Raw genomic sequence first — 57,671 nt, 5'->3', positions numbered from 1 at the left:
CCAGCAGCAGCCGGCGTGAATGGGTGCGGGATGGCCATGCAAGCGGTGCGCAAACTACCTTGCCATGTGTGAAGACCAGTCTGAATGAGACTAACGAAAAAGCTAAGACGGGTTTCGCGCAAGGCATGGGACCTTGCAGCAGCCGTAGAATGCGCGTTCAACGCATTGTTAGGACTATTTTTTGTCATTTCCATCACTCTTGCGTGCCAAGATAAATATTTGCAAAACTGCGAAGATGATTGGAAACAAAACCCATAACCATTCCGGGATATAAAACCCGGAATTTTTACTATATGCCGCACTGGGATCGATATTTACGTTAATAGACGGATTTTCAGGACTGTAATAAATATTAAGCTCATCACCCTCCTTTAGTGCATTGCAATCCACACTGCCATTAAACCCTTTATTTGAGTATTTCTTTCCACTCACATTAAATGTGTAATAAAACTCGCCATGATTAGTGCAATTCATTGATGCTATATGACCAACAGCAATTTTGTAGTTCCTTGCCAATTCTTTATATTCCAGTGCTTGGTTGTAGCAAGAAGTAAGAAACATGCTAAAAAAAATGGCCAATATCACTGTGTAAAACTTATGCATGCACAAAAGACCTAACGGGAACTCAAGCCGCGCCGACAAGGCGACGGCTTGAATAAATTATTAGAGCCCGATCAGCAGAACTCAAGCAATCCGTCTGGAATGACCTGACGGGCAAGAGTGTCCACAGAGGCGATGTACTAGAAATCCGGACCAGAGAGGTAGGTTGGGCTGAAAAAATGAAGCCCAACATTTACCAAGACAATATACCCATACAATATAATCTCTCACTCCACAGCTAAAGTTTTGCCTCGCAAAACTAGCCAAGCCTACTGGTCGTTTGATTTATGCAACAGAGTCCAATGCATGTCAAACCGGCCTGCTAAATAAACAACAGTGAACTGAAAACGTAGTCGTTCCTTTGTGGGAGGAGCAGAGGCATCCTTGAGTTTGGGCATTTCACTTTGCTCTACCTTTTCCCTATAAAACTCTGCAGCACTAACTGCGTGATCCGCCCCTTGCAAATGCATTGTTATTTGAATAATTTCGTTGTCGGCGAATGACTTCCCACTGTACTCATGGGCGGCCTTGTTTCTGATTTTTCTGATGCGCTCCAAGTCTTCAAATTCCCACTTTTCAATGAGACCAAGGCAGTAGGCAAGCTTAATTCTGGATGAAAAAGAAGAGAGTGGCCCCATGCCTGAAAATAGTGCCTCTGCCGCATGCTTGGCTACGTGATCGTTGCGCTCCAGTCGAGAGCGAAGATACAGACCTAACGTCTCATCTAGGACACTTGCACCAATAAGGATGCAGCCCCGATCAGACTCTGAGAACATTTCTGTGAACAGCTCTTCAAAGCGTTGTCTAGATTCTTCGTCGGTAAGGTTGCTCATACTGAATGCCTAACACTTAATTGGTCACCCCGATGTCGGGTGAAAACTCCAAGAGTTTGATATGTAAAAATTATGCTTTCAAGATTATCGCATTTAAGATCATCATGACAATCAGCAGCTTGCTTCTTGCTAGGACCTAACCTGGACGAAACCCACACTTGTTAGGCGCAACGGTAGCCACATTTACTAGATCAGGTTTCGTGCCCACGTTCGGGTAAAGCATTATCACTTGCGAACCGTGCAGAGACATATGGACTGGATTCGCCGCTTCATTCCGTTTCATAGTAAGCACGCCTGCTCCGCAGCACCAAACACCTGCCCCCCCCCCCGCCGCATGACACAAAAACGCCCTCCAGCCCATAGGGCGGGAAGGCGTGTACGCATGGCTAATACGGTTAGACGTGCAACAACAGGAAGCGCCGCTCCCATGGGCTGATCACGTCGAAGTACTCGCGGTACTCGGCTTCCTTGATCGCGGCGTAGGTTTCGACGAAATGCTCGCCGAACAGCTCCGCCAGCGGCTTGCAGCGCAGCAGCATGTCGATGGCGTCGTCCAGGTGGCGCGGCAGCTGGTGCGGCTGTTCGTAGGCGCTGCCGGACAGCGGGTCGGACGGGTCTGTCTTCTCCAGCATGCCCAGATAGCCGCAGGCCAGGCTGGCCGCCATCGCCAGATACGGGTTGACGTCCACGCCGGCCAGGCGGTTTTCCACGCGCCGCGCTTCCGGCCCGGAGTGCGGCACGCGCAGGCCGCAGGTGCGGTTGTCGTAGCCCCAGCTCAGGTTGATGGGCGCCGAGGTGTAGCGGCTGAGGCGGCGGTAGGAGTTCACATACGGCGCGAAGAAGGGCATGGCGGCCGGCAGGTATTTTTGCAGCCCGCCGATGAAGTGCAGGAAGGCCGGCGACGGTTCGCCATTGTCCTGGCTGAAGATGTTGCGACCGCTGGCGATGTCCACCACGCTCTGGTGCATGTGCATGGCGCTGCCGGGCTGGCCCTGCATGGGTTTGGCCATGAAGGTGGCGTACATATTGTTGCGGATGGCCACTTCGCGCACGGTGCGCTTGAACAGGAAGACCTGGTCGGCAAGCTGCAGCGGGTCGCCGTGATCGAGGTTGATTTCCATCTGCGCCGTGCCCATCTCGTGGATCAGCGTGTCCAGTTCCAGGCCCTGCGCCTCGCACCAGTCGTACATCACGTCGAAGATGTCGTCGTATTCGTTGACGGCGTCGATGGAGAAGCTCTGCATGCCGGCCTCGGTGCGGCGGGTGCGGCCCACGGGCGGGCGCAGCGGCAGGTCTTCGTCGGGCTGGATTTCCACCAGGTAGAACTCCATCTCTGGGGCGATCACCGCCTTCCAGCCCTTGTCTTCGTACAGCTTCAGGATGCGCTTGAGCACATTGCGCGGCGCCAGGTCCACCGCCTGGCCGTCAAAGCTGTAGCAGTCGTGGATGATTTGCGCCGTCGGCTCGCGGTTCCACGGCACCGGGCGCAGCGTGCTGGCGTCCGGGATCAGCTTCATGTCGGGATCAGCCACGGAGGTGAAGTCGCGGTCCGGGTAATCGCCGGTCACCGTCATCGACAGCACCGCTTCCGGCAGACGCAGCCCCTCGGCGGGGTTGTATTTGTGGCGCGGCACGATCTTACCGCGGGCGAGGCCGGTCATGTCCGGGATCAGACACTCCACCTCGGTGATGTTATGTTGGTCAAGCCATTGATTGATGGTATGGGCACTGTCCATAAAGCCTCTGTTACGTGTGCGCGCCCGAACTGCTGAGCAGTTGGGCCGGATGGGCCAGCGTGTGTCGCCTGCCTGCCTGAAGCAGGAACAGGGCGCGCTCGGCCAGTTGCGGCGGCTTGGCCGCCTTTGAAAAAACGGTGGAAGACCGGCCTTGCCGGTGGCGCTGCTGCAAAATGATCCCCCTTTCGTGATAAATATTTGGCAAATTTCGCGTTCAAGATTTTGAACGCCTCTCCATCCTAGCCAGCCCTTTTGTCTGCCTGCAACGTGCAAGACGTTTCTTTTGGTCAATCATGGTCAACAATAGGACAAACAACGCAACAGGACGGCGGCGTGAAAGTGCATTAGAATTAAACGATATGAATACCGATGCCCATGCCAACCACGCCGCTCCCTCCCCCGCCCCCCGCAAACCGCGTCGCTGGCTGCGCTGGCTGGCGCTAGCCATCGCCTTGCTGCTGGCCTTCTGGGCCTTCTTAGGACTGGCCGCGCCGCGCATGCTGCAGCAGGCCGCGTCCGATTGGGCGCGCAAGCATGGCCGGCAACTGGCCATCGCCGAGGTTCGCATCGTGCCCTGGAGCATGGAACTGACGCTGAACGGCGTCGCCCTGCGCGAAGCCGACGGCCGCCCCCTGTTCATGGCGCGCCGCCTGTACTTGAATGCCGACCTGTATGCGCTGCTGCTGGGCCGCTGGCAAGCCAGCGAATTCACGCTGGATACGCCGCAGCTGTGGCTGGAGCGCGACGCCCAGGGCAAGTGGAACTGGGAAAAGCTGGCGGCGGATATCTCTGGACCGGCCAGACTGGACAGCGGTTCCACCCCGGAGAAACTGCCCAGGCTGAAAATCGACGCGATCAACCTGCGCGGCGGCCAGATCCGCATCAGCGACCACGAAGTCGGCCAGGCTGAGCGCTTTCGGCTGATGCCGATCAATCTGAGCCTGAGCAACCTGTCCACGCTGGCTGAAAACGGCCGCTACGCGCTGCATGCGGAACTGGAAGGGGGCGGCCGCTTCGACTGGCGCGGCAGCATGCAGCTGCAGCCGCTGCAATCCAGCGGAGAAGCGCACATCGGCAGCCTGCCCTTGGCCACCGCCTGGGACTATGTCCATCCCTACTTCGCCGTCGACAAGCCGGAAGGCGCGTTGACTGTGGACGCGCGCTACCAGCTCGACCTGAGCGGCAAAACGCCTGAGCTGACGGTATCGTCATTGAACGCCAGCCTGCAGGGCTTGAAGCTGAAAGGGCCGGGCGGCGGCGCGCTGGCGCTGCCTGAGCTGAAAGTGGAAGGCGGCGCGCTGGATCTGTCCCACGCCCTGCTGACCGTTGACCGCATCGAACTGAACGGCGGCCAGCTCAGCGCCGGCCGCAACGCGGCGGGCCAGCTGAACTGGCTGCAGGCGCTGCGGCTGCCGCCTGCGGCGCCGGCCAAGCCCAGCAAGGTCTCGCCCTGGCTGGTCAAGGTGGAAAGCATACGCCTCAACAACTGGCATGCGGCCTGGACCGACCAAACCTTCATCCAGCCGCTGAAACTGGAAACCGGCATCCCGCGACTGCAAACCAAGCTGACCCTGGACCCGGAGCGTGGCTTGCGGCTGGACAACGCCGGGCTGCAGCTGGCCGACCTGCAACTGAGCAGCGGCGGCGTATCCTGGCTGAGCCTGCCCCGCGCCGAGCTGTCGCCGACTCGGATAGACCTGAAACAACGCCAGCTCGAACCGGGCGACCTCGCGCTGAACGGCCTGCAACTGACGCTGCAACGCGAACGCGACGGCAAGCTGCAATTGCAGAAGCTGCTGGCGCAGCGCCCTCAGGCCAAGGCGGAAAAATCCGCGCGCGGCCCGGCGTGGGCGCTGGCCTATCCCGATATCGAACTGCAAAACGGCAGTCTGCGCTGGCGCGATCTGAGCCTGCCCAAAGCGCTGGAATATCGCCTGGACAAGCTCAACGGCGAGTTGGAAGTCAACGATGACGACAAGCTGTCGCTGGACCTGTCCGCCCGCGCCGGCAGCGGCGGGCTGCGCGCCAAGCTGGATATCGACCCGGAAAAAACGGCCGCGCGCGGCAGCATCAAGTTGGATGCCCTGCCGCTGGCGCCGCTGGCGCCGTACGGCCTGACCGGCACCGCACTGAGACTGAGCGGCGGCGCGGCCAGCGCCGACCTGAAACTGGACGCGGCCTCCGCCGCCAAATGGCAGCTGTCCGGCCAGCTCAAACTAGCCAAGATGACGCTGCAGGAGCCGGGCGAGCCGCTGCCCTTGCTGGGCTGGAACAGCCTGAGCCTGAGCCAGCTGCAAGCTCAGGGCATGCCGCTGAAAGTCAGCATCAACGACGTGCGGCTGGATCAGCCGCGCGCCCGGCTGATCCTGGACCCGCAACGCCGCCTGAACTGGCAACAGATCTTCGCCGGCAAGCACGGCGGCAAGGCGGCAGCGGCTCCGTCGGCGCCGCTGCCGCAGGTCGACGTGCGCAGCGTCCATGTACAGAACGGGGCGGTGGAGTTCGCCGATCACGGCATGACCCCGGATTTCGCCACCCGCATGCATCACTTGCGCGGCAGCATCCAGAATCTGTCCACCCGCGCCGATGCCCGCGGCCGCATCACGCTGGACGGCGCGGTGGATCAGTACGGCGAGGTCAAGGTGCGCGGCGCATTGTCGCCGCTGTCGCCGACCGACAGCACCGACATCCGCCTGGACTTCCATAACCTGGCGCTGAACAACCTCAATACGTACTCGATGAATTTCGCCGGCTGGCAGGTCAAGGACGGCAAGCTGTCGCTGGAATTGCGCTACCTGCTGGACCACCGCCAGCTCAAGGGCGAGAACCGCATCGTGATCGACTCCATCCAGCTGGGCGAGGAGCTGAAGGGCGACAAAGGCCCGCATCTGCCGCTGCGGCTGGCCGTGGCGCTGCTGGAAGACAGCAACGGCCGCATCGATCTGGACCTGCCGGTGGCCGGCAGCCTGGACGATCCGCAGTTCAGCTACGGCCAGGTGATCTGGAAAGCCTTCGTCAACATCGTCACCAAGGTGGCCACCGCGCCGTTCCGCGCCTTGGGCGCCCTGCTGGGCGGAGAAGGTTTCGACGACATCCGCTTCGTCGCCGGCGAGGCCCATGTCAGCCCGCCGGAGCGCGAAAAACTGGACAAGGTTGCCGCCATGATGGCCAAACGTCCCAAGATGCAGATCGCCATCGCCGGCGGCTACGCGCCGGACGCGGACAGCGCACAGCTGGCGCGCGCCCGCGTCGACACGGCGGTGCTGGCCGCCGCCGGCCATCCGCCGCTGGACGACGAGCCGCTGCCGGTGCTGGACTTGAAAGATGCGCCGACGCAAGCGGCCATCAAGACCGTGTACGGCCGCCTCATCGGCCGGATGAAGCTGCTGGGCCATGTGCTGAAACCGGGCGGTCCGTCCGGCGAGGCGCTGGCCAAGCAGCTGCGCGATGAAATGCTGGCGGCCCAGCAAGTCAGCCAGGCCGACCTGGTCAAACTGGCCGGATTGCGCGCGGAAAACGCCCGCAAGGCCATGCTGCGCCACCAGCCGACGCTGGCGGATCGCATCACGCTGGACGCGCCGCAAAAGACCTCGGCCAACCGCGACGGCGTGGAACTGGCGGTCAAGATCACCGCGAAATAGCGACGCGGCGTTGCGGCTGCGGTACAATCGCAAGCGGCACACAACACAATAGCTTGCGTTTCAACACCGGACGGCGTAACAACATATAGTGTGCTACGCCGTTTTTTCACGCCCACGCAGCCATGCCGTCGTCGTCGAACACCGTTTCAGAAGGATGAGCGTTCCATGCAGCAGGAAAACATCGCCGCCATGGCGGAGCAGGACATCTCGCGCGAGGTGTTGCTGGAGAAATATGCCAAGAACGGCGAACAGAGCGTCAGCGAAGTCCGCCACCGTGTCGCCCGCGCGCTGGCCGCGCTGGAAAAAGATCCGGCCCGTTTCGAGCCGCTGTTTTTCGAGGCGCTGGACAAGGGCTTCATCCCGGGCGGCCGCATCAACTCCGCCGCCGGCACCGAACTGTCCGCCACGCTGATCAACTGCTTCGTGCAGCCGGTGGGCGACTCCGTCTCCGAAACCGAGCGCGGCAAGGTAGGCATCTACCAGGCGCTGCTGCAGGCGGCCGAAACCATGCGCCGCGGCGGCGGCGTGGGCTACAACTTCTCGCGCATCCGCCCCAAGGGCGCGCACGTGAAGGGCACCAACAGCCGCGCCTCCGGCCCGGTGTCGTATATGCGCGTGTTCGACCGCAGCTGCGAGACGGTGGAGTCGGCCGGCGCGCGCCGCGGCGCGCAGATGGGCGTGCTGGATATCAGCCACCCGGACGTGGAAGACTTCATCCACGCCAAGGACCAGGGCGACCTGCGCAACTTCAATATCTCGGTCGGCGTGTCCGACGACTTCATGCGCGCGGTGGAAGCCGACGGCGACTGGCAGCTGACCCACGCGGTGCCGCCGAACTCCGACGCCTTCCCCGACAGCTTCCAGCGCGAAGACGGCCTGTGGGTGTACCGCGCCGTGCGCGCCCGCGAGCTGTGGCGGCAGATCATGGCCTCCACTTACGACCACGCCGAGCCGGGCGTGCTGTTCATGACCCGCATCAACCAGGACAACAATCTGTCCTACTGCGAGGTCATCGAATCCACCAACCCCTGCGGCGAACAGCCGCTGCCGGACTATGGCTGCTGCGACCTCGGCTCGATCAACCTCACCCGCCACGTGCGCGCGCCGTTCGGCGAGCAAGCCAGCTTCGACTTCAAGTCGTTCGAGAAAGTGGTGCGGATGGCCATCCGCATGCTGGACAATGTGCTGGATCTGACAGTCTGGCCGCTGCAGGAACAGCAGCGCGAGGCGATGAACAAGCGCCGCGTCGGCCTCGGCTTCACCGGCCTGGGCGACGCGCTGATCATGCTGAAGATACGCTACGACAGCGAGGAAGGCCGCCGCTTCGCCGCCCGCATCGCCGAAACCATGCGCGACGCCGCCTACGACGCGTCAGTGGACCTGGCCATCGAGAAAGGCGCCTTCCCGCTGTTCGACGCCGAAAAATACCTGGCCGCGCCGCACTGCGCCAGCCGGCTGCCGGAGAAGATCCAGGCGCGCATCCGCAAGCACGGCATCCGCAACTCGCACCTGTTGTCGATTGCGCCCACCGGCACCATCTCGCTGGCCTTCGCCGACAATGCGTCCAACGGCATCGAGCCGCCGTTCTCGTGGTTCTACACCCGCAAGAAGCGCATGGCGGACAACACGCAGCAGGAATATCTGGTGGAAGACCACGCCTACCGCGTGTGGCGCATGCAGGGCGGCGACACCGCCAAGCTGCCTGACTACTTTGTTTCCGCGCTGGAAATGAGCGCGCTGGACCATATGCGCATGGTGGCCGCCGTGGCGCCGTACGTCGACACCGCCATCTCCAAGACCGTCAACGTGCCGGCCGACTATCCGTTCGAGGACTTCGAGAGCCTGTACCTGGAAGCCTGGCGCGCGGGCCTGAAGGGGATCACCACCTACCGGCCCAACAATGTGCTGGGCTCGGTGCTGTCGGTGGAGCCGGCGCAATCCGCCGCCGCGCCGCAGGACCTGTCCGGCGCCGCCAGCGACCCGGACCGCCGCGTCACGCTGAACACCGCGCCCACGCCGGCCCTGTCCAGCCTGAAATGGCCGAACCGCCCCAAGCTGAAGGAAGGCAATCCGTCGTGGACCTTCATGGTGGAAGGCGACGCCGGCGATTTCGCCGTGGTGGTGGGCCATATGGAAAACGGCCGCGCCACGCCGTTTGAATGCTGGGTCAACGCCACCGACGAACAGCGCGGCCTGTCCGCCATCGCCAAGACGCTGTCGATGGACATGCGCTGCCGCGACCGCGCCTGGCTGGCCGCCAAGCTGGACGCGCTGTCGCGCACCAACGGCGACAAGCGCTACCGCTTCGCGCTGGGCGACAAGACCATACACGCCACCTCGGCCGCCGCCGCGCTGGGCCAGGTGGTTCGCCACCGCGTCGAGCAATTGGGGGCGCTGACGCTGGAGGCCGGCGAAGCCACGCCGGTGATGGACGCCCTGTTCGCGCGCAAGGAGCCGAAATCCGGCAGCGACGGCACCATGAGCTGGTCGGTGGATGTGGTGAACCCGCAAACCGGCGACGACTTCGTGCTTTTCGTCAAAGAGCTGGTGCTGCCCAATGGCAAGCGCCGGCCGTATTCGGTGTGGCTGGCAGGCGCGTATCCGCGCGAACTGGACGGCCTGTGCAAGATGCTGTCGCTCGACATGCGGGTGATCGACCCGGCCTGGATAGGCCTCAAACTGCGCAAGCTCTTGAACTACGCCGAGCCGCAGGGCGACTTCTTCGCCCGCATCCCGGGCATGGAAAAATCGCAAAGCTGGCCGTCCACCGTCGCCTATCTGGCGCGGCTGATCATCCACCGCTACGCCATGCTGGGCGTGCTGACCGAAGAAGGCGTGCCGGTGGAGGAAATGGGCGTGATGGTGCCGGAACAGAGCGACCTGTTCGCCCTGGAAGCGCCGTCCATGCTGAAGCCCTTGGCCGGCAAGGCCTGCCCGGAATGCGGCAACCACGCCTTGATCAAGAAGGACGGTTGCGAGTTCTGCACCGCTTGCGGCCATGTGGGGGCCTGCGGCTGAGTCAAGCCCCTTCTTTCAAGCAGGCCCCGCGTCGATCCGGCCCGGGGCCTTTTTGCCGCCCGCTTACCCGGGCTGCCGCGCCGCCTCGGCGACCAGGCCGCGCAGCCATTGCAGCGCCGGGTCCCTATCCTTGACCGCGTGCCAGAACATCGATAATTCAAACTCCGGCGATGGCAGCGGCAAGGGATGGGCATGCAGATTCTGGTAATCGGCCCAATGCTGGGCCAATGCCGAAGGCACGCTGGCCAGCGCCTCCGCTTCGCGCAGCAGGCTGGGCAAGGCGCTGAATTGCTGCGTGGTATACAGCACCCGCCGCTGCAGGCCCTGCTCCGCCAGCAACTGGTCGATGCCGCTCTGGAAGACGCCGCGGTAGGTAACCAATAGATGAGGATGCGCAATGTAGTCCGACAGCGACAGCCCGTCCTCAAACCGCAGCCGCGCGGCGTGGTGCACGCAACTGAAACCCATCTTTGCCAGCGGCTGGCTGCGCATCCATCCCGGCTCCGCCCGCAGCGTGGCGATGCCCAGCTCCATCTCATGCCGCTCCAGCATGGCCACGGCCTGAAAGGGGTCGGTAGCCTTGACCGCAATCCTCATCCCCGGCGCCTGGCGGCGCAATTCGGCGAACACCCTCGGCATCAGCCAGGCTTCCACCCAATCCGGCATCGCCAGCGTGAAGGTGCGCTCGGCGCGGCCCGGATCGAAACGCTCGGACTGGAACAACGCCGCCTGCACCCCTTGCAGCGCCGGCAGCAACTCGGCCTCCAGCCGCAAGGCGCGCGGTGTCGGCTCCATGCCGGCCGCGGTGCGCACCAGCAGTTCGTCGTCGAACAGGCTGCGCAGCCGCGCCAGCGCGCCGCTCATCGCCGGCTGCCCCAGGTAAAGCTGCTCGGCCGCACGCGAGACGCTGCGCTCGCGCATCAACACCAGAAAAGCCACCAACAGATTGAGATCGACGCCCCTGAAATCTCTTTCGCTGATAGTCATTATCTTTCCAATCGATTTGAACGATATGACTGCGTATTGGAACATGCAGGCAAGCCCAACGGCAAATCGCCGCGGACATACCAGACAGGAGCCATCATGAAACTCAGCCGAAAAATGCAAACCCTCGCCGCCAGCCTGGCGCTGGCTACCGCCGCCGCCACGCTGCTGCCGGCTTTCCCCAGCTACGCGGCGGCGCCGCAAGTTCGCGTCCAGGCGCCCGGCTATTACCGGATGATGCTGGGCCAGTTCGAGGTCACCGCCGTCTCGGACGGCACGGTGAAAGTCCCGCTGGACAAGCTGCTCAACGGAGAGGAAGCGCAACAGATACGCAGCCTGCTGGAAAACGGCTTCCAGACGCCGGGCCAGGCGGAAACCTCGATCAACACCTTCCTGATCAATACAGGCGGCAAACTGCTGCTGGTGGACAGCGGCGCCGGCAAGCTGTTCGGCGCCAATGTAGCCGGCCGGCTGCAGCAAAACCTACGCGCCGCCGGCTACCGGCCTGAAGACATAGACGCGGTGCTGCTCACCCATGTCCACCTCGACCATTCCGGCGGCCTCGCCATGGCCGGCAAGCGCTTATTCCCCAACGCCGACATTTATCTGAGCCAGAAAGAAGCCGATTTCTGGCTGAATCCAGCCAACAAGGCCAAGGTGGCGGGACCGCGCGCGTCCGGCTTCGACCAGCGCAAGGGGTTCGACCAAGCGCAGGCTTCGCTGGCGCCCTATCTGGCGGCCGGCAAGGTGAAAACTTTCGAAGCCGGCGTCGAACTGTTCCCCGGCATCCGCGCCATCGCCACCCCCGGCCACACCCCGGGCCATGTCTTCTACGAAGCAAGCAGCGATGGCGCCCGCATGCAGTTCTGGGGCGACGCCGTGCACGCCCAGCAGGCGCAGTTCGCGCACCCGGAAATCGCCATCGATTTCGACGTCGACTCGGCCAGCGCAATCGAACAGCGGCGCAAGGCCTTTGCCGATGCCGCTGCCCACGGCTACTGGGTGGCCGCCGCGCACATCGCCTTCCCCGGCATCGGCCACGTACGCAACGACACCCGCGCTTTTGCCTGGGAACCGGCCAATTACAGCCTGGAACGACTCAACTGAAACCTGGCGGCGAAAAGGCCCTGGAAATCTTCCAGGGCCTTTCGTCGGGAGCAAGGCCGGGTTCAACGGCTAGGGGCTGTTGACGTACGAGCCGCGCTGCAACATATTGAAGGCCCACGCTGTATTGGGGTCGAACGCCAGGCTGCCCGGCATGCGCGTGCGGGAGCAACGGGCAAGCTGGGATGATGAAGCATTGGCCAAGCGGTTGGGGATGTCGCCTTTATGGCGCCAAGGTGCGATTGCGCCAGCCATTCAAAGCATGACAAACGCAGATCACCGATCTCCAGCCCAATCCCTTGGCGCCCGCCAACAAGCAACGGGCCTCAGTGCGGAACGTACTGGTTCAGTAGTTTGTCGAGCTGGCCGGCATCCTGCATCTGTTGCAGCTCCTGGTTGACCAACTGCTGCAACTGCGCGCCCCTGGGGTTTTTGCGGGTGAAGATCATGTGGAAGGCATTGCCCGGCATGCCCGGCAGCGGCTTGCGGCCAATTTTGGGGTCGCTGATGATATTGGTGCTGCCCAGCCGGTCCAGCCCGACCAACACCTCGTAATCCTCGGCGAATAAATCAAAACGGTCTGCCAACAGCGCCCGGCCCAAAGTCGGATAATCGGCAGTGCGCACCATGGCGTCCTTATTGACCGCGGTCAGCGCGGAATAGGCATAACCCTTGATGCCGCCCAAGCGATAGCGGCCCAGATCGGCCTGGCCCGTAACATTTACGCCATCCGGATATTTGATTTTGGAATAGAACACGTAATAGTGGGTCTGGTAATACGGCTTGGAAAACAGAAACTGCTTTTCGCGTTCCGGATTCTTACTGGCGCTCAGCGCCATCAGATAGGTTTCCGCATTTTCTATCGACGCCAGGCAGCGCTTCCAGGGCAGCAAATTGATCTGAAACGGAATGTGATGCTTGTTGAGAATGGCGGTGATCACGTCTACCGAGTAGCCGGTGATCTCCGCCGTGGCCTGATGGTTGTAACGCAAATAATAGGTGTACGGCGGCCATTCGTCGCCGTCGTCGCAAATATGCAGCAGGCTGCGGTCCAAGTCCTGGGCCAGGCCCAGCGCAGGAAAAAACAGCAGCGCGGCGAGTGTTGAACGTGTCTTCATAGTGGTTGCCTGCGGCGGTACGCTATCTTGATCACATCAATATAGACGGCGCGTGAAGCGCTGCCGTATCTTCTGCTTGGCGCGCTTTAGCCTTTCCCATGGGACGCAAGCGGCGGAAGATGCGCCTCCAGCCCAATGCTTGCCGGGGCAAATCAGCGAGCGGCGGGTTGGCTGCAGATGCAGTTGATATAGGAGCCGCCCTGCAGCATATTGATCAGGCCCACGCTGTATTGAGGGTCGAGCGCCAGGCTGCCGTCGGAACATCCGGGCATGCCGTGTTCGCGGACATAGTCCGGCGCGACATAATCCGCGCCGTGCATGGCCAGATTGCGCTCGCGCATATGGGTGTTGTGGGGTCCCATGCCATCCAGCCGCAATGACAGGCCGTGGCTCCCGAAAAAGGTATCGGAGGCGCGGCATACGCCCAGGCACGTCGCATTGGATCCGGGCTCGTCGGAAAACTCGCTGACGCGCAGCCGATTGGCGTCGGGATCGCTCCCCCCGCCGTGCGCCACCAGAAAACGCTGGACCATGCCCTCCAGCGTATCGAACACGAACAAACGCGCCTCGGTCGAGGGCAGGGCAAAATCCGCCACCGCCCAATACATCAGGCTGGCGCGCGGATAGCGTTCCCGCTGCACCGCCAGCATATCCAGCACCGCGCCATCAGGCAGCGACTCCTGCCGGCACAGCCGCAATAATGTTGCCTCCAGTTCGTCCACCTTAGCCCCCGCGGTCTCGTCGTTGCGGCTTATTTGATGATTTGCCTGCCCATTCGTTTTTCATTCTAGCCCAGGCCTAAACCTGGCAAGCGCAGGGACGATAGTAAAAACCGCAAACTCCGCCAGCCGCGAACAGTCCAAGCTCGACGCCGCCTGCATGCATGTCTACAGTAGGCGCAGGTCCAAGATGGGCCGCCATTGAACGATGAGGATTGCGATGAAAGCATTAGGCAAGAAACCGGACGGCGCGCGGCTGGAGCGGATGCGCGCCTCGCCCATGTGGGCTGGCGACGGCTTCCGCAACATCTATCCCATTGCGCCCGGCCTGCGCGACCCAACAGTGAAAATGCCGTCGCTGAAGGACTTTCTGTGCGGCGGCGAGCGGCGCGTGCCGAACGGGCCGCTGCCCACGCTGGACCCGCGCCATGCTTGGCGCAAAGCGCCGGAATCCGGCCTGCGCGCCACCTGGCTGGGCCACTCCAGCGTGCTGATCGAAATCGACGGGCTGCGCCTGCTGACCGACCCGGTATGGGGACCGCGCGCCTCGCCCACCCGGCTGGCCGGACCCAAGCGCTTCCAGCCGGCGCCGGTGAAGTTGAAGGAACTGCCGCCGCTGGACTTGGTGCTGGTCTCGCACGACCATTACGACCATCTGGACTATCCCACGATACGCGAGCTGGCCAAGACGCCGGCGCCTTTCGTCACCTCGCTGGGCGTCGGCGCGCATCTGGAAGCCTTCGGCGTGCCGCGCGAACGCATCACCGAACTGGACTGGTGGGAGAGCTACCAACACCCCGGCTCCGAACTCGTCGTCACCGCCACGCCGTCGCAGCACTTCTCCGGCCGCGGCCTGAAAGACCGCAACGCCACGCTGTGGTCCTCGCTGTCGATGCGCACGCCGCGCCATTCCGTCTTCTTCAGCGGTGATACCGGCTTGACCGGCCAGTTCGAAGAGATTCGGGAAAGGCTGGGCGCCTTCGATCTGGTGATGCTGGAAGTGGGCGCCCATCATCCCGCCTGGGGCGACATCCACCTGGGTCCCGACAACGCGCTGAAAGCGCTGGAGCTGCTGGGCGGCGGCGCCTTCCTGCCGGTGCACTGGGGCACCTTCAACCTGGCGATGCATGCATGGGATGCCCCGGCCGAAACGCTGCTGGCGAGCGCCGAGCGGCACAATGTCCGGCTCTTGATGCCGCGCCAAGGCGAGGCGGTGGAGCCGGCCCATGCCGAACGCGCCGCGCCATGGTGGCGCGGGGTGGATAGCGTCGCCCTGCCCCAGGAACCCGGCGCGGCAGAGGCCGATGCCGCGGTGCCGAAGTCCATGCCCTGGCCGCTGGACTGATCTGCGCCACCGCCCCCAGACCAAAATGTAAAAATCAAAAGTTCATGCACTTTTCCCATTGAGCATTTACTCCAAGCGCGTATATTTCACATTGCTGATAAGTGATGGCTTCTTTTTAAATCATTTACTTGCCAGCAAGCTGCCGCACTCTATTCGACGGGCATCAAGGAGAAAATGCATGAAGAAGACGCTTACCGCAGTTTCCGCGCTGGCCGTAACGGCGGCCTGCCTCAGCAGCCCGGCCGTCCAGGCCCGCGCCTTTGCGCCGTATGTGGACATGACGCTATGGCCGACGCCGCAAATCGACAAGATAGGCGTCAACCAAGGCATTCAGCAGTTCACGCTCGCCTTCGTCGTCGCCCAGAACGGCTGCAACCCATCCTGGGGCGGCGTGCTGCCGATTCCCGGCTCCAGCAGCGATCAGCAATCCACCGCCATCAGCGCCGGCATCGCCAATTTCCGCGCCAAGGGCGGCGAGGTGATGGTGTCCTTCGGCGGCGCCAACGGCACCCCGCTGCAACACGCTTGCACCAGCAACGCTAGCCTGCAGGCCGCCTACCAGACCGTGCTGGACACTTACAAGCTGAACCGCATCGATTTCGACATCGAGGGCAATGCGCAGGCCGAAACCGCCGACAACAACCGCAACTTCGAGGTGGTGGCCGCGCTGCAGAAGAACTACAAGGCCAAGGGCAAGACGCTGCATGTGTCGCTGACCCTGCCGGCAATGCCGTTCGGCCTGACCCAGGATGGCCAAAACGTGCTCAAGTCGGCGCTGGACAAAGGCGTGGCGCTGGACACCGTCAACATCATGGCCATGGACTACGGCCAGCACACCGCCGACATGGGCACCGCCGCCAAGCAGGCGGCGCAGGCGCTGTACGGCCAACTGGACGCGGCCTACAAGGCGCATGGCCAGACCCTGACCGACGCCCAGCTGTGGCAGAAGGTTGGCGTCACGCCGATGATAGGCCTGAACGATACCCAGCCGGAAACCTTCACCGTCGCCAACGCCACCAATCTGTATGGCATGGCCAACAGCAATAACTTCGGCCTGCTGTCAATGTGGTCGGTCAGCCGCGACAAATCCTGCCCGGGCAACGGCAGCTATGTGGACGCGCAATGCTCCGGCATCGTGCAGACGCCTTACGCCTTCAGCAATGTGTTCAAGGGCTTCAAAGACCACTGGGGCAGCGGCGTCACCCAGGACCCCAACTATGGCGGCGGCAGCGGCGGCGACGGACCCGTGAACGGCCAGCCGTGGTCAGCCGGACAAACTTACAATACCGGCAATACCGTGACCTATGCCGGCGCCACCTGGACGGCCCAATACTGGACCCAGGGCAATACGCCGGGCCAATCCGCCGCCTGGCGGCAAACTGCCGGGCCGCTGCAGCCGTGGAACGTCAACGTGGCGTATCAGGGCGGCGACTGCGCCAGCTATCAGGGCGCCAAATATTGCGCCAAATGGTATGCGCAAGGCATCGTGCCGACGGCTGGGGATCCGTGGTACCGCTCCAACTGATCCCAAGCGTCTTGATCAGCAAGGCCGGGCCTATGCCCGGCCTTTTTGCATGATGGCCGCGCCGGGGTCGCTACAACGACGGATTACAGGCTTGGAAACGCGAACTGCGAAGCCTCGTGGCTGGCGCGCTGCGGCCAGCGCTGGGTCACCGCCTTGCGCCGGGTGTAGAAGCGCACGCCGTCCGGGCCGTAGGCGTGCAAGTCGCCGAACAGCGACCGCTTCCAGCCGCCAAAGCTATGATAGGCCACCGGCACCGGCAGCGGCACATTGATGCCCACCATGCCCACCTCCACCGTGTCGGCGAACAAGCGCGCCGCCTCGCCGTCGCGGGTGAAGATGCAGGTGCCGTTGCCGTATTCGTGGGCATTGATCAGCGCGATCGCCTCTTCCAGGCTGCCCACCCGCACCACGCACAAGACCGGGCCGAAGATTTCTTCTTTATAAATCCGCATGTCCGGCCTCACGCGGTCGAACAGGCAACCGCCGAGAAAGAAGCCGCCCTCGTGGCCCGGCACCTTGATCCCTCGGCCGTCGACCACCAGCTCCGCGCCGGCCGCCACGCCATCGGCGATATAGCCGCTGACCTTGTCCAGGTGCGCGCGCGTCACCAGCGGCCCCATGTCCAGTGCCGGCGAAGTGCCCGGCCCCACTTTCAAGGCCTGGATCTGCGGCGCGAGTTTGGCGATCAGCGCGTCGGCCGCCCGGTCGCCGACGCAGACGGCGACGGAGATGGCCATGCAGCGTTCGCCGCAGGAGCCGTAGGCCGCCCCCATCAAGGCGCTGACCGTATTGTCGAGGTCGGCGTCCGGCAGCACCACCGCATGGTTCTTGGCCCCCCCCAGCGCCTGCACCCGCTTGCCGCGGCGGCTGCCCTCGGCGTAGATGTATTCGGCAATCGGCGTGGAGCCGACGAAGCTGACGGCCTTGACCTCAGGCGCGGCCAGCAGCGCGTCCACTGCTTCCTTGTCGCCATGCACCACGTTCAGCACACCCTTGGGCAGGCCGGCCTCGTGCAGCAGGCGGGCGATCAGCAGCGTGGAGCTGGGATCGCGCTCCGACGGTTTGAGGATGAAGGTATTGCCGCAGGCGATGGCCAGCGGATACATCCACAGCGGCACCATGGCCGGGAAGTTGAACGGCGTGATGCCGGCCACCACGCCCAGCGGCTGGAAATCGCTCCAGGCGTCGATGGCCGGGCCTACGTTGCGGCTGTACTCGCCCTTCAGCAACTCCGACGCGGCGCAGGCGTATTCCACGTTCTCGATGCCGCGCCTCAGCTCGCCGGCGGCATCCTCCAGCGTCTTGCCATGCTCGCGGCTGATCTGCACCACGATCTCGGCTTCGTGCTGCTCCAGCAGCTGCTTGAAGCGGAACAGCACTTGCGCCCGCTTGGCCGGCGGCGTGTCGCGCCAGGCCGGAAACGCCGCCTGGGCTGCGGCCACCGCCTGCGCCACGGTGGCGGCGTCGGCTAACGGCACTTCATGAATGGTCTCGCCGGTAGACGGGTTGAAAACCGGGGCGCGGCGGCTGCCGCCGACACAGGCCTCGCCATCGATCAGATGCTGCAAAGTGCTCATGTTCGGAATCTCTTGCTGAATGAAAATCGTCGGATCAAGCCAGCTGGGACAGGGTCTCGCCTACGGCGTCGAACAAGCTGTCCAGTTCTTGCGGCGTGGCGGTGAACGGCGGGCCGAACTGCAGCGCGTCGCCGCCATAGCGCACATAAAATCCCTTGCGCCATAGCTTCATCGCCGCCTCAAACGGCCGGACAATCATGTCGCCGTCGCGCGGGGCCAGTTGCACCGCGCCGGCCAGGCCGCAATTGCGGATGTCCGCCACATGCGGCAGGCCCTGCAAACTGTGGATGCCGCGCTCGAAGTGCGGGGCAAGCTCCGCCGCGCGCGCCACCAGGTTTTCGTTTTCCAGCACGTCCAGCGCGGCCATGGCGGCGGCGCAGGCCACCGGGTGGGCGGAATAGGTGTAGCCGTGCGGAAACTCGACCGCGTATTCCGGCGTGTTCTGCGCCATGAAGGCTTCGTAGATTTCGCTGCTGGCGATGACCGCGCCCATCGGCACCGCGCCATTGGTCAGCTGCTTGGCGATGTTCATGATGTCCGGCGTCACACCGAAGTATTCCGCGCCGAACATCGCCCCCATGCGGCCAAAGCCGGTGATCACCTCGTCGAAAATCAGCAGGATGTTGTGCTGGGTGCAAATTTCTCGCAGCCGCTGCAGATAGCCCTGCGGCGGAACGATGACGCCGGCCGAGCCGGCCATGGGCTCGACAATCACGGCGGCGATATTGGACGCGTCGTGCAGCTCGATCAGCCGCAGCAAGTCATCCGCCAGCTCAAAGCCATAAGCCGGCATGCCGCGGCTGAAGGCGTTGGCCGGCAGCAGGGTGTGCGGCAAATGGTCCACATCCAGCAGCGGGCCGTACAGCTTACGGTTGCCATTCATGCCGCCCAGGCTGGTGCCGGCGATGTTGACGCCGTGGTAGCCGCGGGCGCGGCCGATCAGCTTGGTCTTGGACGCCTGCCCCTTCAGCCTCCAGTAGGCGCGCGCCATTTTCACCGCGGTGTCGGCGCACTCGGAGCCGGAATTGGTGAAAAACACATGGTTCAGCGCGCCCGGCGCCATCGCCGCCAGCCGCTCGGCCAGCTTGAACGACAGCCTATGGCCAAACTGGAAGCCAGGCGAATAGTCCAGCGTCGACAACTGGCGGTACGCCGCCTCGGCGATCTCCTTGCGGCTGTGGCCGGCGCCGCAACACCACAGGCCGGACAGGCTGTCGAAGATGCGGCGGCCGTCGGCGTCGGTCAGATAATTGCCCTCGCCGGCGACGATCCAACGCGGATCGCGCTGGAAATTGCGGTTGGCGCTGAACGGCATCCAGTGCGCGCGCAAGTCGAGATGGTCGAATTCGGAACAGGTGGTGAGCGGGTGGTTCATCGCGAGCCTCGCAGGCAGGAATATGGACACAGCATGCCGCGGACATTGCGTGAGTTAAATGCTATCTTTCTTACGTTCAGATTAAATAAAGTTCAACTTATGAAGCGCGCGCTAGGCCAGGTCAGCGATTTTGATATCCGGCTGCTGCGGCTGTTCCGCACCGTGGCGGAATGCGGCGGCTTCTCCGCCGCCGAAGGCGTGCTGGGCATCAGCCGCTCCGCCATCAGCCTGCAAATGGGCGATCTGGAAAAACGGCTGGGCATCCGGCTGTGCCAGCGCGGCCGCGCCGGCTTCGCCCTCACCGACGAGGGCCGCGAGGTGCTGCGCGCCAGCCAGACCGTGCTGGCGGCGCTGGAAGACTTCCGCAGCGAGGTCAACCTGTTGCACCGCCAGCTGCGCGGCGAGCTGAACATCGGCATCGTCAACAATCTGGTGACGCTGCCCAAGATGCGCATCACGCGCGCGCTGCAGGCGCTGAGCGAACAAGGCCCGGAAGTGCGGATCAATATCGGCATGATGACGCCCAGCGACATCGAAACCGGCCTGCTGGACGGCCAGTTGCACGCCGGCGTGGTGCCGCTGATCCAGCCCTTGTCCGGGCTGGACTACCTGCCGCTGTACGAGGAGCGCTCCCAGCTGTATTGCAGCCGCGAGCATCGGCTGTTTCCACAGCCAGATGAAGCCATTGGCGAGGCGGACCTCGCCCGCGCCGACGCCATCGTCCCCGGCTACCGGCTGCCGCCGCAAGCGCAGGCGCTGCAGCAGCGGCTGAAGCCGGCCGCCACCGCATCGGACCGAGAAGGCATCGCCTTCCTGATCCTCACCGGGCGCTACATCGGCTATCTGCCGGACCATTTCGCCGCTGGCTGGGTGGCGCAGGGCATGATGCGGGCCATCCGGCCGGACCTCTGCCATTACGACGCGCCGCTGGCGTTGGCGGTGCGCAAGGGGCGGCGCGCCAATCTGGTGCTCGAGCGTTTCCTGCAGGAACTGGAGCGAAGCAGCTGATGCTGCGAAATCAAGGGATGAACTGGCAAATTCGCGCAACCAAGCGCTCAAGGTCGTCATTCTTGAATTCGAGGCCGGATTGAGCATGGAATTCGCCGCCGCGAGATTCCACCACCAGCCACCTACCCAGCGGAAACAAGCCGAACAGACGCCGCCCCCGCATCAAGCGAACGGAGGCGATCTCCTCCAGCGCCACGCGCCATCGCACGGCATCGCCACGGAGCGCGGACACGCCATGCTCATCGAACACGATGTGCGCCGGCTTGAGCCTTCTGCCTGAAAACCGCCCCAAGATACTCATTTCCGGAACCATCCGCACTCCCCGCGACGCGCTCGCCGATCAAGCCAGCCACAGCAGCGCGATGCCCAGCGCCGCCGGCAGCCCCTGCACAAAGAAAATGCGCCGATTGACAGTCAATGCGCCGAACACGCCGGCCGCCAGCACGCAAGCCAGGAAAAACAGCTTGATCTGAAAACCCTGCGCGCCCAGCCACAGCCCCCAGGCCAGGCCGGCGGCCAGGAAACCGTTATACAGGCCCTGGTTGGCGGCCAGCGCCTTGGTGTCCTTGGCCCTTTCCGGTGTCAAGCGGAAGGTCTTCATCCCCAGCGGCTTGTCCCACAGAAACATTTCCAGCGCCAGGAAATACAGATGCAACAAGGCCACTACGGTGATCACCAGATTTGCCGCCATGCTCATAGGTCCGCCTCCATATCGCAAGCTCACCGGCGGCGCCATGCATGCCCGCCTCGATTCATTTAGAATACACGATACATCCCTTACCTCGTCTTGACGATGCCACCACACTCCGGCACTTGCCATGGCCTGATCGATACCCGCTTCGGCCCGGTCGCCGCCTGGCTGAACGCGCGCGGCGCGCTGATCCGGCTGATTTTCCATCCCAGGCCTGAACAGATGGCCGAACACGCCTGCCGGCGCGACGACGCCGCGCTGGCCGAGGTGGCGGGCCAACTGGCGGAGTACGAGTCCGGCGCGCGGCGCGATTTCGACCTGCCGCTCGACCCGCAAGGCACGCCGTTCCAGCAACAGGTGTGGGCGGCGCTGCGCCGCATCCCGTATGGCCACACTGTCAGCTATGGCGAGCTGGCCAAAGCTCTGGGCCATCCGGACGGCGCCCGCGCCATCGGCCGCGCCAACGCCACCAATCCCATCGCGCTGATCGTGCCTTGCCACCGCGTGCTGGGCGCCGACGGCAGCCTCACCGGCTACGCCGGCGGTCTGCCGCTGAAAGCCGCGCTGCTGCGCTTTGAGCTGGAGCGCACCGAGCCGCCGGGGCTGTTCAGCGCTTGAAGCGCCAGCTAGTTGCCGCCGCTATCGGCGGCGCCGTCCCAGCTCCTTTGATTTCACCCAGCGCGCTGCATTTCATCCCCGCCAAACGCGGCTCATACCCTTGATTGCGCAGTCCATCGCATGCCGATGTCGCCCCTCGATTCGCTCTCCTACAGTCACAGCACACACCAACCAGGAGAACATCATGACTTACCTCGACATCGCCTCAGCCTTGGACGCCCTCAACCAGTTCTGCCATCATATGTCCCTGTACTTCGCACAGGCGCTGAACGGATTGGCCGCCATCGAATGGGGGCATGCCGTCTCGTCCATGCTGCTGACCATTCTGGCCTGCAACGCGCTGATCGTGCCCCTGGTGCTGATCTGGCTGGCGGTGGACCTGACCCTGCCCAAGCTGAAGCAGTACCGCCAACGTCTGACCCTGCCGGCCCCGCGCAAAGAGGTGAAAATTGGATAATCAAAACCACGCAACGCCTTGGCGTGAAGATTTCAGCATGATCCTGAAAACCATAGAAAAGGGCTGGTGGGGCTTTGTCGACATGGTGGCGCGGCTGGGTTGGGGACGGCTGATGTTGACGCTGCTGCTGACCATGATGCTGGGCGGCATTCTGAATATCGAACACATGACGCTGCTGCTGTCCCTGGTCGCCATCCTGGTGAAGGTGCTGGCCATAGGCAAGCACCGGGCGGAACAGGAGGCGGACCGCGCCATCGCCCGCAGCGAAAAAGCGGAGCAGCAGGCCGAGCTGGAAGCGCTGCAGCGCCAGCTGGCGGAAACGCGCATGAGCGCGCTGCAGGCGCAGATCGAACCGCACTTTCTGTTCAACACCCTGTCCTCGGTGTGCCAGTTGATGGAAACCGCGCCGGACAAGGCGGTGGTCATGCAAAAGGCGCTGATCCGCTATCTGCGCTCTTCGCTGCCGGAATGGCGCGACTCTCCCGGCGAAACCAGCCTGGGGCAGCAAGTGGAATTGTCGCGCGCCTATCTGGAAATCATGCAGTTGCGGATGGAGGACAGGCTCAAGGTTTGCATCAAGGTGCCGCCGTCGCTGCAAAGCGCGCGTTTCCCGGTGATGATGCTGCAAACCTTGGTGGAGAACGCCATCAAGCATGGCCTGGAACCCAAGGCGGAAGGCGGCGCCATCGAGGTGGACGCCAAAGTGCTGGACGGCAAGCTGAGGCTGGCGGTGCGCGACGACGGCGTCGGCTTCCCGGACCAGCCCGGCCAGGGCATGGGCCTGACCAATATCCGCGAACGGCTGTCCCTGCTGTACGGAACCGAGGCCGAACTGGTGCTGGAAGCGCCGGAGGACGGCGGCACGCTCGCCACCATCGCCATGCCGTTTGCCCTGGTTTAACGAGGAAATACCATGAACGCGCTTAGCGCCTTGATCGCCGACGATGAAAGATTGATGCGGGAACAGCTGCGCATGGCGCTGGGCCGCGTCTGGCCGGAGCTGGACATCGTCGCCGAAGCCCAGGACGGGAGGCAGGCGGAGGAGCTGGCCCGCCAGCTGCAACCGGACCTGATTTTTCTGGACATCACCATGCCGGCGCAAAGCGGCATCGAGGCGGCGATCGCGCTAAACGGACAGTATCCCATCGTGTTCGTCACCGCCTACGATCAATACGCGGTCCAGGCCTTTGAGGAAGGCGCCATCGACTACCTGCTCAAGCCGGTGGAAGACGCCCGGCTGCTGCGTACGCGCCAGCGCTGGGAGCAGAAGCAGCCGCCGCTGCCGCAGGATTGGCAAAGCACCTTGTTGAAGCTCAGCCGCCAATTGGACAAGCCGGAATATCTGCGCTGGATACGCGCCTCGGTGGGCAACAGCCTGCGCCTGATCAGCATCGATGAGGTGCTGCTGTTCCAGTCGGACGAGAAATACACCCTGGTGCAAACCGCCAATTGCGAAGCGCTGATCCGCACCCCGCTGAAGGAATTACTGCCGCAGCTCGATCCGGAGCAGTTCTGGCAAGTGCACCGCGCCACCCTGGTGCGGGTGGCGGCGATAGAAGAAGTGCGCCGCGGCGAACGCGGCCTGCTGCTGAAACTGCGCGCTTACAGCCCGCTGGTGGAAGTGAGCCGCAGCTACGCGCACCTGTTCCAGCGGATGTAAGCCTGGGGGCTATTGACGTCCCAAACTTCAACAGTCCCTACTCCAGCTTGAACGCCAGCGTGGTCTGCTGCAGCCGCTCCGCCACCACCGCCAGCTCGCGCGTCGCTTGCGAGAACACATCCACGGCCAAGCCGTTTTCCTTGGACATCTCAGCGATGGACTCCACCCGGCCGGCCAGCTCGGTGCTGGCCTGGCGCTGCTCGCCCACCGCCATGGCGATCTCGCCGATGGCGGCCACCACTTCGGCGGCCCGTTCCTCCACCGTGCTGATGGTGGCGGACGCGCTTTCCGCCGCCACCACCACGTCGGACACGATCTGCCGACTGCCGCGCATGCCGTCCACCGCCACCCGCGCGCCGTCCTGGATCTTGCCTATCATATTGGTGATTTCCTGGGCAGAAGAGGTGGTGCGCTCGGCCAGCTTGCGCACCTCGTCCGCCACCACCGCGAAGCCGCGGCCCTGCTCGCCGGCGCGCGCGGCCTCGATCGCCGCGTTCAAGGCCAGCAGATTGGTCTGATCGGCCACATCCTTGATCACGGTGGCGATGCTGCCGATCTGCTGCGCCTGATCGGACAGCGATTCCAGGCTCTCGGCGGAATGCGTCACGCTGTCGTTGACTTTGCGCACCCGCACCGTGGACTCCTGCACCTCCTTGTTGCCGGCCTTGGCTTGCTGGCCTGCGTCCGCCGCCTGCTGGTTGGCCTGGGCGGCATTGCTGGCGCACAGGTCTATGCTGACCGTCAATTGCTCGATGGACGCCGCCGCGCTGGAGGTGGCGTTGACCTGCTGGCCTATGCTGGCGCTGACCTGTTCGGTCGACGCCGCCAGTTGCTCCGAGGTGGCCGCCACGCTGCCGGCGGAGCGGATGATCTCGCCCACCGTCTTGCGCAGCCGCTCCTGAGTATCCGCCAGCGATTGCATCATCGCGGCGATCTCATCCTTGCCTTTGGGAATAATCTTGCCGGTCAGATCGCCTTCGCCCATTTTCTCCATCGCCCGGGAAGCGTCTTGCAGGCTGCCCACGATGCCTCTTTGCACCATCAACCCCAATGCGACCAGTATGACCAAGCCCGCCACCAAAACGCCGATGGCGGTATTCCTCACGCTCTGGTAGCTGGCACGCGCGTCCTCCAGCCCTTTATCCGCCAGTTTGACATTGATGTCGGATAGCTGGGTCAGGATGTCGTTGGCGGCGGTGAACAGCGGACGGCACTGTTTGGCCATGATCTGCAAGGCTTTCTTGTTGTTTTCGCCGTTTCCCGTGTCGGTGTAGCTCAGCTCGCGCACCTGCTTGCACGGCCCTTCCATCGCCTCCCAGGCCGCGTCAAAACGCTTGAGGCCGTCCACTTCGGGCGGCGTCAGCTCCGTCTTGCGGTATTTATCGAGAAAGCCTTTCATCGCGGCCATAAACTTGTCGCGGTTGGCTTGCACCTGATCCATCTGCGACTTTTCCGTTTCCGCGATGAAGCGGTAGTCGGCGCGATTGACATAGGCGGCGTTCATTGAGGCCTGGCCCAGCCAATAAATCGGATTGATCATATTGTCGTGCATGTCAGTGGTGAGATCGAACATCTTCGACGCGCCGTTCATGCCGTTGACGCCGATGATCAGCGCGGACAGGATGCCAAGCAGGATCAAACCGAAAATCTTCAGCCGAATGCTGAATTGGGCAAGTAATTGGCTCACGCTACGCTCCCAGCCAGTTAGGTGGATACACATAGCGTTTTAGTCTCAATCAGAACCAATCACCAGTCATGATTTGCGCCGCGAAACCATGCGGCGCGGCAAGCGGGATGGTTGACGTTTGCCGCGCCGTCGCGAAAGACGCCCGGCCCTAGGGGCTGCTGACGTTTGCTGAGCGGTCGCGCCGGAGCGCATTTCACGACGATTCGAGGCGTTTCGCACGCCACATAGTCATTCTATGCCTGTGCGGAACAACGAAGAGTCGTCGCGAAAGGCGCCCGGCCCTGCGGGTTTGGCGAAGCGCGAACGCGATCCGCGCGGCAGGCGTCCACAGGCCATAGGCTCAATCCGCCCGCAGACGCTTGCGATAGAAGATGCGGCTATGTCCTGGCGGGTAGTCCTCCAGCTCGCCGAAGCGCTGATAACCGAGGCTTTCGTAGAACTTGGGCGCCTGGAAGCTGTGGGTATCCACCCACGCGCCAATGCAGCCGCGGGCGCGGGCCTCGGCTTCGGCCTGTTCCATCATTCGCCGCCCCAAACCCAAGCCGCGCGCGCCGGATGGCGCGGACAGCAGTTCGGTATACAGCCAGCCGCCGCGGGTATAGCCCCACAGGCCGCCCACCACCTGGCCGGCTTCATCCTCAATCCGGATCACCAGCGGCCTATGGTCGCTGGCACCAATCTGCGCCTCATTGTAGGCGATCAAGGGCGCCGCGATGGCGGCCCGGGTTTCGGCTGCCGCCGCATCGCTCAATACGGTTTGGTACTGCATGCTTCACTCGCTTTATTGTCGTTATCAAAAAAACAGGGGCCGCCGCATCAATCGCCGACGACGATGCCCATGCCGCGGCCGCGCGGGTCGGAGGCGGTTTCCGTCACCGCGCCGTCCACCCGCACCGCCTGGATGTCGCCCATGCGCCAGCCCTGGTCCTGCAGCGTGTAACCCAGCGCGCGCAGCTGGTCCGCCACCGGGCCGGACAAGGGCGCGTACTCGTCGTAATAGATGGTGTCCTTGGGCAGCAACTGGTGATGCACGCGCTGCGCCGCCACCGCCAGCTGCAGCGGCATGTCGAAATCGTACAGATTGTTCAGCACCTGGAAGAGGGAAGTGAAGATGCGCGAACCGCCCGGCGTGCCGATCACCAGCGTCACCTTGCCGTCGCGGGTGACGATGGTGGGCGTCATCGACGACAGCATGCGCTTGCCGGGCGCGATGGCGTTGGCGTCCTTGCCCACCACGCCGAAGGCGTTGGCCACGCCGGGCTTGGCGCTGAAATCGTCCATCTCGTCGTTGAGCAGGAAGCCGGCGCCCTTCACCACCATGCCGCTGCCGAAATCGAAATTCAGCGTGTAGGTGTTGGCCACCGCATTGCCCCAGCGGTCCACGATGGAGAAATGCGTGGTCTGGCGCGGCTCCAGCCCCGGCTGGATGTCCGGCGTGGCGGAGATCGCTCGCGGATTGATCTCGGCCGCGCGGCGCTTCAAGTAGCCCGCATCGATCAGCGCGGCCGTCGGCGCGGCCACGAAGTCCGGATCGCCGAGGTAGTCGGCGCGGTCGGCGAACACGCGCTTTTCGATCTCGGCCAGCAGATGGATGTAGCGGGCGGAGTTCAGCGCGACGCCGGCGAAGTCCGCCGCGCGGTTCTCCTTGATGCCCAAGAGCTGCGCCAGGGCCACGCCGCCGGAACTGGGCGGCGGCGCGGTATAGATGACATTGCCGCGCCAGTCTATCCGTATCGGCTCGCGCCAGCGCGCGCGGTAGTCCTGCAGATCCTCGGCCGAGATCAGGCCGTGATCGCGCCGCATCTGCGCCACCAGCAACTTGGCGGTCTGGCCCTGATAGAAATCGGCCGCGCCGTAGCGGGCGATGCGCTTCAAGGTGGCCGCCAGCTCCGGCTGGCGGAAGGTCTCGCCCGCCTTCATCTTGCCGAAGTACTGCGCGAAATTGGTCTTGCCGGCAAACAGTTGCACCGCCTCGCCGCGGTACTGGAACTGGCGGTCGGCCACGGTGAAGCCGCGCTCGGCGTAACGGATGGCCGGCTCGACCAGCTGGCTCCATTTGAGCTTGCCAAAACGCTGATGCGCCTGCCACAGCCCCATCACCGTGCCCGGCACGCCGGCGGCGCGGGCGCCGACCAAACTCATCTGCGGCCGCACCTTGCCGTCCGCGTCCAGGTACATGTCGCGGCTGGCCGCCTTGGGCGCCGTTTCGCGATAGTCGAGGAAATAAGGCTTGCCGTCCTGGTAGAGGGTCATGAAGCCGCCGCCGCCGATATTGCCGGCTTCCGGATAGGTGACGGCCAGGGCGAAGGCGGTGGCCACCGCCGCATCCACCGCGTTGCCGCCTGCCTTCAGCACATGCGCCGCCACCTCGGCGCCGTAGCGATCCGGCGACGCCACCGCGCCCTGGCCGGCAGAAGCCGGCAGGCCGCACAGCAGCAGACAGCCGACAGTGAGCAGACGAGTCAAGACTTCCGGGCGCATGCGATTTCTCCACGATTCAAATTGCCGACAACATGCTTATGCCATCAATTTCCACACCAAGACAAATTATTTTCATAATTTGACGGCGGCGCGCCTATCCCTGCCCAAGCAAAACGCAGCCGCTGCCGCGGCGTGTGCGGGCAGCCAATGCCTTATTAACGCGTCGCGCCGTCCAGCGCCGCGCGCAAGGCCTTCACCTCATCCACGGCCGTTTCCTGGCGCAGGTATTCGTCCGTGCCCGGCGCGCCCATGCTCAAGCCCGGCTGGCGGTAGCGCATGCCGCTGGCCACCTCGGCGCGCGCCGAGGCGTGGAATTCGCGGCAGCCGGTGCGGCGCGCCAGTTCGGCGACGTTGGCGGCGCGCACCCCGGCGCCCGGCATCACGATCAGCCGCTCTCCGGCCTGCTGGCGCAACAGGGCCAGCAGGTCTGCGCCGTCCAGCGCCGTGGCGGCCTGGCCGGAGCTGAGCAGCCGCGCGCAGCCGGCGGCGATCACCTCTTCCAGCGCGCTGATTGGATCGCGCGCCATGTCGAAGGCGCGGTGAAAGGTCACGCTCATCGTCCCGGCCAGGCCGACCAGCTCGCGCGTGCCCGGCCCGTCGATGTCGCCATCGGCCGTCAACATGCCCAGCACCACGCCGTTTACGCCCAGCTTGCGGCACATCTCGATGTCGCGGGCCATGGTTTCGAACTCCAGCGCCGTGTACAGAAAATCGCCGCCGCGCGGGCGGATCAAGACATTGAGGTCTATGCCCAGGCTATCCCGGGCCAGGGCCACCATGCCGTAGGACGGCGTGGTGCCGCCTTCCAAGAGGTTGTCGCACAGTTCGACCCGCTGCGCGCCGCCCTGCTGCGCAGCCAGACAGGATGCCAATGAGCCGGCGCAGATTTCCAGAATCCCTTGCATGACTTTCTCCTTTGCTTATCCAGTTTGACTGACCCTCCGCGCGCGGCAAAGGTGCCGGCCGGACGCAAAAAAAACGCCGGCATTCGATGCCGGCGGCGGTCAGGGAGAATGACGCGATGAAAAAATCAGGTGACTTTCAGCCCGCGGCTGGCGAACAGCGCGCGCGCGTGGGCGGCCTGCGCCGCGGTGGGAATCGGGGTATCGTTCAGCTGGTATTCCATGCCCAGCTGCGCCCACTTGTCCTTGCCCAATTGATGGAAGGGCAGTACTTCCACCCGCTCCACCAGATCGCCCAGTCCGGCCACATAATCGGCCAGCCGCTCGATGTCGGCGTCGCCGTCGGTGAGGCCCGGCACCAGCACGTAGCGTATCCACATTTTCTTGCCGAGCCGCTTCAGGCGCTGGGCGAAGTCCAGCGTCGGCTGCAAGGGCTGGCCGGTAAGCGCCAGGTATTTGTCGGGGTCGGAATGCTTGATGTCCAGCATCACCAGGTCTACATCGTCGAACCATTCATCCGACACCCGCTCGTGCAGGAAGCCCTGGGTATCCAGCGCGGTGTGCAGGCCGTAGCGTTGCTTGATCTGATGGAACAGCTCGCCGACGAACTCGTGCTGCATCAGCGGCTCGCCGCCGGAAATGGTGACGCCGCCGGCGAACTTCAAAAAGCGCGCGTAGGTGGCCACTTCGGACAGCGCCTGCTCCACGGTCACCTGGCGGCCGTTGTGCAGCTTCCAGGTATCCGGGTTGTGACAGTACAGGCAGCGGAACTGACAGCCCGAAACGAAAAACACGAAGCGCATGCCGGGGCCGTCCACGCCGGCGCCGCTCTCGGTGGAGTGCAGATAGCCTATGGTTTCGGTCTTGACGGATGCTTCGCTGTGGTCTGCGGCAATAGGTGGGGTCATGCCGTTTCTCCGGTGAATCTTGTGAAAAAGCGGGGCTTTCCTTCCGGACCGCCCCGCCATTGATGCGATGGTGTTTCCGCGCGGGCAAGCCCTGCGGCCTGCCCGCCCTACCTTCTTTTCAGCTTACATCTTGCCGTGGAAGGTGCGGTTGATCACGTCCAGCTGTTGCTCGCGCGTCAGCTTGACGAAGTTCACCGCATAACCGGACACCCGGATGGTCAGCTGCGGGTACAGCTCCGGATGCTCCATGGCGTCCAGCAGGGTTTCGCGCTTGAACACGTTCACGTTCACGTGGAAACCGCCGCCGGCGATGTTGCGCTCGCCGTCGCAATCGAACGGGGTGCAGTTGGCGCTGCTGAACTCGGTCGGGTGAGCCGAGCAGAAACCGTCCAGGCAGTTGGCCAGGTTCACGATGCGCTCTTCAGCGGTGTGGCCCAGCGCGTCCGGCGTGGCCGAAGCGGTCCAGCTGATGCCGTCCAGCGCGGAGTCGTACGGCAGCTTGGCCACCGAGGCGCCTGCCGCCACAAAGCCCTTCACATCGCGGCCGTTCATCGGGTTGGCGCCCGGGGAGAACGGTTCGCCGGCGCGGCGGCCGTCCGGGGTGTTGCCGGTCTTCTTGCCGTACACCACGTTGGAGGTGATGGTCAGCACCGACTGAGTCGGCTTGGAGTCGCGGTAGAAGTACGGCTGGGCCTTGATCTTGTCCATGAAGGACTGGGTCAGCCACACCGCGATCTCGTCCACGCGGTCGTCGTTGTTGCCGAATGCCGGGTATTCGCCTTCGATCTTGTAGTCGACAGCCAGGCCTTCTTCATTGCGGATGATGTGAACCTTGGCGAACTTGACGGCGGACAGCGAGTCGGCGGCCACGGACAGGCCGGCGATGCCGCAAGCCATGGTGCGGACGATGTCGCGGTCGTGCAGCGCCATTTCGATGCGTTCGTAGGCGTACTTGTCGTGCATGTAGTGGATGCAGTTCAGCGCCTTGACGTAGGTGGCGGCCAGCCAGTCCATCATCTTCTCGAACTTCGGCATCAGTTCTTCGTAAGTCAGCACGTCGCCGGTGATCGGCTCAAAGCCGTGGGCCACCACCGCGCCGGACTTCTCGTCGCGGCCGCCGTTGATCGCGTACAGCATGGCCTTGGCCAGGTTGGCGCGGGCGCCGAAGAACTGCATCTGCTTGCCGATCTTCATCGCCGACACGCAGCAGGCGATGCCGTAGTCGTCGCCCCAGTACGGCAGCATCAGGTCGTCGTTTTCGTACTGGATCGCGCTGGTATCGATGGACACCTTGGCGCAGAAGTTCTTGAAGCCTTGCGGGAAGCGGGTAGACCACAGCACGGTCAGGTTCGGTTCCGGCGCCGGGCCCAGGTTGTACAGGGTGTTCAGGAAGCGGAAGCTGTTCTTGGTCACCAGGGTGCGGCCGTCTTCGCCCATGCCGCCGATGGATTCGGTCACCCAGGTCGGGTCGCCGGAGAACAGTTGATCGTATTCCGGCGTGCGCAGGAAGCGGACGATGCGCAGCTTGATGACCAGATCGTCGATCATTTCCTGAGCTTGCTCTTCGGTCAGCACGCCGGCGGCGATATCGCGCTCGATGTACACGTCCAGGAAGGTGGACACGCGGCCGAAGGACATGGCGGCGCCGTTCTGCTCCTTAACCGCGGCCAGGTAGGCGAAGTAAACCCACTGGATGGCTTCGCGGGCGGTGGCGGCCGGGCGGCTGATGTCGTAGCCGTACTTGGCGGCCATCTGGCGCAGTTCGTCCAGGGCGCGGAACTGTTCGGACAGTTCTTCGCGTTGACGCATCACTTCGTCGGTGAAGGTCACGTCATTCAGTTCGGCGAACAGCTGCTGGCGTTCCTTGCGCAGGAAGTCGGTGCCGTACAGGGCCACGCGGCGATAGTCGCCGATGATGCGGCCGCGGCCGTAGGCATCCGGCAGGCCGGTGATCACGCCGGACTTGCGGCAAGCCATGATTTCCGGGGTGTAGACATCGAACACGCCCTGGTTGTGGCTCTTGCGATACTTTTCCCAGATTTCCTTGATCACCGGATCCAGCTTGAAGCCGAAGGCTTCCAGGCCGTTTTCGACCATGCGCAGGCCGCCGTTCGGCATGATGGCGCGCTTCAGCGGAGCATCGGTTTGCAGGCCGACGATCACTTCATTGGCTTGATCGATGTAGCCCGCGTCGTGAGCGGTAATGGAAGAGGCGCGGTCGGCCGAAACATCCAGCACGCCCTTGGCGCGTTCTTCTTTCAGCAGCACACCCAGGGTATCCCACAGCTTCTTGGTGCGCTCGGTGGCGCCAGCCAGGAAGCTGTCGTCGCCTTCGTACGGCTTGTAGTTCAGCTGGATGAAGTTGCGTACATCGACCTTGCTCTGCCACTCGCCAGCGACGAAATCGCGCCACGGGTTGGCTTGAGCTGCATTTTGAGTGATGGCGTCCATCTGGGGCCTCCTTACTTGGCTTGGTCCGGTAACGTGTTAGATATTGAACACATGGTACATTCGGAATCGAAAATTTCGTTTGATCTTGATCAAGTAGCGCCCCGCTTGAGGCGCGATTTCGATCCTGCAGCGCAGCATGCCAACTGCCTTCAACATCATTGATTTATCAGTGATTTATAGCAAAGTCGGCGCAATACAGGGTGTACTGCGCCGACTACATTCGAAAACGAACATTCACATGCCGTTTACAGGCCAACAGCCTGTCTCAATGTTCAGACCGCTTTCAGCGTGTGGCGTTCCAGCAAGTACACCACCAGACCGACGCCAAACGCGCCGCCAACGATATTGCCCAACGTAGCCGGCACCAGATTATGCGCGATATCCGCCCACTCCAGCCCCGCCATGCCCTGCAGCTTGGCCAGCGCGAAGAAAGCCATGTTGGCGATGCTGTGCTCGAAACCGGAGAAGAAGAACACGAACACCAGCAGCATGATGATCAACAGCCGCGCCGCTTCATTGCTCAGGCGCATCGGCACCCATACCGCCAGGCAGATCACCCAGTTGCACAGCACGCCCTTCCAGAAGATCTCCATGCTCGAGGCGTGCACCTTATGCTCCACCACGTTGAACAGCAGGTGATCGGCAGGCAATACGCCCATGCCGCCGGCGCCGGCCAGCACGGCGACGAACAACAGCACGCCCAGCAGATTGCCCAGATACACCATCGTCCAGCTGCGCAACATATTGCAGGTGCGGCAGCGGCCGCTAAGCCGGCCGACGGTGAAGTACATCACATTGCTGGTGAACAATTCCACCTTGCACACGATGATGCTGACCAGCGCCACGCCAAAGAAACCAGAAGTGGCGATGTAATAACCGGGGGCGCCGCTGGCGAAGAAGACCTGGCCTAGCTTCAGGCTGACGGCCAGCACAACGGCGATCAGCGCGCCGGCCATGGCCGCGCTGAGCAGATAGCGGCCCGGTTCGGACAGCAGCACCTGCTGCTTGCTGGCGGCCTCGTCGACCACGTAGGCGAGAGTTGAAGAGTGGCTCATGATGTAACGTCTCTATTAAGAATGTGGGTAAGGCGGCGTCGCGCGATGCGGCCGGAGGCGATTCGCATCCGATGCGACTTTGCGAAAATTTTATGTTCGTTTTAGTAAATTCGTGTTTGATACCGATCAATCCATAGCGTACCACCGCCCAAGCCACCCCCACACGGCCAGACTGCAGCACAATCCTTCCACATTTGTGCGAATACCGGCACAAAACACCAGAGAAATGTTGCAGCAGCTCGCCAGCGCAATGCAGACAAACCGTCCCCGCCGGCCTGCCTCGCATCAGCCATGCCTGTTGTAGCGCCGGCATTTCGCTATCACTGGGCCAAGAGACGCGCCCTTGTCATTTCATAGAATACGAAAGAAAAGTTGTTCATTTTTGTAACTTTATTTTCACATTCGAAAATAATTAAGCAATTTCACGCTCGCATATCGTGCGCATTGACGCCGCAATCATCACAATCGAACAATCAAAATTCGAACAATTCAGGCGCAAGCCCATGCTATTCCACCCGGCAGACCATGCCAATAAATCCATTCTCATCAAAGACTTGCACAATCCAAGCACGGAAACGAACCCCATCGCCCGGCTCCCGGCATCTTTGCGTCAGCAGGCAATGACAGACCCAAGAAAGGTAAAATTACGCAATAAATTGCACAGAGCAATCACTCAAATTTCAAACTTGTGGCAAGGATAAAAAATGACCATGGCAAAATTACCCATGCGCAATCATTTTATAAAATAGAAAATTTAGTGAAATTTAATTCCACAAAAAATGAATTTAAAGGATATAAAACCAATAAAAAAATATTGTCATTTAGAATTTAGAAAACCAGCCATCCCTCAGGCATGTTCATTTGTTCATTTGGTGACAAAATTATCTTGATTAGAATCAACTGATGTTCTTAAATGTGTACCTTGCTAACTACAAATGCCCTTACGATGGGCAGCAATTAAGCAAGACGCGGTTCACAAACAACGACATACAGAGAACCCCGTCGGCAACAGTTCGATCCGCCCCCCGCCACAAGCCGACAACGCCGGCGGCGGAGGATGGAAACCCGGAATTTGCGAAATATCGTTTGAAAAGGCACCTCATCATGTCACAAGCAATCGCCTCAACCGCCTCCCGCTCCGGTTCGTCCGGCTGGACCAAGCACGACACCACCTGGATGCTCGGCCTCTATGGCACCGCCATCGGCGCCGGCGTCCTGTTCCTTCCCATCAACGCCGGCATCGGCGGCCTGTGGCCCCTGATGCTGATGGCCATCCTGGCCCTGCCGCTGACCTTCTTCGCCCACCGCGGCCTGACCCGCTTCGTACTGTCTGGCAGCAAGGAAGGCGCCGACATCACGGAAGTGGTGGAAGAACACTTCGGCGTAGGCGCCGGCAAGATCATCACCTTGCTGTACTTCTTCGCCATCTACCCGATTCTGCTGATGTACAGCGTGGCCATCACCAACACGGTGCTGTCCTTCCTCAATAACCAGCTGCACATCGACGTGGGCACCGGCATCGCCACCCGCGCCGTGTTCTCGCTGGCGCTGATCCTGGGCCTGATGTCCATCGTCCGCCTGGGCGGCCAGATGATCGTCAAGGCGATGAGCATCCTGGTCTACCCGTTTGTGGTGGTGCTGATGCTGCTGGCCCTGTACCTGATCCCGCAATGGAGCGACACCGCCATCCGCCACGCCGGCAGCCTGGGCGACGCCGTATCCAGCGGCGCCTTCTACAAAACGCTGTGGCTGGCCATCCCGGTGATGGTGTTCTCGTTCAACCACTCGCCCATCATCTCTTCCTTCTCCGTCGACCAGCGCAAGCTGCACGGCGACGAAGCCGAGCCGGCCTCCAGCCGCGTGCTGATCCGCGCCCACACCATGATGGTGCTGACCGTGATGTTCTTCGTGTTCAGCTGCGTATTCAGCCTGAGCCCGGCCGATCTGGCCGCCGCCAAGGCCCAGAACATCTCCATCCTGTCCTACCTGGCCAACCACTTCCAGAACCCGGTGATGGAATGGGTTGCCCCGATCATCGCCATGGTTGCCATCAGCAAGTCCTTCCTGGGCCACTACCTGGGCGCCAAGGAAGGCTTCAACGGCCTGGTGGTCAAGCAACTGCGCCAGAGCGGCAAGACCATCGAAACCTCGAAGCTGGACCGCTACACCGCCATCTTCATGATCGTGACCTGCTGGATCATCGCCACCATCAACCCGTCCATCCTGGGCATGATTGAAACCCTGGGCGGCCCGGTCATCGCGATGCTGCTGTTCCTGATGCCGATGTACGCCATCCACAAGGTACCGGCGATGAAGAAGTACTCCGACGCCGCCAGCAACATCTTCGTGGTACTGATCGGCCTGATCGCCATCTCCGCCATCTTCTACGATCTGTTCGTCTGATCGTAACCAGGCAGGCCGCCCAGCGGCCTGCTCTCCTCTCCGTACTAGCTTCAAAGAGGTAGCATCATGTTCAGCATGAGTGATATCTACAAAATCGGCGTTGGTCCCTCCAGTTCCCACACCGTCGGCCCGATGAAGGCCGGTCACCAGTTCCTGGGCGCGCTCAAGGAAACCGGCAGATTCAACCAAGTCACCCGCATCCATGTGGACTGCTACGGCTCGCTGGCCCTCACCGGCAAGGGCCACTGCACGGACCAGGCCATCATCCTGGGCCTGGCCGGCAACCTGCCGGACACCGTGGACCCGGACAACTCCGCCAGCCTGATCGCCGACGTGGAGCAAACCGGCCAGCTGACGCTGGGCCGCACCCACCAACGCGTGATCCTCGGCATGGACTTCCATACCGCCAACCTGCCGCTGCACGAAAACGGCATGCAGATCCACGCCTTCGTCGGCGACGAAAAAGTGCTGACCAAGACCTATTACTCGATCGGCGGCGGCTTCATCGTGGATGAGGAGCACTTCGACCAATCCAGCTGCAGCGACACCCCGGTGCCGTACCACTTCGTCACCGCCCAGCAACTGATGGACATGTGCGAGGAAACCGGCCTGTCCATCGCCGCCCTGGTGCTGGAAAACGAGAAAGCCTTCCACGACGTCAAGGACACCGAGGCGCACTTCCGCCGCGTGTGGGAAGTCATGAAGGGCAGCATCGAGCGCGGCATGCGCACCGAAGGCAACCTGCCCGGCCCGATGCGCATCCCGCGCCGCGCCCCGGCCCTGCACCGCATGCTGACCAGCTCGCTCACCGTGGCCAAAGACCCGATGAGCGTGATGGACTGGGTCAATATGTACGCCATGGCCATGTCGGAAGAAAACGCCGCCGGCGGCCGTGTAGTCACCGCCCCGACCAACGGCGCCTGCGGCATCGTGCCGGCGGTGCTGGCCTACTACAACCACTTCATCCAGCCGCTGGACGACGACAGCTGCCTGCGCTTCTTCCTGTCCTCCGGCGCCATCGGCTGCCTGTTCAAGCTGAACGCGTCCATCTCCGGCGCCGAAGTCGGCTGCCAGGGTGAAGTGGGCGTGGCCTGTTCCATGGCCGCGGCCGGCCTGACCGAACTGATGGGCGGCAGCCCGTCCCAGGTGTGCATGGCGGCGGAAATCGCCATGGAGCACAACCTGGGCCTGACCTGCGACCCGGTGGGCGGCCAGGTGCAGATTCCGTGCATCGAGCGCAACGCCATCGCCGCGGTCAAGGCGATCAACGCCGCGCGCATGGCCATGCACCGCGTCAGCAGCCCCAAGGTGTCGCTGGACAAGGTCATCGCCGCCATGTACGAAACCGGCAAGGATATGGACGCCAAGTACCGCGAAACCTCCTGCGGCGGCCTCGCCTTGCAGATCAAGGTGGAAAGCAAGGTTGTGCCCAGCCAGGCCATCCGCTGGGTGGACGACGCAGCCTGAGCCCGTCGCCCGCGCTAAGACAAACGCCACCCTCGCGGTGGCGTTTTTGTTGACGGCTCGGCTTGCTGCATGGCCGCCCACTGCCTAGGGGTTGTTGACGTTTGGAGAGCGGTCGCGCCGGGATGCGTTTTGCGACGAATCGAGGCGTTTCGCGCGCCGCATAGTCATTCTCTGCCAGCGCGAAACAACGAAGAGTCGGCGCGAAAGGCGCCCGGCCCTGCGGGTTTGGCCGCTTTGGGCCGGAAGCCGCGTTGCCCAGCCCTTGCATAGAATGACTATGCGTCGGACTGCGCGCCTTGCTTCCGGCCCAAATCGGCTCAAACGCGATCCACTCACCAAACGTCAACAGCCCCTAACATGACGGCCCTGCGCTCAGAAAATATCCAAGAAGGAATGCGATGAAATCCGCCGACTTCGCCCTGCTGTTCGACCTGGACGGCACCCTGGCCAATAGCGACCCGCTGCACTATCAGGCCTTTGCCCGACTGCTGGAAGAAAACGGCAAGACGCTGACGCCCGAACTGTACCAGCGCCACATCGTGGGCGGCTCCAACGCCAGCATCATGCGCGCGCTGTTTCCGGAGCGGGACGAAGACGCGCACCGCGCCATGGCCGATCACAAGGAAGCCTTGTTCCGCTCCTCTGTAACCCGCATGCAAGCCACGCCAGGCGTCACGCAGCTGTTCGATTGGGCGGCCGCGCGCGGCTTCCCCATCGCCGTCGTCACCAACGCCCCACGCGCCAACGCCGAACTGATGCTGGAAAAGCTGGGCCTGGCCGCCCGTGTCCACGCCCTGGTCATAGGCGAGGAGCTGCCCGCCGCCAAGCCAGACCCGCTCCCCTACCTAACCGGCCTCGCCCGCATCGGCGGAGTAGCGGAACGCGCTTGCGCCTTTGAAGACTCTCCCTCCGGCATCCGCGCCGCCCGCGCGGCAGGCCTGCACACCTTCGCCATTGGCGACGCCCTGCCGGCCGAGCAACTGTTGGCCGCCGGCGCCGATGCGATTATTGACGACTTCACCGCGCCCGAACTGTGGCGCTGGCTGGAAGCCGCGCCGGCCTGATCCTTACCCAAACGCAGAGTACAGGCCGCAGCCTATCAGGCAACAGCCGCATAACCGCGCCGGCCATGACTGCCCCTTGCCCACCAGCCTGCCGCTCAGCAGACAGGCGGCGGCGACGCACAGCAGGAACACCGCCAGCACGGTCAGCAGGAACAGCGGCCCCAGCAACAACATCTGTCGCGCCGCGTCCTGCCCGGGCTGGATGAACTGCGGGAAGTAAACGATCAAAAAACCGATGATTTTAGGGTTGGGCAGCGTCGCCATCAGCCCGCGCCGGAACACCCCGCCGGGAGCTTGCGCCACCGCCTCTTGTCCTGATGGCGACGTTCGCAACTGCCCCACGCCCAGCCACAACAGATAGCCTGCGCCCAACCACTTCAGGCCAAGCAAGATAAGCGGCGACGCCTGCGCCAACGCGCCCAGGCCGCTCAACGCCGCCAGCAGCAGGATGGCGTCCGCCGTCACCACACCCAAGGACGCCGCCGCGCCGGCGCGCCAGCCCTCGCGCAAGGCCGCGGCCACAATCACTAGCAGCGATGGCCCCGGCAGCAGGGTGATCAAGGCCGTCGCCACGATAAAGCTCCAGATCATGGCCGTCTCCTCAGCGCAACAAGCCAAGGCTACCCGTCAACTGGCGCACCCGCTTGGCCGGCCCGCACAGCGCCAGGCCCTGGTATTGCAAAGCCTGCTCCGGCGTGGCGGCCAGCGCGGCCGCATACTCCTGGTAACTCCGCGTGTTCCGGGTGGCGCTGGTCAATTCCACCAGCGTCAACTCATCCCGGTGCGTGCTCGCCGCCGCGCGCAAGGCCCGCAATTGGTCGGCGTCGCACTTCAGGATGGGAATCGCCACCGTAGTGATACCCAGCCGCAGTTCGCCCGCCGCGTCCGGCAAGTCTTCCCCCACCAATTGCGGATGCCGCCTGCCCAGCGATAGCGACAGCACGGCTGCGGTATTGGCGATGACGCCCGGCGGCAATGCCGGGTCGATGACGATGACGCAACGCATGTCCTGCATGACAGTCCCCTATCGGATTGGAATGACTCACTATGCGCGGTCACCCGCTGCGCTACAATCCAGATCAATTGAAACTGTCTGATCGAAAAAATCGAACAATGATAGACGAACTGCGCGCCCTGGCCGTCTTCGCCAAAACCGTGGAAACCGGATCGTTTCGCGCCGCCGCGCGGGCGCTGGGGCTATCGCCATCAGTGGTGAGCCACCATCTGTCGCAGCTGGAAGCGCGCCTGGGCACGGCGCTGCTGTACCGCTCCACCCGCAGGCTATCGCTCACGCCGGACGGACAGGCACTCTACCTCCACGCCCAAGCCATGCTGGAGGCGGCGCAAAGCGGGCTCAACGCCATCGCCGGCCGCGCGGCGGAGCCGGCAGGAACGCTCAGCTTGACGCTGCCGGCCTTCTTCGCCCGCAGTCCGCTGGTCGGCCAGTTGGCCGAATTCGTCCGCAGCCATCCCAAGGTGGAATTGACGCTGGACTTCAGCGACGAAAAACGCGACCTGATCCGCGACGGCATAGACCTGGCCATCCGCATCGGCGAACTGCCGGACAGCGCACTCAAATCGCGCCGTCTGCACGACATGCCCCGCCTCACGGTGGCCGCGCCCTCGCTGCTGGCTGAGCGCAAAGCGCCGCAAAACCCGCAAGAGCTGGCGGAATGGCCCTGGCTGGGCATCCGCATGCGCCCCAATCGCAAGACGCTGATCCATGAAACAGGCCAGGCGCAATCGTTCTCCTTCCAGCCGCGCCTCACCGTCAACAGCGTGGACGCCGCCTGCCAGTTGGCCATCGCCGGCTGCGGCCTGGCCACTCCGCCGGCGTTTCTGGTAGCGGACGACATCGCTGCCGGCCGCTTGCAAACAGTGCTACCACAATGGCAAGTGGAGCCGCTGGGCATCTACGCCGTATGGCCGGCCAACGCCGCCAGGGAAAGCCTGACGCTGCGTTTGGTGCATTTTTTGGCCGCAGCGCAGACCATCGTCCACAGCAAGAACAACTAACTCCTTCCGCTTTCATCCCCGTGGGCGAGGGGAACACGGCGGTGGGCCAGTCCGCCGCCGGCAGGCGTGCGGTTCATCCCCGCGGGCGCGGGGAACACGAGCAGTTTGAGTATTGGACATGTTCGTATTCCGGTTCATCCCCGCGGGCGCGGGGAACACACCTACACCCACTACTACAGACACTAGCGTGTCGGTTCATCCCCGCGGGCGCGGGGAACACCCAGGGGCAACGGTGGTTTCTGCCATACGAGGCGGTTCATCCCCGCGGGCGCGGGGAACACGCCAGCGCAGACGGCAAACCCTGCAGACGAGGCGGTTCATCCCCGCGGGCGCGGGGAACACCTGCCAACACGGCCAATAGTGCGGTAGTGACGCGGTTCATCCCCGCGGGCGCGGGGAACACCTACGTTGTCGCGCCAGCAGGCGCGCTGGATCCGGTTCATCCCCGCGGGCGCGGGGAACACGCGAGCCGGTGCCGAAAGCGGTCTACCTATGGCGGTTCATCCCCGCGGGCGCGGGGAACACGCGGTACATGAAGGCCTCCCCTGCTAAAATCTCGGTTCATCCCCGCGGGCGCGGGGAACACCCCTGGCGATGTGGAGAATGGTCTGCTGGTCGCGGTTCATCCCCGCGGGCGCGGGGAACACACCATCAAGGAGACGGACGGCTCGACCAGCACCGGTTCATCCCCGCGGGCGCGGGGAACACACAAAAGGGGGTATCAAAATGCTGGCTAGTCACGGTTCATCCCCGCGGGCGCGGGGAACACTGCCAGCCCTTGTTGTGGCCGCGCATGACGGACGGTTCATCCCCGCGGGCGCGGGGAACACTTTGCAGGTCCGTTTTGCTCATCTCATATCCCCGGTTCATCCCCGCGGGCGCGGGGAACACGCGACGGAACTGGAACCACCCCCTTTCGGCGTCGGTTCATCCCCGCGGGCGCGGGGAACACGCCAGTCGGACCGGCAAGGGTTGCGGTCACATCGGTTCATCCCCGCGGGCGCGGGGAACACGTGGCTGGCAGTTCCACCCCTATGGATTGCGTCGGTTCATCCCCGCGGGCGCGGGGAACACTCGCTGGGTTCGGTTGGCTTTTCTGCCTCACCCGGTTCATCCCCGCGGGCGCGGGGAACACTTTCGCCAACTCCGTCACTGCCTTGGCACGCTCGGTTCATCCCCGCGGGCGCGGGGAACACACGAGAGCCTTGGCGATAGCTTCCCCGTGCAACGGTTCATCCCCGCGGGCGCGGGGAACACAATAGCAGGCAGAACCGGCGGTCGTTTTTGGTCGGTTCATCCCCGCGGGCGCGGGGAACACGCCCGCAAAAAGGGTTCACGGAATACTTGAACCGGTTCATCCCCGCGGGCGCGGGGAACACGCATCTTTCTACACGGACCCGGACGCGCACGGCGGTTCATCCCCGCGGGCGCGGGGAACACACCCGAAGCCGCCAAACGCTTGCTAATATTTCCGGTTCATCCCCGCGGGCGCGGGGAACACCCGCCATGAAGATGACCAAACTGGGCAAGGCCCGGTTCATCCCCGCGGGCGCGGGGAACACCGGTTCAATCGGAATAATACCCGGCACGCTGGCGGTTCATCCCCGCGGGCGCGGGGAACACTTGGACGAACTGGCCCGGCGCTGGATTGCCCGCGGTTCATCCCCGCGGGCGCGGGGAACACCCGGCCTCAAATGGGAAGTCGCGGAGCCATTGCGGTTCATCCCCGCGGGCGCGGGGAACACGGGCGCCACTCCGGCAAGCCAAGTTCCCAAGGCGGTTCATCCCCGCGGGCGCGGGGAACACTCATACCTAGACCCGAAGCCCGCGCAAAGGGCCGGTTCATCCCCGCGGGCGCGGGGAACACCTTCGAACGCAGTTACCAGGTCGAATCGTTGTCGGTTCATCCCCGCGGGCGCGGGGAACACGCCACCTGCAGCCATATCTTGCGGCACGTAGCCGGTTCATCCCCGCGGGCGCGGGGAACACACGGCACCGGCAGGTGCCGAGGCATCACCCTCCGGTTCATCCCCGCGGGCGCGGGGAACACGGTTCTATCGCGTTGCCATCGACCGGCGAATCCGGTTCATCCCCGCGGGCGCGGGGAACACGAATTCTCATGTCGTGACCTCGAAATACGCCTCGGTTCATCCCCGCGGGCGCGGGGAACACTAATAGGGTGCAAACGTGCCGAAGCTCAATAACGGTTCATCCCCGCGGGCGCGGGGAACACGAGCGCGCTGGATATTTTCGGGGTGTCAATGACGGTTCATCCCCGCGGGCGCGGGGAACACATGGTTAAAGGCTATCCGGTTGACATTAAGGGCGGTTCATCCCCGCGGGCGCGGGGAACACAAAGCTGTTCAAGAAAATCGGTTAACCCGCGTCGGTTCATCCCCGCGGGCGCGGGGAACACATTGGGACAACCCTGACGGCTCTGGCCGCACGCGGTTCATCCCCGCGGGCGCGGGGAACACAAGGCCTTAACCACGAAAAAGTTGCTGGTATTCGGTTCATCCCCGCGGGCGCGGGGAACACCTGAAATGATTGAAATTTGGTCTGAAACGTATCGGTTCATCCCCGCGGGCGCGGGGAACACAGGGTTTGAATGTCTGCAGAAATGGGCGGGGTCGGTTCATCCCCGCGGGCGCGGGGAACACCTGCCAACACGGCCAATAGTGCGGTAGTGACGCGGTTCATCCCCGCGGGCGCGGGGAACACCGCAATACTCTGCTGTATGACGGCATCAGCACCGGTTCATCCCCGCGGGCGCGGGGAACACCGGCTCGGGAGACCGCGTAGCGGCGGCCGGTCCGGTTCATCCCCGCGGGCGCGGGGAACACGTTATTCGCAATATCGATCAGACTTATTTCTTCGGTTCATCCCCGCGGGCGCGGGGAACACTAGAATGGGGCAAGTTTTGCCAATTCCGTAATCGGTTCATCCCCGCGGGCGCGGGGAACACCTGAATAACCGTGGTGAAATTCGAAAAAAAATCGGTTCATCCCCGCGGGCGCGGGGAACACCCTTCAGCGCCCAGTGACGAATGACCGACATTCGGTTCATCCCCGCGGGCGCGGGGAACACACTATAGCCAAACCACCGATCATCAAACGCTGCGGTTCATCCCCGCGGGCGCGGGGAACACTTGTTTAACTTGACTAAAGGTAAATAAAGTGACGGTTCATCCCCGCGGGCGCGGGGAACACTACCGAGCGCGGCGTGTATGACCGGCTCAAGCGGGTTCATCCCCGCGGGCGCGGGGAACACCCGTTAAACCGCCCGCCATCGAGGCACACGGCCGGTTCATCCCCGCGGGCGCGGGGAACACTCGTCGCGCTTGTAGACTATGGCGCCCCCTATCGGTTCATCCCCGCGGGCGCGGGGAACACTACGTCATCGCCAAGCTCGGCAGTAGCGCCACCGGTTCATCCCCGCGGGCGCGGGGAACACGCCACGGCCGAGGCCGCCACCAGCAAGCTGACCGGTTCATCCCCGCGGGCGCGGGGAACACGCTGCGGTGTCGGCTTTAGCCATTTGTTACTCCGGTTCATCCCCGCGGGCGCGGGGAACACAAGAAGCAGGTGATGTGCGTCAGCAAGGGCGACGGTTCATCCCCGCGGGCGCGGGGAACACAAACGGAAACATCGCGGCCGGACAGCCGAAAGCGGTTCATCCCCGCGGGCGCGGGGAACACCCGTTCTTGGACCTCTGCCTGTGGAAAGGCCGCGGTTCATCCCCGCGGGCGCGGGGAACACTCTTCAGGCGTCCAGCGAACCATCATGCCTGGCGGTTCATCCCCGCGGGCGCGGGGAACACATGGTGGTGAGGCTGTCCGGCAGGTCGCTGGCCGGTTCATCCCCGCGGGCGCGGGGAACACCAAATCAGCTGCAGCGGAATACTGCCGCCGGGCGGTTCATCCCCGCGGGCGCGGGGAACACCGAGCCAGCGACGGCCCAGTCGCTGCGCGACGCGGTTCATCCCCGCGGGCGCGGGGAACACCACCGAAGTTGTGGGCGCGCCAGCGACCACCACGGTTCATCCCCGCGGGCGCGGGGAACACACAGATTTCACATGCGATCAAATGGAACTCGGCGGTTCATCCCCGCGGGCGCGGGGAACACACCAATTGCAAGCAACTGATTTTTAATAACAAAAATGCCACCAAAAAATCTACCGATTTTTAAAGAACAAGACTCTCCTTTCCCATCAATTGATGCAGACGCTATTCCCCTGCATCTTCCGGCGCGGGTGGCGGTAGGAAAGACACCAGCTTGGCGCCATCGAACTCGGCTGGCATGCGGCGGTTGGCGCCCAGGGTGACGAAGTCGAAGCCGGCCTCGGTGGCGGCCTGCCAAGCCATCACCGCGTTGCCGTCCTCCAGCCCCTCCTCCACCTGCTGCCACAGGTAGTCTCGAATCTTGCGGTTGTAGTTGCCCACGTAAACGCCGGCGCGGATTTCCAAGAGCCAGATCGCCATCCGGCCGCGCAGCCGGGGAGGCGCGTTTTCAAGTACGATGACCAGCATCGCCCAGCCCTTCGTCGTCCGGAAACGCCGCCTCCACCACGCCCTGCGCCTCCGGCTTGTCCAGGCCGCCTGCGTCCAGCATGGTTTCGATGTCCGGGATGATGCGCTCCAGCAGCCTGGTCTTGCGGAACATGTCGCGGCAGCGCTGACGCACCTCGCGCTCCACGTTGTGCACCGGCTTGGCGGCGACGGCGAAGGCCACCGGCACCACGGTTTCGAATTTGTATACGTCCGCCACGTCGTAGACGAAGGACAGCGGTTTGCCGCTGTGGATGAAGCCGATGGCCGGCGCGTAGCCGGCCGCCAGCACCGCCGCCTCGGTCACGCCGTACAGGCAGGCGGTGGCGGCGGACAGGCAGCGGTTGGGGATGTCGGCCTGGTCCCAGTCTTCGCGGTCGTAATTGCGCGCCTGCCATTTCACGCCGTACTGCTGCGCCAGTTGCTGGTACAGGGCCCGCACCCGCGCGCCCTCTATGCCGCGCAGCTGTTCCACGCTGCGCTTTTGCGGCGGCTCGTCGCCAAAGCGGCGGCGGTACATCTCGCGCACCACCTTGAGCCGCGCGTCATCGTCCAGCGCCAGCCGGGCCTGGTACAACAGCCGGTCGGCGCGCGCGCCGCCGGGCTGGCCGGCGGAATACAGCCGCACCCCGGCCTCGCCCACCCACACCAGCAAGGTGCCCACCTGGGCCGCCAGCTTGCAGGCGGCGTGAGACACCCGCACACCTGGCTCCAACATCAAACAGGCCACGCCGCCCACCGGGATATGGGTGCGCACGCCGGTGGCGTCCACCGCGACGAAAGCGCCGTCCAGCACATCCAGCTGGCAGCGCTCGACAAACAAGACGGAAAGCCGCTCCTTGATGGGGAGCGGCTTCAAGGGCGGGAGGGGTTGGCTCATGGCAGCCGTTTCACCAACAGCAGGCCGCAGCCGAAGCCCAGCGCATGCCCCAGGCTGGAATGCGGCGCGGCGGCGGGCTGTCCCAATAGCGCCTGCGCCAGCTTGTCACCATCGGCCACCCTGGCCATGCCCTGGTAATCGACCGAGGAAAACTGCATGCGGCGGCCCTTGCTATGCAGCGTGTGCTGGAAATAAGCGTCCACCTGCACTTCGTCGCGGTCGATCTCCAGCCCCCAGGCATCGGCGCGGCGAGAGAGCCAATCCAAAGCAGCGGCCATCATGGCTTCCTGGATTTCATCTTCCGGCAGGCCTTGGGCTTTCGCCTCAGTCTTGGCCGCCATCAATACGTCGTGGCGCTGGCTGCGCTGCCCCTTGGCCTTGGGCTTGGCCACCACCGGATTGGCACGCAGGCTGAAATGCACCCATTCCCCAGATTCCAAGCGCGGCTGGTAAGGCTTGCTTTCCACTTTCACCGCCGGGTGCCAGCCCTGCGGCTGCCGCTGCGACAACAGGTAGTACAGCAGATGGCCATTGGCGCCCTGCTCCGCGCGGAACAGGAAATCGCGCTTGGCGTCAGGCGCGTCCGGAAACAGCTTCCACATCAGCAAGTGATCGCGGTATGCGTCTCCGTGAATCATGAGGCTGGACTCATGCGAAAAAACGCTGGCCGGCACGGCAATGCGGGATAGATAGCTCATTGCCGCCCTCCCGCCAGATAGGCCAGCTCCCGCCGCGGCTCGAATTGCCAGCGCAAGCGCGACAAGGGCTGGTCATTCCTCATCAACTGTAAAGTCGCGTCCATGCCGACATCAGCCATCGCCTCGTCCCAGAAGTAACGCGCCTGTCTGTCCTTATCCAGATCGATCTTGGCCTCCCTCGGCTCATCGTCATCAAGATCGACACCAGGCACAAACGGCTCATCGTCGCGGCTGTCCAGCGCCTGCTTCAGCGTGTCGAAACCGCCCAACCTAGGATCCAAGGGCAGCGCCAGCGGGCAAGACTTGCGGCCGAGATAAGGCAAAAACACCGGCGCGCGCAGCGCATCGGCCAGGGCAGGCAAGCCATGCGGCGCGTCCGGCGCAGCCTCCACCGCCACCACGCTCAGGCTGTCGCTGCGGTATTCGCGGCTGGTGAGGATGGTGTTCAACTTTTCCTTGTCGCGCACTTCCTGGCGGCGGCTGCGGTAGGCAAACTTCTTGGGGATGTCCGGCCACTGCACGGTGTGGTAGTCGCGCAGCGGCATGCCGGCGGCGACGAGCTTGACGCCGAAGCGGTAACCGCGGCTGAGCGCCTGCTGGCCGGCCTCGTCGTCCCGCCTCACGCCCAGCGCCGCGCCCAGCAGACCCAGCAGCGTGGAACGGGACGGATGGTCGGCGCTGGCGCGCTGCTCGCCCACCGCCAGCTCGCCCCAGCTGGCCATGGGCCCATACAGCTGGAAAACCAGATACTCGCGCATGGCCTTACTCCGCGACGAAAGCCAGCAGCGCCTGCAGGCTGCCCTCGCCCTTGATCACATCGAATTCATAGCGGCGGTCGGCGCAAGCGCCGTACACCTTGTCCATATTGTCCCGCACCGACGTCAAGGCCTGGATGCCGCCAGCGGCGTAATCCCCGCTGTTCACCGGCTTGAGGAAGGCCAGCGACAGGCTGCGCGGCTGGCGATCGCCGCGCTCGGCCAGCGCGTAATGGGCGTAGGCGCGGCTGGCGTAGCTGTTTTGCTTGCCGTTGGGCGCCACCGTCAACGCGGCCTCGGTCAAGGCGGCGATGGTCCGCTTGGCCAGCTCGGCATCGCCGCCCAGGTTTTGCCGCAACAGTTCGCGGTCGATGCAGATGTACTGGTAGAACACCGCGGCGGCGAAGGCGCTTTCGCCGATGTGGGCCGCGCCGGGATCTTTGCGGTTCAGGTCGTCCACCGCCGTGAAGTAGTCATCTTCCACCACCGTGGCGTGGATGCCCAGCGCGTGCGCCACTTGCACCGCCGCTTCCACATTGTGTTCGGTCTTGCTGGCCAGCATGCGGCCGAACATGGCGATGTCCGCCGCCTGCTGCTTATGCAGCAGCGCGTCCAATTCCTCTTTTTCCGGCGCGCGCTTGTCGGCGATCAGCTTGGCCACCAGCTTGTCCAGCGAAGCCTTCTCTTCCGCCGAAACATGCACCAGCTGCTCGATCTCGTATGGCTTGTCCTTCTTCAGCGCGCCGTACACCTTGGCGATCTCATTGGCGCTGTCGCCAGCCAGCTTTTCCGGGAAACCCGCAGCCTTCAGCTTTTCATAAACCTCCACGCCTAGCAGCTTGGTGCGCGTGCCCAGCGCGCCTTCGCTCTGGCCCACTTGGCTGAACAGCTTTTGCTCAAACAGCTCAGACGTGCGCCAGGCGCGCTTCAGGCTTTGCGACGACACCCGCAGGCGCTCCACGCCGCCCATCATCGCGGTCTTGGGGCGGCCCAGGTCGTCGCGGTTCAGGTTGGCCGGCGGGTAGGAAATCAGGGTATGCAGTTGGATGAAACGGCTCATGTTTTATTCTCCAATGACAATCAGGCGGGTTCTTGATCGGCTTCGCGCAAGGATTCGTGATAGTAGTCTGCGGCCCAGCGCAGTTTCAGGCGTTCGCGCGGGGGCAGCGCCGGGTCGGCTTCGCGGAATTCCCATACCCACTGCAACAGGTCCACCGCCAGCTTGCCTACATCCACCTCGCCGCCCAGCAGGTCCACCGCGCGGCGGGCCTGGCGGTAAAAACTGTCCTCGTCGCGGCAGGTTTGCAGCTGGCGGAAACGCAGCTCGCTCATCGCCTCGCGGCCGGATTCGTTCTTGCGGCCCAAGCTGCGGGCAAACTCCTTGCCCGGCGCGTGGGTGGCATGCGCCGCCACGCCGGCGGCCAGCGCCAACTCCTCCGCCCCCACATCCAAACCCTGCCGCCGCAATTCCTGCAGTAGCCGATGGAAGGCGGATTGCAGCAATACATCTTCCGGCGCGGCGCAGCGCCGCAGTTGGGCGCGGTCTGCCCGCTTCAACATGGCGAATGGCCCATGGCGCTCCTCGTCGCTCGGGTCCAGCGCCTGCCGCCACTGCGCGACCGTCTTGGCCAGCGTTTGGCGTTCGGCCTTATTGAGAAACCGCTTCATCGCTTGCTCCCTGGTATTGGGCGATGCGTTCGCCCATGATCTTGTGCGGCTTGGCCCGCCACAGGCCGCGCTGCAAATCGGCGCGCGCCCTTACCACCTTGGCCATATCCATTTCTTCAATCGGCGCGCACAACACCCAATAATCGAACAACTCCAGCACCAGCCGGCGCAGCGGCGGCAGCCAGGCGGCGAAAACCTCCGCCTGAGCGGCAGGGTCAAGCTGTGGCGCTTTGGCCAAGCGTTCTACCGCCTGATAGAACAGGCCCTCGCTGCGTTGCCAAAAGCTCTGCTCGATGGCTGGCTCCTTCTTGTCCATATTGCGGGCTTTTTTGACGCCATCGCCCAGCATCAACGCGCTTTGTCTGGCCACCTCCAGCATCTGGCGCGCGGCATCGACGAAATGGGGCTGGTCTTCGCTGGCCAAGCCAAACCAGGGCAGCGTGACATCGCGCCAGGCTTCGGCCTTCATATTGTCCATCTGGTAGCCGAAGCACCACAGCCGCGCCTCGCCGGCCTGTTTCAGCTTGTTCGCCTTGCCGCGCTGGCGGTTGAAGTCCCACACCGCCCGCGCCGGCTTCTCGTTGTCGTTTTCGCCCAAGGTCAGGCTCAGCCAATGACGATAACCGCCGGCCGCGCGGCCGCCCTTGGTGGAAATCGGCGGCTTGGAAATGTCCTTGGGGTCGGTCAGATAGGGTGTAAGCGGATGCAGCCAGGGGCCGGTGTAATTGATGCCGTAATTGCGGGTGCGGTATTGGCGGAACAAGGCGTCATGCGCCTCGCCGCAGACTTCGCACACGCCGGCGGCCACATCGTCCACGTCCAGCCGGATGCGGCGCGGCATGCTCCAGAACGCCTGCAGCGGGTGGACATCCTCAGGCCTGGTTTCATCGCCGCCCTTGTCGCTGACGCGGGTGGCAGCCAACCAAGGCAGCTTGGCGGACAGCGGCTGCTCCGCGCGCCAGGCGGCATCCTCGCCATCCAGCGGCAGCACATTCAGCCACAGCTTGCGCCACAGCGAGGCGTCGGCGTCCTCCTGCAACACCAGCGTGGTCAGCGGCCCGCCGCCGCGCAGTGAGGTACGATGTCCCACGCCGCCGCTGGGCGCGTTGATCTGCAAGGTGAACAAGGCTTGCGCCGCGCAGCTCTCGCACAGGCCCTGCCAGTCGGCCAGCTTGTTGAAGAACAGATTGGAATCGGAGCCGGTATCGATCAGCAGCTCGGCGGTGCTTTTGGCGTTGCCTTCCAGCTTGGCGTCGCGGTCCTGCATGAAAGCGATATCGCCGGTCAGCTCGAAAGCCGGCCGCAACGGCGCGAGCCAAGCCTCCAGCTCCGTCGCGCTAGGCGGCTCATTCCAATAGCCCAGCCAGTCATTCAGATTGCCCGGCGCCGCCGCCGTTTGCAGCAGGCCGATCAGCAGCTGATACAGCGCGCCGCGAAAATCCGCGCGCGGCGCCAGCACATCCACCACCTCCGGGTCCGCCGCATCGTAGACGCTGCCCGGCGACACGCTGCCATCGCGCCGTTTGAGGCGGAGCCAGCGGTTGGCGGGATTGAGTAGATTCATTCCACCCTCCTAGTTACTTGAATTCGACCTTCTTCACTCGCCAAATGAAAATCAGGGCAATCACCAACACCAAGATCAATGCCACAGCCCAGCCATTACCGTTCCCCGCCAGAGCCCCAACCGCCTCACTACCCAACACCCACACTAGAAACTCACGCATTGCTAACGCCTCCCGAGTGATGACATTCGGGATTCTAGCATCGCAGCAAAAAAAGTAAAGCAGAATGGGGTATGGGGATTTTGAGACTCAACACCCAATCTGTTACAATGCAAGGGCTCCTCAAGAGATTGGGGATGAACCACAGAATGGGGATTCTATCCTTATATCTGTCAATACGTTCCTTGCGATAGCAGGGCTTATTCCAGGCGGCTCCGGCCGCCTGGTTCACTTCCACAGCAAGCCCAACTCCAGGCTGTACTTCACCTCCACCTCCCTGCCCCTGGCATCGACGCCCTGACCCAGCCACCCGCCAGCCTCTTCGCCGGGAAGTAAGGGCACGACCAGGTCGTACTCGGTCAGCCAGGGTTGCTCATGCGCCAAGCGGTCCAGCCAGGGTTTGAAGCGCTGCCGCCAGCTTGGCGACAAGTCCTTGAGCCTGTTGGCGTCCACCCGCAGCGCGGACAGTTGCCATTGCAGGCGCGGATCGTCGCTTGGGAACAGCGGCCGCAAGGCCTCGCCATCGGCCACTGCCAGATAGACCAGCCGCGTTTCGTCGGCTAGCCGGGTGGCGACGTCGCTGTCTTCCACCCAATGCTTGCTGCTGTCCTCGCAGTAGCCCTTTTCCCAATCCAGCCCGTTGAACAGGGCCATGCTGCGCTGGCTCATCGCCTCGCCCCAGCATTGATTGGCGGCGTCTTGCAGCGCCGGCGGCGCTTCGCGCGCGCTGGCTGCGCCATACACGGCCTCCACCAACTGCCGCACCGCGCCGGCTTCGCCGATTTCTCCAGGCGACACGATGCCGCCAGCTGCCAGCAAAGCCTGCTGGGTCTGCCATAGCTTGGCGGAATCCGGGTATACGTACTGAGCGCCGGGGAACAGCCGGCCGTACCAATCGGCCTTGGCCTCATCATCCGGCTCCGGTCCGTAGACGTAGAGCACAGGCTCCGGCCGCTGCTCCAGGCACTGCGCGGGAGGCGTGCCATCTGGCCACGGCTGGCCGTCCTCCTGACGGGCATGGCGCTGCAGGCGGCCGGCGCGCTGGATCAGCAGGTCTATCGGCGCCAAGTCGCTGACCATCACATCGGCGTCGAAATCCAAACTCTGCTCCAGCACCTGGGTGCCGATCAGCACCCTTCCCGCTCGCGTGTCCGCATCGGAATGCTTGCCCAGCGCGTCCAATACTTTATCTTCTATCTCTAACCGATGCCCCATTGCGTAACGGCTATGGAACAGATGCAGTCTGTCGGCCGGGATTGCGTCCCGCAGCAGGTCGAAGGCGCGGCGGGCATCATCCACGGTATTGCGCACCCAGCACACGCAGCGTCCGGCCTGCGCTTGCCGGACGATCAGTTCGATCACAGCCGCCTCGTCATGCAGATGCGCCACCCGCACCTTGCGCTTGACCTCGCGGCGGGTTTCACAGGGCTGCTGATGGAAGGCGGAGGCGGACAGATGGCTGGCCAAGGGATAATCCGGCAGGAAGGCGTCGCTCAAACTAGGCTGGGCCAGCCCCTGGCGATAGGCATTCAGCAGCTCGCGCTTGATCTGCTCCGGCACGGTGGCGGACAACAGCACCGCGCTGCCGCCTTGCGCCGCGTGCCAGCGCAGCAAACCGACCAGTAAAGTGCGGACATAGGGATCGAAACCGTGCACCTCGTCCACCACCAATACCTTGCGGCTCAGGCCCAGCAAGCGCAGCGACTGGTGCCGCACCGGCAGCGCGGCCAGCAAGGCCTGGTCTATGGAGCCGACGCCGGCCTGCGCCAGCAAGGCCTTTTTATTGTTGTCCGCCAGCCATGCGTTGCAACTCATGCCGGCCGACGCGTCGTCCTTGGCATAAGGCTTGCCGCCGCTTTGCACGCTGAGCGCAAAGTCCTCCACCAGCTGGCGGGCGGAGTGCGCCAACACCAGCGACGGCCGCTCGCCATCGGCGAACAGCTTGCGATACACGCCGCCCACGCGACGGTACATCTGGTTGGCCGTGGCCATGGTGGGCAGGGCGAAGTACAGGCCATCGGCCAGCCCTGCCGCCATCAGGCGATGCGCCAGAATCAGCGCCGCCTCGGTCTTGCCGGCGCCGGTCACATCCTCCAGCAGGAATAGCTGCGGTCCATCAGCCAGCGGCACGCTAGCCGCGTAATGCTGCAAGGGCGTGGGAGAAGATAGATAGGGGATGAGGCGGGTCAGCTGGTCCACGCCGGCATAAGGCGCGCAGCAACAAGCCGTGATGCCGGACGCGGCCAAAGCCCGCCGCGCGGCCGGACGGGCATGCTCATGCCAATAGTCCGCCAGCGCCATGGGCTGGGCGCGGTAGGGAAAGTGATATTGATTAGAGCCTATCCAGTCCGCCAGCACCATCAGGCCGGCCAGCTGCCAGCCCCTGCGCGGGTCAAGCGTTTGGCCAGGCGCGGGCAATGCGCCGACCAAGACTGCGGCGTCGCAAGCAAAGGCTTGCGCGGCGTCCATATCGTCTGGCAGGAAATGATCGGTTGCACGCAGCCGTCTGGCCCCGCCTTCGCGCGGCGGCTGGCCGTGATGGCCGCATGCGATGCGCAGCCAGTCATCCCAGCGCTCGCGATCCGCCTCCGGCATGACGGCCGCCGGCAGGCGCTCTTCCAGATAGTCCAACCACAGCAGCAGACCCAGCGTATCGTGGCGCAGCGTATACAAAGGCGCGCGGGCCACCGAGACCAGATCGTCGGAACCAGGCGGCAGAATCGCCTGGAAACTGCGGGCGAACTTGCCCAGGTCATGCAAAATAGCGAAGTAAACCGCCACGGAGCGGAACTGCTCCGCACTCCACCCCTGGCTGGCGGCACACGACGCCACCCAAGCCGGTCGCTGAAACAGCAGTGCTTCCATCACCGCGGCCACATCCAGCATGTGGAAAGGCAGCAAATGCCAGCGCTCGCCCGTATCGTCACGCGGCGAGGATTTTCCCCTGTATCGCCAATACGCTTGCATCGCTCCTCCGGCACAAACCGATCAGCTCAATAGACATGACCTAAGCGCGCAGGCTAGCAGCAAGTCAGTCACATGTCATTTCACATAAGAAATATTCCACTTGAAATTGACAGAAGCGTCAGGCTTAACCCTTCCCTATTCATGGCCAGCCAGCATCTCCAACGCCTGCCCCTGCCCATTCTTGTCAGAACGTGTTCACGATCTTTTTGGCCTTGTATCCGCTTCGCGGATAGCCGTTTTCCTTGCCGGGACATGCCCGGCGAGCGAAGGGACGGTGGCGCATCGAAAACGTGCTTCCACAAGCCAGGCCCCAAAAAACAAAGATCGTGAACAGGCTCTCAGAACCAGACCATGCCAAGTGTGGGGCAACGAACAGACCCAGCGCCGCCGGTGGATTAAGGTGCGAATGTGTGGCATTCGCCGCGCGTCGACATGGAGTCGGCTGAATTTTTCAGGAGCGGATCATGGGCATCAACAAAGATCAAATCAAAGGGCGTGCTGAAGAGTTGAAAGGCAAAGTGAAGGAGGTTGTCGGCAAGGCGGTGGGTAACAAGGAGCTGGAAGTGAAAGGCAGCGCCCAGAAAAACGTAGGAGCCGTGCAGGCAGCGGTTGGCGACGCGAAAGAGGATCTCTCGAAGAAGCTGAAAACACCTTAATCACCAGGCGGAACCCGCGTGTCGATGCATTCGACGCCTGTTCGGCTGAAACTAAGCAATTGGAGCAATCATGGACATCAAACTCACCGGCGCCTTGCTTTTGTTGGGTGCCCTGCTCGGCCCAGTCGGCGCCTATGCCGAAGACACCTCCACGGACACCCCAGGTCAGTATCTGGACGATGCGGCCATCACGACCAAGGTCAAAGCCGTGTTCGCAGAGGACAAATGGGTTAACGGCTCAGACATCAGCGTCCGTACCGACCATGGCGTCGTCGACCTGACCGGCACGGTCAAGAGCAAGAATGAATCCGACCGCGCCACGGAATTGGCAACACAGGTCAAAGCCGTCAGGGCGGTTCACAACAACCTGACGATTATGGCGCACTAAGGCCTTAACCACTGTCAGCGCAGGATGGCCGCATCCCCTTGCGCGCCATCGCTGACGGTCAAGATTTCACTTCTTCATCAGGAGAGCAGACATGGACTTACTGATTATCGCGATTTTGCTCTTGCTGCTGTTTGGCGGCGGCGGGGGCTTGTATTGGGGTCTGGGCATGGGCTGGGGAATTGGCCCTATCGGACTGATCGTTGCTGTAGTGATCATCTCTTTCGTGCTGTTTGGCTATCGCGGCAGAAGAGGCGGCTGAAACAAGGAGCGTCTTGGGGTCGAGCCCAGATAAATGGAAGGAGACCTTCTGTCCGGCCCTGAAACGCATCGCCCCACTCAAACACGCCTTGCGACGGACACGTTAGCCGGCCCCGTAGCCGGTCATCACGCGCTCAAAAATGGCCTGGATGAGGCTGACTGCAAAGCAATTCATCCCCGCTCGCGCGGGGAACACAACAGACGCCAGGCTAACATGCGATGCGTCGGCGGTTCATCCCCGCTCGCGCGGGGAACACGATTCCCAACAGTTTTCCGACGCAGTTTACCGCGGTTCATCCCCGCTCGCGCGGGGAACACGCCTACAATGCGTTCAGGTGGAATCAGACCGCCGGTTCATCCCCGCTCGCGCGGGGAACACGGAATATCTTCATCTACATTTTCCCAATGTTCAGGTTCATCCCCGCTCGCGCGGGGAACACTGTAGAAAGGGATAACGGAAAAACTAAAGAGCCGGTTCATCCCCGCTCGCGCGGGGAACACGTGCGCACCAAGCGGCCCATTTTTTGAACGTGCGGTTCATCCCCGCTCGCGCGGGGAACACGGCGTATTTACGATTTGGCCGAGGACGTCATTACGGTTCATCCCCGCTCGCGCGGGGAACACACAGCCGGCAGCAGGGTCGAATTGCGGGTGATCGGTTCATCCCCGCTCGCGCGGGGAACACCATCCGCCGTATTGGTTGATTTCGAAGTCCATCGGTTCATCCCCGCTCGCGCGGGGAACACTGCTGCGAATCGAATGTCCGCATCGTCAGTCGCGGTTCATCCCCGCTCGCGCGGGGAACACCGGGTACATTTGCGCAAGCTGCGTTAATTTGCCGGTTCATCCCCGCTCGCGCGGGGAACACATGCCATATCATTAAGTTGGGTTTTGGCGATCCGGTTCATCCCCGCTCGCGCGGGGAACACGTAACTATTGCCGGCGCAATGTGGGAGGGTGGCGGTTCATCCCCGCTCGCGCGGGGAACACGGATTGCGCGTGACCCTCCTTAGGTTTAGCACCGGTTCATCCCCGCTCGCGCGGGGAACACTGCAGGCCATGGAGGAGCTGGAGTCGTTCAATCGGTTCATCCCCGCTCGCGCGGGGAACACGAGGGCGATCCCGTTCTGGCTGGTTTTCATGACGGTTCATCCCCGCTCGCGCGGGGAACACGACCAAGTCGAGGAGGCGCTGCGCCTGGACGGCGGTTCATCCCCGCTCGCGCGGGGAACACGCGATTGCTGCCCCGAGGATGTTGCCTCGCGCCGGTTCATCCCCGCTCGCGCGGGGAACACGCCGAACTCTTGCCCTTGCAGCATGCGAACTACGGTTCATCCCCGCTCGCGCGGGGAACACTGCGAACTCGGCGACAACTGCGAACTCGGCAACGGTTCATCCCCGCTCGCGCGGGGAACACGGTCGGTTCTACAAACTCATTCGGGGCAAATACGGTTCATCCCCGCTCGCGCGGGGAACACCTTTTTTGACGCCTTCGATTTCAAACCCTAATCGGTTCATCCCCGCTCGCGCGGGGAACACCAAAAGTGACGCCAGCATCTCGCCGGATTCGTCGGTTCATCCCCGCTCGCGCGGGGAACACGGCATCCTCAATAGGCGCAGGCTTGGCTAGTTCGGTTCATCCCCGCTCGCGCGGGGAACACATTGAGGAACTCTGCCGGGACAATGGTTGGAGCGGTTCATCCCCGCTCGCGCGGGGAACACGTTTGCGCGGGTGAAGCTGGCGGCGGATGGCACGGTTCATCCCCGCTCGCGCGGGGAACACGAGCCCGTGTTTATCAGCCAGCTGCGCCGCGGCGGTTCATCCCCGCTCGCGCGGGGAACACTACCTTTAATGGCTCGACTGTGACCGTCATGGCGGTTCATCCCCGCTCGCGCGGGGAACACGCAATGGGAGGATGTATCATGTGCGAAATAATCGGTTCATCCCCGCTCGCGCGGGGAACACAGCCCAAGCCGCTGAGCAAGATATCAACGCCGCGGTTCATCCCCGCTCGCGCGGGGAACACTTTGCTTGACCGACTTGTTGTTCAGTACCCGCCGGTTCATCCCCGCTCGCGCGGGGAACACTAGTTTTTTACCAAGCGGGGCGGCGACTAGGTCGGTTCATCCCCGCTCGCGCGGGGAACACGTTTTATAGGTTGCCGCCATTTGCAGCAATTGCGGTTCATCCCCGCTCGCGCGGGGAACACGCCGATTTGGCTATGCAATAGTTGCGCCCTAGCGGTTCATCCCCGCTCGCGCGGGGAACACACATGGGGGCAGATGAATGTCGCGTGCGGCGGCGGTTCATCCCCGCTCGCGCGGGGAACACCCGATCTAAAGATGCACGAAGATCGAATAATCCCGGTTCATCCCCGCTCGCGCGGGGAACACTGCACAATCGACGGCACCAGCATGATGGAGCGCGGTTCATCCCCGCTCGCGCGGGGAACACTCGCTCCTGCTGCGCTTGTTCGGCCCCGAATCCGGTTCATCCCCGCTCGCGCGGGGAACACGTCAGCGGATCGGCCACGCCCTCAATCAGCGACGGTTCATCCCCGCTCGCGCGGGGAACACGAGGGCAAGGGAGGAAGCAGAGAGCGGACATACGGTTCATCCCCGCTCGCGCGGGGAACACGTCAGCGGATCGGCCACGCCCTCAATCAGCGACGGTTCATCCCCGCTCGCGCG

Annotated in this window: 46 protein-coding genes and 2 CRISPR repeat arrays (1 of these 48 only partly in view); of the genes, 19 read left to right on the top strand and 27 right to left on the bottom strand. The window is 63.3% G+C overall.

Annotation, left to right across the window (positions count from 1 at the left end):
• Positions 1 to 19, top strand: the 3' portion of a protein-coding gene (locus QUG01_RS12790) for an agmatine deiminase family protein (RefSeq protein ID WP_500830485.1). It extends 1,127 nt beyond the left edge of the window; 19 of the gene's 1,146 nt are visible here — the last part of the coding sequence; the start codon falls outside the window, past its left edge; its stop codon occupies positions 17 to 19.
• A 155-nt stretch (positions 20 to 174) separates the two neighbouring features.
• Here QUG01_RS12790 and QUG01_RS12785 read toward each other — a convergent pair whose 3' ends face one another.
• Positions 175 to 603, bottom strand: coding sequence for a hypothetical protein (locus QUG01_RS12785; protein ID WP_500830484.1), 429 nt, complete (start codon positions 601 to 603; stop codon positions 175 to 177).
• Positions 604 to 869: 266 nt separating this feature from the next.
• Complete coding sequence (locus tag QUG01_RS12780) at positions 870 to 1,433, bottom strand: MltR family transcriptional regulator (protein WP_500830483.1); 564 nt, start codon at positions 1,431 to 1,433, stop codon at positions 870 to 872.
• Between the two features lie 190 nt (positions 1,434 to 1,623).
• Here QUG01_RS12780 and QUG01_RS12775 point away from each other — a divergent pair, with 190 nt between their 5' ends.
• Complete coding sequence (locus tag QUG01_RS12775) at positions 1,624 to 1,869, top strand: phage integrase N-terminal SAM-like domain-containing protein (protein WP_500830493.1); 246 nt, start codon at positions 1,624 to 1,626, stop codon at positions 1,867 to 1,869.
• Here QUG01_RS12775 and QUG01_RS12770 read toward each other — a convergent pair.
• A complete protein-coding gene (locus QUG01_RS12770; RefSeq protein ID WP_500830482.1) occupies positions 1,829 to 3,169 on the bottom strand; it encodes a glutamine synthetase family protein in 1,341 nt (446 codons plus the stop codon). The two genes, QUG01_RS12775 and QUG01_RS12770, sit on opposite strands and share 41 nt — an antisense overlap.
• 359 nt (positions 3,170 to 3,528) lie before the next feature.
• Between QUG01_RS12770 and QUG01_RS12765 the strand changes: the two genes are divergently transcribed.
• Both QUG01_RS12765 and QUG01_RS12760 read left to right on the top strand, forming a co-directional pair.
• Entirely contained in the window at positions 3,529 to 6,810 is a 3,282-nt protein-coding gene (locus QUG01_RS12765; RefSeq protein WP_500830481.1) for a DUF748 domain-containing protein, read from the top strand.
• Between the two features lie 165 nt (positions 6,811 to 6,975).
• On the top strand, positions 6,976 to 9,828 hold the full coding sequence (locus QUG01_RS12760; protein WP_500830480.1) for an adenosylcobalamin-dependent ribonucleoside-diphosphate reductase: 2,853 nt from the start codon (positions 6,976 to 6,978) through the stop codon (positions 9,826 to 9,828).
• A gap of 63 nt (positions 9,829 to 9,891) precedes the next feature.
• On the opposite strand, the gene QUG01_RS12755 is transcribed toward QUG01_RS12760, so the two are convergent.
• Positions 9,892 to 10,815, bottom strand: coding sequence for a LysR family transcriptional regulator (locus QUG01_RS12755; protein ID WP_500830479.1), 924 nt, complete (start codon positions 10,813 to 10,815; stop codon positions 9,892 to 9,894).
• Positions 10,816 to 10,911: 96 nt separating this feature from the next.
• Between QUG01_RS12755 and QUG01_RS12750 the strand changes: the two genes are divergently transcribed.
• A complete protein-coding gene (locus QUG01_RS12750) occupies positions 10,912 to 11,919 on the top strand; it encodes an MBL fold metallo-hydrolase (RefSeq protein ID WP_500830478.1) in 1,008 nt (335 codons plus the stop codon).
• Positions 11,920 to 12,242: 323 nt separating this feature from the next.
• Here the strand turns inward: QUG01_RS12750 and QUG01_RS12745 are convergent, their stop codons facing one another.
• Together QUG01_RS12745 and QUG01_RS12740 are read right to left on the bottom strand one after the other, a co-directional pair.
• Positions 12,243 to 13,034 (bottom strand): substrate-binding periplasmic protein, encoded by a 792-nt coding sequence (locus tag QUG01_RS12745; RefSeq protein WP_500830477.1) that lies wholly within the window; start codon positions 13,032 to 13,034, stop codon positions 12,243 to 12,245.
• Between the two features lie 152 nt (positions 13,035 to 13,186).
• On the bottom strand, positions 13,187 to 13,756 hold the full coding sequence (locus tag QUG01_RS12740; RefSeq protein ID WP_500830476.1) for a murein L,D-transpeptidase catalytic domain-containing protein: 570 nt from the start codon (positions 13,754 to 13,756) through the stop codon (positions 13,187 to 13,189).
• Positions 13,757 to 13,973: 217 nt separating this feature from the next.
• Here QUG01_RS12740 and QUG01_RS12735 point away from each other — a divergent pair, with 217 nt between their 5' ends.
• Both QUG01_RS12735 and QUG01_RS12730 read left to right on the top strand, forming a co-directional pair.
• Positions 13,974 to 15,098 carry an MBL fold metallo-hydrolase gene (locus QUG01_RS12735; protein ID WP_500830475.1) on the top strand — a complete coding sequence of 375 codons (1,125 nt, stop codon included), beginning with the start codon at positions 13,974 to 13,976 and terminating at the stop codon, positions 15,096 to 15,098.
• 178 nt (positions 15,099 to 15,276) lie between these two features.
• Positions 15,277 to 16,623 carry a chitinase gene (locus QUG01_RS12730; protein WP_500830474.1) on the top strand — a complete coding sequence of 449 codons (1,347 nt, stop codon included), beginning with the start codon at positions 15,277 to 15,279 and terminating at the stop codon, positions 16,621 to 16,623.
• An 83-nt stretch (positions 16,624 to 16,706) separates the two neighbouring features.
• Here QUG01_RS12730 and QUG01_RS12725 read toward each other — a convergent pair whose 3' ends face one another.
• Together QUG01_RS12725 and aptA are read right to left on the bottom strand one after the other, a co-directional pair.
• Positions 16,707 to 18,200 carry a CoA-acylating methylmalonate-semialdehyde dehydrogenase gene (locus QUG01_RS12725; protein ID WP_500830473.1) on the bottom strand — a complete coding sequence of 498 codons (1,494 nt, stop codon included), beginning with the start codon at positions 18,198 to 18,200 and terminating at the stop codon, positions 16,707 to 16,709.
• A gap of 34 nt (positions 18,201 to 18,234) precedes the next feature.
• On the bottom strand, positions 18,235 to 19,575 hold the full coding sequence (gene aptA, locus QUG01_RS12720) for an omega-aminotransferase AptA (protein ID WP_500830472.1): 1,341 nt from the start codon (positions 19,573 to 19,575) through the stop codon (positions 18,235 to 18,237).
• Positions 19,576 to 19,674: 99 nt separating this feature from the next.
• On the opposite strand from aptA, the gene QUG01_RS12715 reads away from it, so the two are divergent.
• Positions 19,675 to 20,583, top strand: coding sequence for a LysR family transcriptional regulator (locus QUG01_RS12715; protein ID WP_500830471.1), 909 nt, complete (start codon positions 19,675 to 19,677; stop codon positions 20,581 to 20,583).
• 10 nt (positions 20,584 to 20,593) lie between these two features.
• Here QUG01_RS12715 and QUG01_RS12710 read toward each other — a convergent pair whose 3' ends face one another.
• Complete coding sequence (locus QUG01_RS12710) at positions 20,594 to 20,896, bottom strand: hypothetical protein (protein ID WP_500830470.1); 303 nt, start codon at positions 20,894 to 20,896, stop codon at positions 20,594 to 20,596.
• Between the two features lie 27 nt (positions 20,897 to 20,923).
• Positions 20,924 to 21,280 (bottom strand): DUF1304 domain-containing protein, encoded by a 357-nt coding sequence (locus QUG01_RS12705; RefSeq protein WP_500830469.1) that lies wholly within the window; start codon positions 21,278 to 21,280, stop codon positions 20,924 to 20,926.
• Positions 21,281 to 21,376: 96 nt separating this feature from the next.
• On the opposite strand from QUG01_RS12705, the gene QUG01_RS12700 reads away from it, so the two are divergent.
• The 4 genes from QUG01_RS12700 (at position 21,377) to QUG01_RS12685 (ending at position 24,009) form a co-directional block, all read left to right on the top strand.
• On the top strand, positions 21,377 to 21,892 hold the full coding sequence (locus QUG01_RS12700; RefSeq protein ID WP_500830468.1) for a methylated-DNA--[protein]-cysteine S-methyltransferase: 516 nt from the start codon (positions 21,377 to 21,379) through the stop codon (positions 21,890 to 21,892).
• Positions 21,893 to 22,076: 184 nt separating this feature from the next.
• The gene (locus QUG01_RS12695; protein ID WP_500830467.1) at positions 22,077 to 22,349 is read left to right on the top strand and encodes a hypothetical protein; all 273 of its coding nucleotides are present in this window, start codon (positions 22,077 to 22,079) and stop codon (positions 22,347 to 22,349) included.
• A 37-nt stretch (positions 22,350 to 22,386) separates the two neighbouring features.
• Positions 22,387 to 23,250: a sensor histidine kinase gene (locus QUG01_RS12690; protein ID WP_500830466.1), complete on the top strand. Its 864-nt coding sequence runs from the start codon at positions 22,387 to 22,389 to the stop codon at positions 23,248 to 23,250.
• A 12-nt stretch (positions 23,251 to 23,262) separates the two neighbouring features.
• Positions 23,263 to 24,009: a LytR/AlgR family response regulator transcription factor gene (locus tag QUG01_RS12685; protein WP_500830465.1), complete on the top strand. Its 747-nt coding sequence runs from the start codon at positions 23,263 to 23,265 to the stop codon at positions 24,007 to 24,009.
• Between the two features lie 37 nt (positions 24,010 to 24,046).
• On the opposite strand, the gene QUG01_RS12680 is transcribed toward QUG01_RS12685, so the two are convergent.
• The 7 genes from QUG01_RS12680 to QUG01_RS12650 form a co-directional block, all read right to left on the bottom strand.
• Positions 24,047 to 25,696 (bottom strand): methyl-accepting chemotaxis protein, encoded by a 1,650-nt coding sequence (locus QUG01_RS12680; RefSeq protein ID WP_500830464.1) that lies wholly within the window; start codon positions 25,694 to 25,696, stop codon positions 24,047 to 24,049.
• 340 nt (positions 25,697 to 26,036) lie between these two features.
• Positions 26,037 to 26,465: a GNAT family N-acetyltransferase gene (locus tag QUG01_RS12675; protein WP_500830463.1), complete on the bottom strand. Its 429-nt coding sequence runs from the start codon at positions 26,463 to 26,465 to the stop codon at positions 26,037 to 26,039.
• 47 nt (positions 26,466 to 26,512) lie between these two features.
• Positions 26,513 to 28,177 (bottom strand): gamma-glutamyltransferase, encoded by a 1,665-nt coding sequence (gene ggt / locus QUG01_RS12670; protein WP_500830462.1) that lies wholly within the window; start codon positions 28,175 to 28,177, stop codon positions 26,513 to 26,515.
• A 155-nt stretch (positions 28,178 to 28,332) separates the two neighbouring features.
• On the bottom strand, positions 28,333 to 29,082 hold the full coding sequence (locus QUG01_RS12665) for a copper homeostasis protein CutC (RefSeq protein ID WP_500830461.1): 750 nt from the start codon (positions 29,080 to 29,082) through the stop codon (positions 28,333 to 28,335).
• Positions 29,083 to 29,207: 125 nt separating this feature from the next.
• Positions 29,208 to 29,987, bottom strand: coding sequence for a pyruvate formate-lyase-activating protein (gene pflA / locus QUG01_RS12660; RefSeq protein WP_500830460.1), 780 nt, complete (start codon positions 29,985 to 29,987; stop codon positions 29,208 to 29,210).
• 123 nt (positions 29,988 to 30,110) lie between these two features.
• Positions 30,111 to 32,438 carry a formate C-acetyltransferase gene (gene pflB / locus QUG01_RS12655; protein WP_500830459.1) on the bottom strand — a complete coding sequence of 776 codons (2,328 nt, stop codon included), beginning with the start codon at positions 32,436 to 32,438 and terminating at the stop codon, positions 30,111 to 30,113.
• A gap of 272 nt (positions 32,439 to 32,710) precedes the next feature.
• On the bottom strand, positions 32,711 to 33,493 hold the full coding sequence (locus QUG01_RS12650) for a formate transporter FocA (RefSeq protein ID WP_084201626.1): 783 nt from the start codon (positions 33,491 to 33,493) through the stop codon (positions 32,711 to 32,713).
• A 1,104-nt stretch (positions 33,494 to 34,597) separates the two neighbouring features.
• Between QUG01_RS12650 and QUG01_RS12645 the strand changes: the two genes are divergently transcribed.
• From QUG01_RS12645 to QUG01_RS12635, 3 genes are all read left to right on the top strand, one after another.
• A complete protein-coding gene (locus QUG01_RS12645) occupies positions 34,598 to 35,896 on the top strand; it encodes a serine/threonine transporter (RefSeq protein WP_500830458.1) in 1,299 nt (432 codons plus the stop codon).
• Positions 35,897 to 35,962: 66 nt separating this feature from the next.
• The gene (locus tag QUG01_RS12640) at positions 35,963 to 37,363 is read left to right on the top strand and encodes an L-serine ammonia-lyase (protein ID WP_500830457.1); all 1,401 of its coding nucleotides are present in this window, start codon (positions 35,963 to 35,965) and stop codon (positions 37,361 to 37,363) included.
• 398 nt (positions 37,364 to 37,761) lie between these two features.
• Positions 37,762 to 38,427: an HAD family hydrolase gene (locus QUG01_RS12635; RefSeq protein ID WP_500830456.1), complete on the top strand. Its 666-nt coding sequence runs from the start codon at positions 37,762 to 37,764 to the stop codon at positions 38,425 to 38,427.
• A gap of 3 nt (positions 38,428 to 38,430) precedes the next feature.
• Here QUG01_RS12635 and QUG01_RS12630 read toward each other — a convergent pair whose 3' ends face one another.
• Positions 38,431 to 39,018 carry a LysE family translocator gene (locus tag QUG01_RS12630; RefSeq protein WP_500830455.1) on the bottom strand — a complete coding sequence of 196 codons (588 nt, stop codon included), beginning with the start codon at positions 39,016 to 39,018 and terminating at the stop codon, positions 38,431 to 38,433.
• Positions 39,019 to 39,028: 10 nt separating this feature from the next.
• On the bottom strand, positions 39,029 to 39,442 hold the full coding sequence (locus QUG01_RS12625; RefSeq protein WP_500830454.1) for a DUF2000 domain-containing protein: 414 nt from the start codon (positions 39,440 to 39,442) through the stop codon (positions 39,029 to 39,031).
• Positions 39,443 to 39,540: 98 nt separating this feature from the next.
• Here QUG01_RS12625 and QUG01_RS12620 point away from each other — a divergent pair, with 98 nt between their 5' ends.
• Entirely contained in the window at positions 39,541 to 40,443 is a 903-nt protein-coding gene (locus QUG01_RS12620) for a LysR family transcriptional regulator (protein ID WP_500830453.1), read from the top strand.
• An 8-nt stretch (positions 40,444 to 40,451) separates the two neighbouring features.
• Positions 40,452 to 44,567: a CRISPR direct-repeat array (repeat unit 29 nt; unit sequence CGGTTCATCCCCGCGGGCGCGGGGAACAC).
• Positions 44,568 to 44,668: 101 nt separating this feature from the next.
• Here the strand turns inward: QUG01_RS12620 and cas2e are convergent.
• The 8 genes from cas2e to cas3 form a co-directional block, all read right to left on the bottom strand.
• Positions 44,669 to 44,971: a type I-E CRISPR-associated endoribonuclease Cas2e gene (gene cas2e / locus QUG01_RS12615; protein ID WP_500830452.1), complete on the bottom strand. Its 303-nt coding sequence runs from the start codon at positions 44,969 to 44,971 to the stop codon at positions 44,669 to 44,671.
• Positions 44,952 to 45,869, bottom strand: a complete 918-nt coding sequence (gene cas1e / locus QUG01_RS12610) for a type I-E CRISPR-associated endonuclease Cas1e (RefSeq protein WP_500830451.1) — start codon at positions 45,867 to 45,869, stop codon at positions 44,952 to 44,954. Before cas1e ends, cas2e begins: the two co-directional genes overlap by 20 nt.
• Positions 45,866 to 46,567 carry a type I-E CRISPR-associated protein Cas6/Cse3/CasE gene (cas6e, locus tag QUG01_RS12605; RefSeq protein ID WP_500830450.1) on the bottom strand — a complete coding sequence of 234 codons (702 nt, stop codon included), beginning with the start codon at positions 46,565 to 46,567 and terminating at the stop codon, positions 45,866 to 45,868. Before cas6e ends, cas1e begins: the two co-directional genes overlap by 4 nt.
• Positions 46,564 to 47,325: a type I-E CRISPR-associated protein Cas5/CasD gene (cas5e, locus tag QUG01_RS12600; RefSeq protein ID WP_500830449.1), complete on the bottom strand. Its 762-nt coding sequence runs from the start codon at positions 47,323 to 47,325 to the stop codon at positions 46,564 to 46,566. Before cas5e ends, cas6e begins: the two co-directional genes overlap by 4 nt.
• Positions 47,326 to 47,329: 4 nt before the next feature.
• Complete coding sequence (gene cas7e / locus QUG01_RS12595) at positions 47,330 to 48,382, bottom strand: type I-E CRISPR-associated protein Cas7/Cse4/CasC (protein WP_500830448.1); 1,053 nt, start codon at positions 48,380 to 48,382, stop codon at positions 47,330 to 47,332.
• A 20-nt stretch (positions 48,383 to 48,402) separates the two neighbouring features.
• Positions 48,403 to 48,990 carry a type I-E CRISPR-associated protein Cse2/CasB gene (casB, locus tag QUG01_RS12590; RefSeq protein ID WP_500830447.1) on the bottom strand — a complete coding sequence of 196 codons (588 nt, stop codon included), beginning with the start codon at positions 48,988 to 48,990 and terminating at the stop codon, positions 48,403 to 48,405.
• The gene (casA, locus tag QUG01_RS12585; protein ID WP_500830446.1) at positions 48,971 to 50,554 is read right to left on the bottom strand and encodes a type I-E CRISPR-associated protein Cse1/CasA; all 1,584 of its coding nucleotides are present in this window, start codon (positions 50,552 to 50,554) and stop codon (positions 48,971 to 48,973) included. Before casA ends, casB begins: the two co-directional genes overlap by 20 nt.
• Before the next feature lie 385 nt (positions 50,555 to 50,939).
• Entirely contained in the window at positions 50,940 to 53,678 is a 2,739-nt protein-coding gene (gene cas3, locus QUG01_RS12580) for a CRISPR-associated helicase Cas3' (protein ID WP_500830445.1), read from the bottom strand.
• A 464-nt stretch (positions 53,679 to 54,142) separates the two neighbouring features.
• Between cas3 and QUG01_RS12575 the strand changes: the two genes are divergently transcribed.
• The 3 genes from QUG01_RS12575 to QUG01_RS12565 all read left to right on the top strand — a co-directional run bounded on the left by QUG01_RS12575 (position 54,143) and on the right by QUG01_RS12565 (position 54,981).
• Complete coding sequence (locus QUG01_RS12575) at positions 54,143 to 54,334, top strand: CsbD family protein (RefSeq protein ID WP_500830444.1); 192 nt, start codon at positions 54,143 to 54,145, stop codon at positions 54,332 to 54,334.
• A gap of 70 nt (positions 54,335 to 54,404) precedes the next feature.
• A complete protein-coding gene (locus QUG01_RS12570; protein WP_500830443.1) occupies positions 54,405 to 54,722 on the top strand; it encodes a BON domain-containing protein in 318 nt (105 codons plus the stop codon).
• A 91-nt stretch (positions 54,723 to 54,813) separates the two neighbouring features.
• The gene (locus QUG01_RS12565; RefSeq protein WP_500830442.1) at positions 54,814 to 54,981 is read left to right on the top strand and encodes a hypothetical protein; all 168 of its coding nucleotides are present in this window, start codon (positions 54,814 to 54,816) and stop codon (positions 54,979 to 54,981) included.
• 166 nt (positions 54,982 to 55,147) lie between these two features.
• Positions 55,148 to 57,618: a CRISPR direct-repeat array (repeat unit 29 nt; unit sequence CGGTTCATCCCCGCTCGCGCGGGGAACAC).
• Positions 57,619 to 57,671 lie beyond the last annotated feature (53 nt).

The organism is Chromobacterium sp. CCUG 76385, from assembly GCF_059916625.1.
The sequence above is the reverse complement of the archived record's forward strand: the minus strand, read 5'-3'. Positions and strand labels throughout refer to the sequence as shown.

Bases quoted from the DNA above. Each gene is read 5' to 3' on its own strand.
- QUG01_RS12785 (WP_500830484.1), bottom strand. From the start codon at position 603: ATGCATAAGTTTTACACAGTGATATTGGCCATTTTTTTTAGCATGTTT.
- QUG01_RS12780 (WP_500830483.1), bottom strand. From the start codon at position 1,433: ATGAGCAACCTTACCGACGAAGAATCTAGACAACGCTTTGAAGAGCTG.
- QUG01_RS12770 (WP_500830482.1), bottom strand. From the start codon at position 3,169: ATGGACAGTGCCCATACCATCAATCAATGGCTTGACCAACATAACATC.
- QUG01_RS12765 (WP_500830481.1), top strand. From the start codon at position 3,529: ATGAATACCGATGCCCATGCCAACCACGCCGCTCCCTCCCCCGCCCCC.
- QUG01_RS12760 (WP_500830480.1), top strand. From the start codon at position 6,976: ATGCAGCAGGAAAACATCGCCGCCATGGCGGAGCAGGACATCTCGCGC.
- QUG01_RS12755 (WP_500830479.1), bottom strand. From the start codon at position 10,815: ATGACTATCAGCGAAAGAGATTTCAGGGGCGTCGATCTCAATCTGTTG.
- QUG01_RS12750 (WP_500830478.1), top strand. From the start codon at position 10,912: ATGAAACTCAGCCGAAAAATGCAAACCCTCGCCGCCAGCCTGGCGCTG.
- QUG01_RS12745 (WP_500830477.1), bottom strand. From the start codon at position 13,034: ATGAAGACACGTTCAACACTCGCCGCGCTGCTGTTTTTTCCTGCGCTG.
- QUG01_RS12735 (WP_500830475.1), top strand. From the start codon at position 13,974: ATGAAAGCATTAGGCAAGAAACCGGACGGCGCGCGGCTGGAGCGGATG.
- QUG01_RS12730 (WP_500830474.1), top strand. From the start codon at position 15,277: ATGAAGAAGACGCTTACCGCAGTTTCCGCGCTGGCCGTAACGGCGGCC.
- QUG01_RS12725 (WP_500830473.1), bottom strand. From the start codon at position 18,200: ATGAGCACTTTGCAGCATCTGATCGATGGCGAGGCCTGTGTCGGCGGC.
- aptA (WP_500830472.1), bottom strand. From the start codon at position 19,575: ATGAACCACCCGCTCACCACCTGTTCCGAATTCGACCATCTCGACTTG.
- QUG01_RS12715 (WP_500830471.1), top strand. From the start codon at position 19,675: ATGAAGCGCGCGCTAGGCCAGGTCAGCGATTTTGATATCCGGCTGCTG.
- QUG01_RS12710 (WP_500830470.1), bottom strand. From the start codon at position 20,896: ATGGTTCCGGAAATGAGTATCTTGGGGCGGTTTTCAGGCAGAAGGCTC.
- QUG01_RS12705 (WP_500830469.1), bottom strand. From the start codon at position 21,280: ATGAGCATGGCGGCAAATCTGGTGATCACCGTAGTGGCCTTGTTGCAT.
- QUG01_RS12700 (WP_500830468.1), top strand. From the start codon at position 21,377: ATGCCACCACACTCCGGCACTTGCCATGGCCTGATCGATACCCGCTTC.
- QUG01_RS12695 (WP_500830467.1), top strand. From the start codon at position 22,077: ATGACTTACCTCGACATCGCCTCAGCCTTGGACGCCCTCAACCAGTTC.
- QUG01_RS12690 (WP_500830466.1), top strand. From the start codon at position 22,387: ATGATCCTGAAAACCATAGAAAAGGGCTGGTGGGGCTTTGTCGACATG.
- QUG01_RS12685 (WP_500830465.1), top strand. From the start codon at position 23,263: ATGAACGCGCTTAGCGCCTTGATCGCCGACGATGAAAGATTGATGCGG.
- QUG01_RS12675 (WP_500830463.1), bottom strand. From the start codon at position 26,465: ATGCAGTACCAAACCGTATTGAGCGATGCGGCGGCAGCCGAAACCCGG.
- ggt (WP_500830462.1), bottom strand. From the start codon at position 28,177: ATGCGCCCGGAAGTCTTGACTCGTCTGCTCACTGTCGGCTGTCTGCTG.
- QUG01_RS12665 (WP_500830461.1), bottom strand. From the start codon at position 29,082: ATGCAAGGGATTCTGGAAATCTGCGCCGGCTCATTGGCATCCTGTCTG.
- pflA (WP_500830460.1), bottom strand. From the start codon at position 29,987: ATGACCCCACCTATTGCCGCAGACCACAGCGAAGCATCCGTCAAGACC.
- pflB (WP_500830459.1), bottom strand. From the start codon at position 32,438: ATGGACGCCATCACTCAAAATGCAGCTCAAGCCAACCCGTGGCGCGAT.
- QUG01_RS12650 (WP_084201626.1), bottom strand. From the start codon at position 33,493: ATGAGCCACTCTTCAACTCTCGCCTACGTGGTCGACGAGGCCGCCAGC.
- QUG01_RS12645 (WP_500830458.1), top strand. From the start codon at position 34,598: ATGTCACAAGCAATCGCCTCAACCGCCTCCCGCTCCGGTTCGTCCGGC.
- QUG01_RS12640 (WP_500830457.1), top strand. From the start codon at position 35,963: ATGTTCAGCATGAGTGATATCTACAAAATCGGCGTTGGTCCCTCCAGT.
- QUG01_RS12635 (WP_500830456.1), top strand. From the start codon at position 37,762: ATGAAATCCGCCGACTTCGCCCTGCTGTTCGACCTGGACGGCACCCTG.
- QUG01_RS12630 (WP_500830455.1), bottom strand. From the start codon at position 39,018: ATGATCTGGAGCTTTATCGTGGCGACGGCCTTGATCACCCTGCTGCCG.
- QUG01_RS12625 (WP_500830454.1), bottom strand. From the start codon at position 39,442: ATGCAGGACATGCGTTGCGTCATCGTCATCGACCCGGCATTGCCGCCG.
- QUG01_RS12620 (WP_500830453.1), top strand. From the start codon at position 39,541: ATGATAGACGAACTGCGCGCCCTGGCCGTCTTCGCCAAAACCGTGGAA.
- cas2e (WP_500830452.1), bottom strand. From the start codon at position 44,971: ATGCTGGTCATCGTACTTGAAAACGCGCCTCCCCGGCTGCGCGGCCGG.
- cas1e (WP_500830451.1), bottom strand. From the start codon at position 45,869: ATGAGCCAACCCCTCCCGCCCTTGAAGCCGCTCCCCATCAAGGAGCGG.
- cas6e (WP_500830450.1), bottom strand. From the start codon at position 46,567: ATGAGCTATCTATCCCGCATTGCCGTGCCGGCCAGCGTTTTTTCGCAT.
- cas5e (WP_500830449.1), bottom strand. From the start codon at position 47,325: ATGCGCGAGTATCTGGTTTTCCAGCTGTATGGGCCCATGGCCAGCTGG.
- cas7e (WP_500830448.1), bottom strand. From the start codon at position 48,382: ATGAGCCGTTTCATCCAACTGCATACCCTGATTTCCTACCCGCCGGCC.
- casB (WP_500830447.1), bottom strand. From the start codon at position 48,990: ATGAAGCGGTTTCTCAATAAGGCCGAACGCCAAACGCTGGCCAAGACG.
- casA (WP_500830446.1), bottom strand. From the start codon at position 50,554: ATGAATCTACTCAATCCCGCCAACCGCTGGCTCCGCCTCAAACGGCGC.
- cas3 (WP_500830445.1), bottom strand. From the start codon at position 53,678: ATGCAAGCGTATTGGCGATACAGGGGAAAATCCTCGCCGCGTGACGAT.
- QUG01_RS12575 (WP_500830444.1), top strand. From the start codon at position 54,143: ATGGGCATCAACAAAGATCAAATCAAAGGGCGTGCTGAAGAGTTGAAA.
- QUG01_RS12570 (WP_500830443.1), top strand. From the start codon at position 54,405: ATGGACATCAAACTCACCGGCGCCTTGCTTTTGTTGGGTGCCCTGCTC.
- QUG01_RS12565 (WP_500830442.1), top strand. From the start codon at position 54,814: ATGGACTTACTGATTATCGCGATTTTGCTCTTGCTGCTGTTTGGCGGC.